This is a genomic window from uncultured Ferrimonas sp. (genome assembly GCF_947489035.1).
GTDB lineage: Bacteria > Pseudomonadota > Gammaproteobacteria > Enterobacterales > Shewanellaceae > Ferrimonas.
Genome location: NZ_CANLCI010000002.1, coordinates 1 through 57,121, shown reverse-complemented (window position 1 = coordinate 57,121; position 57,121 = coordinate 1). Strand labels below are relative to the sequence as shown.

53 protein-coding genes and 2 tRNA genes (1 of these 55 cut by a window edge) are annotated in these 57,121 nt (G+C 57.2%); 35 read left to right on the top strand and 20 right to left on the bottom strand.

What is annotated here, in order from left to right; genetic code table 11:
• The 7 genes from Q0796_RS01530 to Q0796_RS01500 form a co-directional block, all read left to right on the top strand.
• Window positions 1–1,083, top strand: the 3' portion of a protein-coding gene (locus tag Q0796_RS01530) for a flagellar hook-length control protein FliK (RefSeq protein ID WP_298439555.1). The gene continues 228 nt to the left of window position 1, outside the view; the window shows 1,083 of its 1,311 coding nt (coding positions 229–1,311); its start codon lies off the left edge, out of view; its stop codon occupies window positions 1,081–1,083.
• A gap of 6 nt (window positions 1,084–1,089) precedes the next feature.
• Window positions 1,090–1,524: a flagellar basal body-associated FliL family protein gene (locus tag Q0796_RS01525; RefSeq protein WP_298439553.1), complete on the top strand. Its 435-nt coding sequence runs from the start codon at window positions 1,090–1,092 to the stop codon at window positions 1,522–1,524.
• 8 nt (window positions 1,525–1,532) lie between these two features.
• Entirely contained in the window at window positions 1,533–2,240 is a 708-nt protein-coding gene (fliA, locus tag Q0796_RS01520; RefSeq protein ID WP_298439551.1) for an RNA polymerase sigma factor FliA, read from the top strand.
• A 13-nt stretch (window positions 2,241–2,253) separates the two neighbouring features.
• Window positions 2,254–3,126, top strand: coding sequence for a flagellar motor stator protein MotA (gene motA / locus Q0796_RS01515; protein ID WP_298439549.1), 873 nt, complete (start codon window positions 2,254–2,256; stop codon window positions 3,124–3,126).
• Window positions 3,119–4,075, top strand: a complete 957-nt coding sequence (locus Q0796_RS01510; protein WP_298439547.1) for a flagellar motor protein MotB — start codon at window positions 3,119–3,121, stop codon at window positions 4,073–4,075. Before motA ends, Q0796_RS01510 begins: the two co-directional genes overlap by 8 nt.
• A gap of 67 nt (window positions 4,076–4,142) precedes the next feature.
• Complete coding sequence (locus Q0796_RS01505) at window positions 4,143–4,439, top strand: hypothetical protein (RefSeq protein WP_298439545.1); 297 nt, start codon at window positions 4,143–4,145, stop codon at window positions 4,437–4,439.
• Window positions 4,440–4,457: 18 nt separating this feature from the next.
• The gene (locus tag Q0796_RS01500) at window positions 4,458–4,766 is read left to right on the top strand and encodes a FliM/FliN family flagellar motor switch protein (RefSeq protein WP_298439543.1); all 309 of its coding nucleotides are present in this window, start codon (window positions 4,458–4,460) and stop codon (window positions 4,764–4,766) included.
• A gap of 157 nt (window positions 4,767–4,923) precedes the next feature.
• Here Q0796_RS01500 and flgA read toward each other — a convergent pair whose 3' ends face one another.
• The gene (gene flgA / locus Q0796_RS01495; protein ID WP_298439541.1) at window positions 4,924–5,688 is read right to left on the bottom strand and encodes a flagellar basal body P-ring formation chaperone FlgA; all 765 of its coding nucleotides are present in this window, start codon (window positions 5,686–5,688) and stop codon (window positions 4,924–4,926) included.
• Between the two features lie 94 nt (window positions 5,689–5,782).
• Here flgA and flgB point away from each other — a divergent pair, with 94 nt between their 5' ends.
• Genes flgB through Q0796_RS01435 form a run of 12 tightly spaced genes read left to right on the top strand, consistent with a single transcriptional unit; the run spans window position 5,783 to window position 15,493 of the window.
• Window positions 5,783–6,133 carry a flagellar basal body rod protein FlgB gene (gene flgB / locus Q0796_RS01490; protein WP_298439539.1) on the top strand — a complete coding sequence of 117 codons (351 nt, stop codon included), beginning with the start codon at window positions 5,783–5,785 and terminating at the stop codon, window positions 6,131–6,133.
• A gap of 4 nt (window positions 6,134–6,137) precedes the next feature.
• Entirely contained in the window at window positions 6,138–6,554 is a 417-nt protein-coding gene (flgC, locus tag Q0796_RS01485) for a flagellar basal body rod protein FlgC (protein WP_298439536.1), read from the top strand.
• A gap of 3 nt (window positions 6,555–6,557) precedes the next feature.
• Entirely contained in the window at window positions 6,558–7,277 is a 720-nt protein-coding gene (locus Q0796_RS01480) for a flagellar hook capping FlgD N-terminal domain-containing protein (protein WP_298439534.1), read from the top strand.
• A gap of 18 nt (window positions 7,278–7,295) precedes the next feature.
• Complete coding sequence (gene flgE / locus Q0796_RS01475) at window positions 7,296–8,492, top strand: flagellar hook protein FlgE (RefSeq protein WP_298439532.1); 1,197 nt, start codon at window positions 7,296–7,298, stop codon at window positions 8,490–8,492.
• Between the two features lie 4 nt (window positions 8,493–8,496).
• Window positions 8,497–9,228 carry a flagellar basal body rod protein FlgF gene (flgF, locus tag Q0796_RS01470; RefSeq protein WP_298439530.1) on the top strand — a complete coding sequence of 244 codons (732 nt, stop codon included), beginning with the start codon at window positions 8,497–8,499 and terminating at the stop codon, window positions 9,226–9,228.
• A 9-nt stretch (window positions 9,229–9,237) separates the two neighbouring features.
• Window positions 9,238–10,023, top strand: a complete 786-nt coding sequence (gene flgG / locus Q0796_RS01465) for a flagellar basal-body rod protein FlgG (RefSeq protein ID WP_298439528.1) — start codon at window positions 9,238–9,240, stop codon at window positions 10,021–10,023.
• A gap of 2 nt (window positions 10,024–10,025) precedes the next feature.
• Entirely contained in the window at window positions 10,026–10,697 is a 672-nt protein-coding gene (gene flgH, locus Q0796_RS01460) for a flagellar basal body L-ring protein FlgH (protein WP_298439524.1), read from the top strand.
• A gap of 9 nt (window positions 10,698–10,706) precedes the next feature.
• Window positions 10,707–11,807: a flagellar basal body P-ring protein FlgI gene (locus Q0796_RS01455; RefSeq protein WP_298439521.1), complete on the top strand. Its 1,101-nt coding sequence runs from the start codon at window positions 10,707–10,709 to the stop codon at window positions 11,805–11,807.
• Between the two features lie 9 nt (window positions 11,808–11,816).
• Window positions 11,817–12,221, top strand: a complete 405-nt coding sequence (locus tag Q0796_RS01450; RefSeq protein ID WP_298439519.1) for a rod-binding protein — start codon at window positions 11,817–11,819, stop codon at window positions 12,219–12,221.
• Window positions 12,214–13,572, top strand: coding sequence for a flagellar hook-associated protein FlgK (gene flgK, locus Q0796_RS01445; RefSeq protein ID WP_298439517.1), 1,359 nt, complete (start codon window positions 12,214–12,216; stop codon window positions 13,570–13,572). The genes Q0796_RS01450 and flgK overlap by 8 nt, the downstream gene beginning before the upstream one ends.
• An 8-nt stretch (window positions 13,573–13,580) precedes the next feature.
• The gene (gene flgL / locus Q0796_RS01440; protein ID WP_298439515.1) at window positions 13,581–14,495 is read left to right on the top strand and encodes a flagellar hook-associated protein FlgL; all 915 of its coding nucleotides are present in this window, start codon (window positions 13,581–13,583) and stop codon (window positions 14,493–14,495) included.
• A gap of 2 nt (window positions 14,496–14,497) precedes the next feature.
• On the top strand, window positions 14,498–15,493 hold the full coding sequence (locus Q0796_RS01435; RefSeq protein ID WP_298439513.1) for a hypothetical protein: 996 nt from the start codon (window positions 14,498–14,500) through the stop codon (window positions 15,491–15,493).
• A gap of 82 nt (window positions 15,494–15,575) precedes the next feature.
• On the opposite strand, the gene Q0796_RS01430 is transcribed toward Q0796_RS01435, so the two are convergent.
• From Q0796_RS01430 to Q0796_RS01400, 7 genes are read right to left on the bottom strand one after another with little or no spacing between them, the layout of a single operon-like run.
• Window positions 15,576–16,097, bottom strand: a complete 522-nt coding sequence (locus Q0796_RS01430) for a DUF3299 domain-containing protein (protein ID WP_298439511.1) — start codon at window positions 16,095–16,097, stop codon at window positions 15,576–15,578.
• Window positions 16,098–16,108: 11 nt separating this feature from the next.
• The gene (locus Q0796_RS01425) at window positions 16,109–17,359 is read right to left on the bottom strand and encodes an ABC transporter permease (RefSeq protein ID WP_298439509.1); all 1,251 of its coding nucleotides are present in this window, start codon (window positions 17,357–17,359) and stop codon (window positions 16,109–16,111) included.
• Window positions 17,347–18,084, bottom strand: coding sequence for an ATP-binding cassette domain-containing protein (locus tag Q0796_RS01420; protein WP_298439507.1), 738 nt, complete (start codon window positions 18,082–18,084; stop codon window positions 17,347–17,349). Before Q0796_RS01420 ends, Q0796_RS01425 begins: the two co-directional genes overlap by 13 nt.
• Window position 18,085: 1 nt before the next feature.
• The gene (locus Q0796_RS01415; protein ID WP_298439505.1) at window positions 18,086–18,661 is read right to left on the bottom strand and encodes a DUF2796 domain-containing protein; all 576 of its coding nucleotides are present in this window, start codon (window positions 18,659–18,661) and stop codon (window positions 18,086–18,088) included.
• Between the two features lie 34 nt (window positions 18,662–18,695).
• Window positions 18,696–18,992 (bottom strand): hypothetical protein, encoded by a 297-nt coding sequence (locus Q0796_RS01410; protein ID WP_298439503.1) that lies wholly within the window; start codon window positions 18,990–18,992, stop codon window positions 18,696–18,698.
• Window positions 18,993–18,994: 2 nt separating this feature from the next.
• On the bottom strand, window positions 18,995–19,456 hold the full coding sequence (gene bcp / locus Q0796_RS01405; protein ID WP_298439501.1) for a thioredoxin-dependent thiol peroxidase: 462 nt from the start codon (window positions 19,454–19,456) through the stop codon (window positions 18,995–18,997).
• A gap of 25 nt (window positions 19,457–19,481) precedes the next feature.
• Window positions 19,482–20,012, bottom strand: a complete 531-nt coding sequence (locus Q0796_RS01400; RefSeq protein ID WP_298439499.1) for an ACT domain-containing protein — start codon at window positions 20,010–20,012, stop codon at window positions 19,482–19,484.
• A gap of 169 nt (window positions 20,013–20,181) precedes the next feature.
• Between Q0796_RS01400 and dapA the strand changes: the two genes are divergently transcribed.
• The 4 genes from dapA to Q0796_RS01380 all read left to right on the top strand — a co-directional run bounded on the left by dapA (window position 20,182) and on the right by Q0796_RS01380 (window position 26,525).
• On the top strand, window positions 20,182–21,060 hold the full coding sequence (dapA, locus tag Q0796_RS01395; RefSeq protein ID WP_298439497.1) for a 4-hydroxy-tetrahydrodipicolinate synthase: 879 nt from the start codon (window positions 20,182–20,184) through the stop codon (window positions 21,058–21,060).
• Between the two features lie 9 nt (window positions 21,061–21,069).
• The gene (gene bamC / locus Q0796_RS01390; protein ID WP_298439495.1) at window positions 21,070–22,152 is read left to right on the top strand and encodes an outer membrane protein assembly factor BamC; all 1,083 of its coding nucleotides are present in this window, start codon (window positions 21,070–21,072) and stop codon (window positions 22,150–22,152) included.
• A 179-nt stretch (window positions 22,153–22,331) separates the two neighbouring features.
• On the top strand, window positions 22,332–23,402 hold the full coding sequence (locus Q0796_RS01385) for an efflux RND transporter periplasmic adaptor subunit (RefSeq protein WP_298439493.1): 1,071 nt from the start codon (window positions 22,332–22,334) through the stop codon (window positions 23,400–23,402).
• The gene (locus tag Q0796_RS01380) at window positions 23,403–26,525 is read left to right on the top strand and encodes an efflux RND transporter permease subunit (protein ID WP_298439491.1); all 3,123 of its coding nucleotides are present in this window, start codon (window positions 23,403–23,405) and stop codon (window positions 26,523–26,525) included.
• A 692-nt stretch (window positions 26,526–27,217) separates the two neighbouring features.
• On the opposite strand, the gene Q0796_RS01375 is transcribed toward Q0796_RS01380, so the two are convergent.
• Window positions 27,218–27,367, bottom strand: coding sequence for a hypothetical protein (locus Q0796_RS01375; protein ID WP_298439489.1), 150 nt, complete (start codon window positions 27,365–27,367; stop codon window positions 27,218–27,220).
• 178 nt (window positions 27,368–27,545) lie between these two features.
• Here Q0796_RS01375 and modA point away from each other — a divergent pair, with 178 nt between their 5' ends.
• Complete coding sequence (modA, locus tag Q0796_RS01370) at window positions 27,546–28,289, top strand: molybdate ABC transporter substrate-binding protein (RefSeq protein ID WP_298439487.1); 744 nt, start codon at window positions 27,546–27,548, stop codon at window positions 28,287–28,289.
• 99 nt (window positions 28,290–28,388) lie between these two features.
• Here the strand turns inward: modA and Q0796_RS01365 are convergent, their stop codons facing one another.
• On the bottom strand, window positions 28,389–28,844 hold the full coding sequence (locus tag Q0796_RS01365; protein WP_298439485.1) for a hypothetical protein: 456 nt from the start codon (window positions 28,842–28,844) through the stop codon (window positions 28,389–28,391).
• 81 nt (window positions 28,845–28,925) lie between these two features.
• Window positions 28,926–29,660, bottom strand: coding sequence for a helix-turn-helix domain-containing protein (locus Q0796_RS01360; protein WP_298439483.1), 735 nt, complete (start codon window positions 29,658–29,660; stop codon window positions 28,926–28,928).
• 356 nt (window positions 29,661–30,016) lie between these two features.
• Here Q0796_RS01360 and Q0796_RS01355 point away from each other — a divergent pair, with 356 nt between their 5' ends.
• From Q0796_RS01355 to betT, 8 genes are all read left to right on the top strand, one after another.
• Window positions 30,017–30,943: a DmsE family decaheme c-type cytochrome gene (locus tag Q0796_RS01355; RefSeq protein WP_298439481.1), complete on the top strand. Its 927-nt coding sequence runs from the start codon at window positions 30,017–30,019 to the stop codon at window positions 30,941–30,943.
• Window positions 30,944–30,955: 12 nt separating this feature from the next.
• Window positions 30,956–32,947: an MtrB/PioB family decaheme-associated outer membrane protein gene (locus Q0796_RS01350; protein ID WP_298439479.1), complete on the top strand. Its 1,992-nt coding sequence runs from the start codon at window positions 30,956–30,958 to the stop codon at window positions 32,945–32,947.
• Window positions 32,948–32,968: 21 nt separating this feature from the next.
• On the top strand, window positions 32,969–35,464 hold the full coding sequence (locus Q0796_RS01345; protein ID WP_298439477.1) for a DMSO/selenate family reductase complex A subunit: 2,496 nt from the start codon (window positions 32,969–32,971) through the stop codon (window positions 35,462–35,464).
• 17 nt (window positions 35,465–35,481) lie between these two features.
• Entirely contained in the window at window positions 35,482–36,099 is a 618-nt protein-coding gene (locus Q0796_RS01340) for a DMSO/selenate family reductase complex B subunit (protein ID WP_298439476.1), read from the top strand.
• 425 nt (window positions 36,100–36,524) lie between these two features.
• Window positions 36,525–37,145 (top strand): molecular chaperone TorD family protein, encoded by a 621-nt coding sequence (locus Q0796_RS01335; RefSeq protein ID WP_298439474.1) that lies wholly within the window; start codon window positions 36,525–36,527, stop codon window positions 37,143–37,145.
• A 121-nt stretch (window positions 37,146–37,266) separates the two neighbouring features.
• Entirely contained in the window at window positions 37,267–37,953 is a 687-nt protein-coding gene (gene modB / locus Q0796_RS01330; RefSeq protein WP_298439472.1) for a molybdate ABC transporter permease subunit, read from the top strand.
• The gene (locus Q0796_RS01325; protein ID WP_298439470.1) at window positions 37,950–38,762 is read left to right on the top strand and encodes an ATP-binding cassette domain-containing protein; all 813 of its coding nucleotides are present in this window, start codon (window positions 37,950–37,952) and stop codon (window positions 38,760–38,762) included. Before modB ends, Q0796_RS01325 begins: the two co-directional genes overlap by 4 nt.
• A 218-nt stretch (window positions 38,763–38,980) precedes the next feature.
• Window positions 38,981–40,966: a choline BCCT transporter BetT gene (gene betT, locus Q0796_RS01320; protein ID WP_298439468.1), complete on the top strand. Its 1,986-nt coding sequence runs from the start codon at window positions 38,981–38,983 to the stop codon at window positions 40,964–40,966.
• 121 nt (window positions 40,967–41,087) lie between these two features.
• Here betT and Q0796_RS01315 read toward each other — a convergent pair whose 3' ends face one another.
• Together Q0796_RS01315 and Q0796_RS01310 are read right to left on the bottom strand one after the other, a co-directional pair.
• Window positions 41,088–41,537, bottom strand: a complete 450-nt coding sequence (locus Q0796_RS01315) for a GNAT family N-acetyltransferase (RefSeq protein WP_298439466.1) — start codon at window positions 41,535–41,537, stop codon at window positions 41,088–41,090.
• A 4-nt stretch (window positions 41,538–41,541) separates the two neighbouring features.
• The gene (locus tag Q0796_RS01310) at window positions 41,542–41,781 is read right to left on the bottom strand and encodes an accessory factor UbiK family protein (RefSeq protein WP_298439464.1); all 240 of its coding nucleotides are present in this window, start codon (window positions 41,779–41,781) and stop codon (window positions 41,542–41,544) included.
• Window positions 41,782–42,127: 346 nt separating this feature from the next.
• Between Q0796_RS01310 and rep the strand changes: the two genes are divergently transcribed.
• The 3 genes from rep (at window position 42,128) to Q0796_RS01295 (ending at window position 44,515) form a co-directional block, all read left to right on the top strand.
• Entirely contained in the window at window positions 42,128–44,140 is a 2,013-nt protein-coding gene (gene rep / locus Q0796_RS01305) for a DNA helicase Rep (protein ID WP_298439462.1), read from the top strand.
• 184 nt (window positions 44,141–44,324) lie between these two features.
• Window positions 44,325–44,401 (top strand) — tRNA-Arg (locus Q0796_RS01300).
• Between the two features lie 38 nt (window positions 44,402–44,439).
• A tRNA-His gene (locus Q0796_RS01295) sits at window positions 44,440–44,515 on the top strand.
• A 162-nt stretch (window positions 44,516–44,677) separates the two neighbouring features.
• On the opposite strand, the gene Q0796_RS01290 is transcribed toward Q0796_RS01295, so the two are convergent.
• The 7 genes from Q0796_RS01290 to Q0796_RS01260 form a co-directional block, all read right to left on the bottom strand.
• Window positions 44,678–46,645 carry an EAL domain-containing protein gene (locus Q0796_RS01290; RefSeq protein ID WP_298439459.1) on the bottom strand — a complete coding sequence of 656 codons (1,968 nt, stop codon included), beginning with the start codon at window positions 46,643–46,645 and terminating at the stop codon, window positions 44,678–44,680.
• Between the two features lie 4 nt (window positions 46,646–46,649).
• A complete protein-coding gene (locus tag Q0796_RS01285) occupies window positions 46,650–47,294 on the bottom strand; it encodes a transglutaminase-like cysteine peptidase (RefSeq protein WP_298439457.1) in 645 nt (214 codons plus the stop codon).
• A gap of 55 nt (window positions 47,295–47,349) precedes the next feature.
• Window positions 47,350–47,943: an OmpA family protein gene (locus Q0796_RS01280; RefSeq protein WP_298439454.1), complete on the bottom strand. Its 594-nt coding sequence runs from the start codon at window positions 47,941–47,943 to the stop codon at window positions 47,350–47,352.
• 12 nt (window positions 47,944–47,955) lie between these two features.
• A complete protein-coding gene (locus tag Q0796_RS01275; RefSeq protein WP_298439452.1) occupies window positions 47,956–49,275 on the bottom strand; it encodes a TolC family outer membrane protein in 1,320 nt (439 codons plus the stop codon).
• A 37-nt stretch (window positions 49,276–49,312) separates the two neighbouring features.
• Complete coding sequence (locus Q0796_RS01270) at window positions 49,313–50,695, bottom strand: HlyD family type I secretion periplasmic adaptor subunit (protein ID WP_298439450.1); 1,383 nt, start codon at window positions 50,693–50,695, stop codon at window positions 49,313–49,315.
• On the bottom strand, window positions 50,692–52,830 hold the full coding sequence (locus Q0796_RS01265; RefSeq protein ID WP_298439448.1) for a type I secretion system permease/ATPase: 2,139 nt from the start codon (window positions 52,828–52,830) through the stop codon (window positions 50,692–50,694). Before Q0796_RS01265 ends, Q0796_RS01270 begins: the two co-directional genes overlap by 4 nt.
• A 10-nt stretch (window positions 52,831–52,840) precedes the next feature.
• Window positions 52,841–57,121: VCBS domain-containing protein (locus tag Q0796_RS01260; RefSeq protein ID WP_298439446.1), on the bottom strand; the 4,281-nt coding region annotated here is incomplete at its 5' end.

Sequence of the window (57,121 nt, the reverse complement as noted above, 5' to 3'; positions counted from 1 at the left end):
GAACCTGCACTTGAGCTTGCCGTGGCGATCGAGCCGGAGCGGTCGCTCACGGCTTTGATGGCCAGCGCCGCCGTGGGCTCCGCGTCGGCGGCGAATGCTCCCTTGGCACCGGAACAGCCCGGCGCCGCCATGTTAGCGGGCGCATTCTCGGCCACAACCGCCGCCCAAGCTGTTGCGGCGACGGCCACTGCCGCCACGGCACCGCCAGCCCTACTGGCCACCCAGGCCAACAACAGCGCGACTTTGGCTTCAACCGCGACAATGGCCGTTGTGACAGCAGCGCCGGGTTCGGTTTCAGCAACAATCGCAGCCCCGGTCGCGCCTCTGGCGCCGTCAGTAACCCCAGCGGGCGCCGTGCCCGTTACGGCTGCAATGACCACCGCCGCGGCATCAACCATCACCGCCACGCCGCGCTCAACGGCGGCGGCCTTAGCGGCCACGGATGGGGTTAGCCCAACGGCGACCTTGGTGGCGGCAAACTCAGCACCAACCGCCACCACCGCGCGGGGCTTGTTAAGCCAGCGGCTGGGGGGCGACGGGCTGAATGCGTTGACCCACCTCGATGGCAGTGCCAGCGCCCCCCGCAGCGCCGACCACCCAGCGCTGTTGCCACCCGCCCCAGCGGCCAAACCCAGCTGGGGGCCGCTGTCGTTGCCAACCCAAACCGCGGCCATGGGCAACGAATTGCAGCAATCGCTGGCGGCACAGCTGAAATTTCAGATTGAGCAAAAGTACCGCGGCGCGGAACTGCGGTTGGATCCGCCGGAGCTGGGTAAGATTGATCTTAACGTGCGCCTTGATGGCGGCCGCATGCAGGTGCACTTATTGGCCGCGCAGCCGCTGGTAAAAGAGGCGTTAGCGCAACAGTTAGACCGCTTACGGTTTGATTTAAGCCAGCACTTCAATGGCGAGGTTGAGATCAGCGTCAGCGATCGGCAACCACAGCAACACAGCCAGCGCCATAACGACGATCCCGCCGTCGCCAGCATCAGCGGTCCGAACGAGGCCGATGCCAGCCCCGATAGGGGAGCTACAACGGCGGCGAACCGCGATCTTTCCCTCGATTTAGATGAGCGAGCCTAAACAATTATGAATAAAAAAATCATCGCCTTAATTGTGGCTCTGTTACTGACCGGCGCCGCCGCCGGTGGCTACGCCTGGGTGGCGCAAAGTAACGCCGACAACGCCGAGCCGGTGGTTGAGCCAGAGCTGCCGCCCAAGTTTTACCGCATCGAAAAGATCGTCTTGTCGCTGCCCAGCGATCGTTACCTGCTGCTGGAGTTCTCGCTGAAAGTGAGCGAGTACGACGACGACACCGAAAAACAGATCGACAGCTACGCGCCGGTGATCCGCAACGCCACCATCGGCGTTATGGGGCAGAAGCCGCTGGATCAACTGATCGACTCCAGTTTTCTTGTGGCTCACCAAGACGAGCTGGAACTGGCGTTTGAACAGCAACTGGCCGCCAATGGCTTCGCGCTGATCATTGATCAGGTGTTGGTTACCAAGTTAGTGGTGCAGTAGGAGCGTCTATGTTTGCCCAGTCTCATCGTTACGCCAGCCGCGCTGCGCCGCAAAACGAACAGGCAGTGCTAAGCCAATACCTGCCGTTGGTGAAGCGCATCGCCAGCCAACTACGCAGCCACTGCAATGGCGTGTTGGCGCTGGAAGACTTGGAACAGCTGGGGCTGATGGCGCTGTTGGAAAGCATTCGCCGTTACCCCGGCGATGTCGACACCAATTTCGCTGCGGTGGCGTCTAAGCGCATTCGCGGAGCGATGCTGGACGAACTGCGTCGCTTGGATTGGCGCAGCCGTCAAACGCGGCAAGCCGCCCACGAATACAACGATGCCCAGCGGCAGCTTACGCGCCAACTGGGGCGAGTGCCGCGGGATCCGGAGTTGGCGCAGTTTCTTAACATCAGCATCGAAGCGTTGCGCCAGCGCAGCTTGGATGCCCACGCCGATGCGATGCACAGCTTGGACGATCTGCTGCAACACCAAGAACCGGCCATCCCCAGTGACGACCAAAGCGATCTGCGCGATCTATTAAAACGAGGGCTAAGCCGACTGCAACAACGGCAGCAGGTGCTGCTGTCGCTCTATTACCACCATGATCTGAACCTTAAAGAGATCGCTTTGGTGCTGAAGGTAACTGAAGCCCGAGTGTGTCAATTGCATAAAGCCGCCGTAACCGCCTTGCGCCAAGCGGTACTCGAACTCGACCGCCAAGCGGTTTAAAGGACCTTTCGCCGTGTTTAAGTTGTTGTTTTTTATTCTGCTCAACCTGTCGGTTTTCGGCGGATTTGTTTTTGCTGGTGGCCATTTGGCCAGCCTGTGGCAGCCCGGAGAAGTGATCATCATCGGCGGTGCCGGCGTGTTTGCGATGTTACTGAGCGTGCCGCTGCCCGTATTGAAAGAGCTGCTGAGCCAGCTGGGCGCCCTGTGGCGCAAAGAACAAGAGGATCCACAGTTTTATCAGCAACTGTTTTGCCTTTGCTACGTCATGTTCAACCAGCTGCGCCAAAAAGGCTGGAAGGTGCTGGACGAACACGTGGATAACCCCGCCGAAAGTGCGCTATTTCAGCAATACCCAGCGGTAATGAAGCAGCCAGAGGTGATCCGCTTTCTGGCCGATAACCTGCGGATCCAATCGATGGCCAAAATCGCCGCCCACGATCTGGCGCATCTGATGGAGGAGGAGATCGAACGCCAAGAAGCGGATCTGCTGCGGCCATCGGAAAGCCTGTTCAAGATCGGCGAATCGATGCCGGGCTTCGGCATCATGGCGGCCGTGATGGGGATCATCATCGCCATGGGGTACCTCGATGGCGCCCTGACCATGATCGGCATCAAAGTGGCCGGCGCCTTGGTGGGCACCTTTATCGGCGTGTATCTGTGCTATGCGCTGATGCACCCGCTGTCAACGGCGCTTGAACACATGGTGTTTATGCGCACCACCCGCTTGAAGGCGTTGGCAAAAATGATCGCCTATTTTGCCAAAAACAAGCCGCCCATGTTGGCCATTGACGCGGGTCGCCGCCAGATCCAACAAGAGAACCGGCCCAGCTTTATTGAGGTGGAACGCTGGTTAACTCAATTGGAAGAGAAACCAAACAATGAATAATCAGTCGCTGATCATCATCAACAAAAAGCACGGCCGCCATAAGCCCCACGGCGGCGGCTGGAAGGTGGCCTTTGCCGATATGATGGTGGCGCTGATGGCGTTCTTTATGTTGCTGTGGATCTTGGAAGCGTCCAGTCAAGAGGAGCGCGAAGCGGTGGTGTTTAACATCCGCTCTGGCATTCCGATGGAAGATGAAAACATGTTCACCACCCCCAACAGTTCGATCATCGATTTTGGTGCCATTGGCGGCACCAAGCGCGATGGCGAAGGGATCTCTGGCGGCAAAGGCAGCACCGACACCGGCGCCTTGATCACCGGCAGCACCCGCGGGCGGCCGAATTCAACCCCAGCGCAGGGGATCCAAGATCGCCAAGCGCAAAACGACGTGGAATCCAATCTGCAGCAGATGCAGGTGATCCAGCAAAGCTTGGAGCAGCAGTTTGGCGAAGAACAAGTGGCCAAGCACATCCGTTTTGAAGCGCGGCCAGATGGCTTACGCATTGTGCTGAGCGACAACGTCGAACAGCTGATGTTTCGCCTTGGCAGCGCCGACATGGAGCCGTTCTTTCAAGATCTGCTGTTAAGTCTGGCCACGCTGTTGCAGCCCTATCGGCAACGATTGTTAGTGTCTGGTCACACCGACAGCGCCAAGTTCAGCAACGCCAATGGCAACTGGGTATTATCCAGCAACCGCGCGTTAGAGGCGCGGCGGGCGTTAGAGCTAGGCGGGATCCCCGCGGATCGTTTCTTACACGTTGCCGGTTTTGCCGACACCATTGCACTGGATCCAAACAAACCCGACACCATCGCCAACCGTCGAGTGGAACTGTTTATGTTGAACGACAAAGGCAGTGAACGGGTGATCAGCAGTCAGCGGGCGCTGGGGCAGTTAAGCAACAGTGCGGTGCAGCAGGCTCAGCAAAATCGAGCGCGGCAGCTGTACCAGTAACATTAAGTTGCCGCCGCAACGGGTCGCCTTAGCATGCTAACCCCCTAAAGTTCCGCAGGAGAGGCAGATGCAACGATTACGACGGCCAGATGGGCTACAAAAACTGTTTTTACTGCTGGTGCTGTGCAGCTACGCTGCGGGTGCCAGTTGGGGGCTGATGGCCGGTGGCCTCAGCTTCGGTGCCGAACTGCTGTTTGCAGTTATGATGTTCGGGCTGTTTCTGCTGCTGGCCAAGCTGGTGGTGATCCGCGCCCGACGCCGAGGCGACAATTACATACGAGTGCCAATATTGGTGGCAGCGGTGCTGACCATCTTATTGATCCAATACCGATTCATTTACGTGGACAGCCCGCTATTCGGGTGAGTTTAAGACAGGTTTATCATGGGTAACGACAACTTAATCATCAACGACATCGACGACGTGGCAGCGCCACTGGCGGCCACGGCGGCGCCTATCGGCCAAGGCTTTTTTCAAACTCTGCCGGTGGACGTCACCTTAGAGGTGTGCAGCACCGAGATGACCTTGGCCGAGCTCAGCCGCTTAGGCCACGGCGATGTGGTGCAGCTGAATGCCCGAGTTGGCGATCCCATCGACATCAAAGTGAATGGCCAACTGTTGGGGCGCGGCGAAGTGGTCGACGTAGAAGGGCGCTACGGTGTGCGTTTAATCGAAGTGTTTGCCCAGCAGTAGCCCCAAGCTGCCAGCGCACCACCAAGTTGTACTCACTTAGCCGCAAGCCATTCGCTTGCGGCTTTTTGTTGCCTCGGTTTGCTTCCTTGCTGCCGTTATCCTTGTCGCCGCGTCATCACGGCGATCATCATCGTCATCACGGCGAATCAGCCCACCGTTAAAACCGAGTTTGCACCACCCCTTTTTCGATCACGTAGGCGCTGATCACCTTGCCGCTGCGGCTGTTGCGGATCTTAACGGTTTGGCCAGCATTGGCGGAGCCCAGCGCCACGCCTTTGCTGCTGGCGGCAAAGCCATCGCGCTCGGCGCGGATCACCACTTCTTGCCCCTTGCTGACCCACCACGGTGCCGCCAAGTAGGCGCTTTTTATCGGCGTGTTGGCTTTGATCCGGCGCAGGCTGCGCTGGCCAACAATCTGCTGCTGCGCTAACACCAAATTGTTATCACGGCCGGTTAACCAGCGCCATTGGCTCTGCAGTTGCGCGGGGCTGATGATCTGCTCGCGCTGGATCTCGCTCTTGGCCAACCACACCCGCGCCTGTGCTCGAAACTCAACCCGCAAACGCTGACTCCATTGGGGCTGAGAACAGCGCAGTTGCAGCCGTTGTGGCCCCAGCGGGTTGGCGGGCAGTGGCCGCGCCAGCTGCAACGTGCCGTGGCAGTCGGCCAGAGTCTGTTGGCCTAACTGCAGCTGAGTTTTCCCCCAGGTTCCCGGCTGTTGCCGCTGCCACAGGCTCAGCTGCTGGCTAAATTGTTGCTGTAACCAAACGCGACTGCCGTTGGCGCTGTGGTCGTCCGTGGCAGCGGAAGCCAGGGGGGAAATCAGCCACAGCAGCAGCAGCCAAAGGGAAGGGCGGCTTCCTGTTGCTGGCACCGATTTGCAGTTAAGTTGCTGATCATCAATAAGTAAATTAGTTGGCATGAGGTTTGCTTTATGGGGTGTCAGATAGGAACGGCCTGAGTTAACGGTAGCAAGCTTACCGGCACTCAGGGCAACAAAAGTACTCGGAGAGCCCATGGCAATCAACCTGGAGTCGGAATTGGCGTTACACGCCCAAGCGTTGGATCTGCGCGTTGAGCGCACCAAGGTGCTGGCGGCCAATATCGCTAATGCGGAAACCCCCGGCTATCAAGCCCGGGATCTGGATTTTAAAGCCGAATTAGCTCGGCTTGAACACGGCGGCGATCTCAGCGCTGGTTACCAGATGATGTTTCGCATTCCGGCGCAGTTGTCGGCGGATCGCAACACCGTCGAACTGGATCAAGAGCAAGCTCGTTTTGCCCAAAATGGCATGGACTTCGAGACCAGCATCACCTTCCTTAACATGAAACTGGGCGGCATTAAGTCGGCCCTAACCGGAGAATAACCCCATGTCGTTTGCCAACATTTACGACATCGCTGGTTCCTCGATGGGGGCGCAAACCCTGCGCTTAAACACCATCGCCAGCAATCTGGCCAACGCCGACTCTGCCGCGGCCAGCCCAGAACAAGCCTACAAAGCGGTTAAGCCGATTTTCCAAGCGGTGTACCGTCAGGACAACGGCAACCCCAATCCGGCCGCCAGCGTGGCGATTAAGGATTTGGTGACGGTGAAAGGCGAGGCCGACATGCGCTTCGAGCCCAATCACCCACTGGCCAACGACGACGGCTTTGTTGCCTATGCCAACGTCGACACCATGGTGGAGATGGCCGACATGATGGCCGCCAGCCAAAGCTTTGAAGCCAGCGTTAACGTGATGAATCGCGCCCGCTCAATGCAGCAAACGCTGCTGAAGTTAGGGGTATAACCGATGCAATCTATCGCTTCTATGGATCCCGCAGCGTCACTGGCGGATCCGCAACAGCAGCAACTGTTGGCCAACGGCAGCGCCGGCAGTGAACTGAAAAACCAGTTTCTGACCTTGATGCTGGCCGAGATTGAAAACCAAGATCCCACCAACCCGATGGACTCCACCGAGTACGTCACCCAGTTAGCGCAGTTTTCCCAAGTAGAAAGCCTCGAGAACATTCGCACGAACCAAGGCACCGAACAGGTGTTGATGGAGAACGCCAACATCGTTCAATCGGCGTCATTGATTGGCAAAAACGCCTTGGTGCCGACGGATCAGTTCCGCAGCGATGGCAGCACCGTGCTGCAGGGCAAGATGTTCCTAGAGCACGCCACCGATGCCACCACGGTGGAGATTAAAAATTCTGCTGGCGTGGTTGTGGCCACCAAAGAGTTGGGGCCCCAAGAGGAAGGCGACGTTGAATTTAGCTTGGACAGCGCCGCGCTGAAACTGAGCGATGGCGACTACAGCTTTAAGATCAAAGCCAGCAGCGGCGACGAAACCAACCAGCCGCAAACCTTCTTAGCTGGCGACATCGAACGGATCCATTTTGTCAGCTCCTCTGGGGTGATGATGGCGCAGATGAGCGGCGGCCTTGGCACCGTGTCCGTGCTGGAAATCTCCGAAGTGGCACAAGGCAACTTATCCACCCCGGCAGCGGCGCTGCTTGGCAACTTATAACGTAACAGGAACGATACCATGTCTACCCAGATCGCCATGAGTGGCCTGCGCGCCACCAACCAAGAGTTAGCCGTTATCTCCAACAACATCGCCAACTCTTCAACCGCCGGTTACCGTGCGGCCCGCGCCGAATACGCGTCGATGTACAGCGGCTCGACCCCGAATGGCGTTGCCATGACCGGATCATCCCAGAACTTCTCGATGGGCGGCAGCTTAAACTACACCGGTCGCACCTTGGATATGGGCATCCAAGGGGACGGCTTCTTCATGGTCAAGGGCGCGAACGACAACGCCATGTACACCCGCGCGGGCATGTTTAACCAAGACGCGGCAGGCAACATTGTTGATCCTTACGGCAACAAGCTGCAGGGCTACCCTGTTGGGGCGGCGGGCCAAGTGGCGACCGGGCAGGTGGGGGATCTGCAGATCACCAACAGCTCGGCGGCGGCCAAATCCACCAGCACCGTTGATCTGGTGGCCAACTTGGATGCGCGCTCAACCGTGCCCGCCACCACTCCGTTTGCGGCCGATGACGTCAGCTCTTACAACAGCTCCAACACCGTTAACGTGTTTGATTCGTTAGGCAACGAACACGCCCTAACCCAGTACTACGTGAAGACCGCCGACAACAGCTGGGCAGTGCACTACCAGATGGATGGCAACGATTATCCAACGGTTGATACCTTGGAGTTTGACAGCCAAGGCCAGTTGCTGAGCAGCAGTGGCACCGGCGGGCTAACCATTCCGGCAGCCGATTTGAACGGCGCAGACGATCTGACCGTGGCGCTGGATTGGAGCAACTCCACCCAGTACGGCTCGGATTACAACACCTCCAGCATCAACCAAAACGGCAACCCAGCCGGTGAACTCAGCGGCATTCGCATTGCCGATGATGGCCGCGTTTACGGCACCTACACCAACGGCACCGAACAGCTGCAAGGGCAGGTAGTGCTGGCTAACTTCAGTAACCCGAATGGCTTGCAAGCGGCCAATAACACCACTTGGGTTGCCGATCAATCGGCTGGCCAGCCGATCTTTGGCGCGCCGGGCAGCGGCACCTTAGGCAGCGTCAGTGCTGGTTACGTGGAAGGATCCAACGTTGACGTAACCACCGAGCTGGTGGGATTGATGTCGGCGCAAAGTAACTACCAAGCCAACGCCAAGGTGCTGACAGCAGCCGACACCATGACCCAATCCTTGATGAACGCCATCTGATCCTATGGACCGCTTACTCTTTACTGCCACCGCAGGGGCGCAACGGGTCTTGCAGCTGCAAGCCGGACGCGCCAACAACCTTGCCAACGTCGATACCCCCGGGTTTCGCGCCGACATGGAACTGGTTGCCACCCAAACCATTGGCAACCAAGGGCTGGCCACTCGCGCCTTTCCGGTGCTGATGGGGCAAAGCGTCAGTTTGGCGCAAGGGGATGCCGTGCCCACCGGCCGCGACTTGGATCTGGCCATTGCCGATCGCGGCTTCTTTGCGGTGCAAGGGGCGGAAGGCGAAGCCTATACCCGCACCGGCTCGCTGAGCATCGACAACGGCGGCACCTTGCTGCTGAACGGTCGCCAAGTGATCGGGCAAGAGGGGCCGCTGGTGCTGCCGCCGTACCAAGACATCATGGTGGGGGACGACGGCAACGTCAGCGTGATCCCTGCCGATGGTGGCGCCGCGCTTGAAGTGGGCATGTTGAAACTGGTGAACCCAGACAACGCGGTGCTGCGTAAAGGCATTGATGGCCTGATCCGCTCGGTAGACGGGGCGCCGCTGCCAGCGGCCACACAGGTCAAAGTATTAAGCGGTTTTTTAGAGGGCAGTAACGTCGACGCCTTTGGCGAGATGACCGCCTCGATGGACTTGAATCGTCAGTTTGAAGTGCAAGTAAAAATGATGCAAAGCGCCGAACGCCTGTCCAAGGTCGGCAACAGCTTGCTTGATAATGTGCAATAGGGTGAAAGCATGAGTACCTCGTTATGGGTCAGTAAGACCGGTCTTGCCGCGCAAGACGCAAAAATCCAATCCATCGCCAACAACTTGGCCAACGTAAACACCACCGGCTTTAAGCGCGATCGCATCGCCTTTACCGATCTGTTCTATCAGGTGCAGCGCCAACCCGGCGCGCAGGTGGATGAACTGAACGATCTGCCCTCTGGGGTACAGATGGGCACCGGGGTTAAGATCTCCGGCAGCCAAAAGGTGTTTACCACCGGCGCCTTGATCACCACCGATCAGCAGTTGGACATGGCGATTGAAGGCCAAGGCTTCTTCCAAGTGGAGCAAGGCAACGGCGAGATGAGCTACACCCGCGACGGCCAGTTCTTCCGCAATGCCGACGGCATGATGGTGACCTCTGGCGGGCAACCGCTGGTGCCGCAGGTGGCGATCCCAGAAGACGCCCTAACCGTGACCATTGGCGAAGATGGCACCGTTACGGCTGAGATCGCCGGTCAGGTGGGGGCAGAACAATTAGGCCAGATCAACACCGTTAACTTCATCAATCCAGCCGGGTTAGAGGCCTTAGGCGGCAACCTGTTTGCGGAAACCGATGCCTCAGGCGTGCCCACCGAAGGCACCCCAGGCGACGGTGGCTTGGGCAAGTTACGCCAAGGGGCACTGGAATCTTCCAACGTGTCGGTGGTCGAGGAGATGGTGGAGATGATCTCAACCCAGCGGGCGTACGAGATGAACGCCAAGGTGATGAGCGCCGCCGACGAAATGATGCAGTTCCTCAACCAGACGGTGTAATGATGAGAACCCTCGTCCTGTTGGCGCTGCTGCTGTTAGGCGGCTGTGCCCAGCATTTTCCCGATCCCGAGCCCAAGCCGGATCAGCCCAAATGGGCGCCGCCAACGCTGAACTACTCCCAAGTGAAGCCAGAGCACGGCTCGGCCTACCGCAGCGATTACATGCTGAACCTGTTTACCGATCGGCGCGCCTACCGCATTGGCGACATCTTAACGGTGTCGTTGGATGAGCAAACCCAAGCCAGCAAACGGGCTGGCACCTCCACCAGCAAAAGCAGCAACGGCACCTTAGGCGGCGAACTGTCCAGCACCTTAGGCAGCGGCATCGAAGATTCGTTGTCGGGGCAGATTGGGGTGGGCAACGAGTTCTCTGGCAGCGGCAGCGCCAGCCAGCAGAACAAGCTGTCGGGCTCGATCACCGTTACCGTGGCGGAAGTGCTGCCAAACGGGGCCTTGTTGATCCGCGGCGAGAAATGGCTGCGACTGAATCAGGGCGACGAATACTTGCGGATCATCGGTTTGGTGCGACCGCAAGACATCGACAACGACAACACCCTCAGTTCCCAGCGGATCGCCGACGCGCGCATTATCTACGGTGGCCGTGGGGCCATTGCCGATTCCAACCAGATGGGTTGGGCGCAGCGTTATTTCCAAAGTCCGTGGTTTCCCATGTAAGGGGGCAAGATGCATCGCTTCATGATTTTACTGGCACTGTTGGTGCCATGGGTTCACGCCGCCCCCAGCAGTCGGCCACTGTTAGAGGTGGTGGATGTGCAGGGCATTCGTAACAACCAGTTGGTGGGGTACGGTTTGGTGGTGGGGTTATCCGGCACCGGCGACAAAACTCAGGTTAAGTTCACCAGCCACTCGCTGAAAAACATGCTGGAACAGTTTGGGGTTAACTTGCCCAACGGCGTTGATCCCAAGATGAAAAACGTTGCGGCAGTGGCGGTGCACGCCATGTTGCCGCCCCAAGCCAGTGCTGGGCAAACGCTCAACATCACCGTGTCGTCACTTGGGGACGCCAAAAGCCTGCGCGGCGGCACCTTGCTGATGACCCCACTGCAAGGGGTGGATGGCCAAGTGTACGCGGTGGCTCAAGGCAACTTGGTGGTGGGCGGCATTTCGGTGGAGGGGCGCGATGGCACCTCGGTTACCGTGAACACCCCTACCGTGGGCACCATTCCCAGTGGCGCCATTGTGGAGCGAGGGATCAGCACCAGCTTTAACGCCGATGACGACGTGGTGCTGAACCTCAAGCAAGCCAACTTCACCACCGCCCGCAACATCGAACGGGCGATCAACCAAAGTTTTGGCCCCGATGTGGCGCGGGCGGATTCCGCCGCCAAGGTGTTGGTGCGGGCCCCGCGGGATCATCGCCAGCGAGTGACGTTTATGTCGATGCTTGAAGCGATAGAGGTCAGCAGCGGCAAACGCCCAGCGCGGGTGGTGTTTAACAGCCGCACCGGCACCGTGGTGATTGGCGCCGACGTTAAGGTGAGCAAAGCGGCGGTGAGCCACGGCAATTTGTCGGTGGCGATCAGCGAAACCCCTTTTGTGAGCCAACCCGGCGCCTTTGGCGGCGGCAACACCGTGAACGGCAGCAACAGCAGCATCGATGTCACGCAAGATGGCGGCACCGCGTTTGTGCTGCCGGAAGGCACCTCGTTAGAGGTGATTGTTGACGCCATCAACAGCCTTGGCGCCACCCCTGCGGATCTGATGGTGATCTTGCAGGCGCTGGATGAAGCCGGTGCCCTCAACGCCGAGCTGGTGGTTATCTAAGGAGCAAGCATGAGCCAAACCTTAAGCTACCTTGGCCAGCTTAATGCCAAGGAGCTGCAAACCGAACATGGCCAGCGCGGCGCCATCTTAAAAGCCAGCGAGCAGATGGAAGCGCACTTTTTGCAAAGTGTGCTGAAACAGATGCGCAGTGCCACCGACGCCATTGCCGCCGACAACGCCGACAGCCCACTGTCGGGCAGCAACGACACCGTGTTTCGTGATTTCTACGACGCCGAACTGGCGCAAACCTTGGCGGCAGGCAGCAACAGCAACTTGGCGCAAACCATGGCGCAGCAGTTAACCCCAGCGGCGCTTAAGAAATCCGGCGAGGTGGTCGCCTTGGATGCATATCGACAAGCGTCGGCGCTGCAGCCGTCGCTGATCCAATTACAGCAAGGTTCGGCTAATGACTAACATGCTTAACATTGCCAAGTCGGGGATCTACGCCAGTCAGATGGCGCTGAACACCACTTCGCATAACATCGCCAACGCGGGCGTTAATGGCTACTCCCGCCAAGAGAGCGTGCTGACTTCACGCATGGGGGGCGGGGTTGAGATCGCCACCACCCGCCGCATTGGCGAACAGTTTCTGGTCAGCAGCATCTGGAACGCCAACAGCGACGCCGCCTTTGCTGGCACCCAAAGAAGCTACTTTGATCAAATCGAAAACGTGTTCAGCTCTGACAGCAGCGATGTGGCGGCGGGCTTAGACAGCCTGTTTGCGTCGCTTAACTCTGCGATGTTGTCACCGCAAGACAGCGCCACCCGCCAAGGGGTGCTGAACGAGGTGAAAAACCTCAGCCAACGATTCAACAACATCAACAGCTCGTTAGAGCAGCAGTGGACCCAGAACGATTCAGAGCTGCAAGCCTCAACGGTGGATCTGAACGGCTACCTTGGCAACATCGCCAGCATCAACCAGCAGATCCGCGATTTAGGCGGCATCGACAACGCCCCTCCGGCGCTGCTGGATCAACGGGACGACACCGTGGCCAAGTTGGCCAATCTGGTGGACGTGTCGGCCAATCAAAACAGCGACGGCACCTTAAATTTGTCGCTCAGCAATGGCCAACCGCTGGTGGTGGGCACCACCGCCGCCAGTGTCGATCTGCGCCCAGATCCGGCGGATCCCAGCCGCTCGGCACTCAGTCTGGAATTCAACGGCACCCGCTTTGATTTGGATCAGCAGGCGGGGGGCTCGCTGGGGGCGTTGCTGGATTACCGCGACGGCACCTTAAGCCAATCGCGGCAGTTTATTGATGAGCTAGGGCAAACCATGGCCGATGCCTTTAACGGCGTGCAAACGGCAGGCTTTGATTTAAACGGCGCCGCGGGGCAGCCGCTGTTCAGTTACGATCCGCTGGATCCGGCGGGCACCTTAACGCTGGCCGCAGGCTTTAGCGCCGACATGCTGGCGTTTTCCAGCGATGGCAGCCCCGGCGATAACGGCAATCTGCAGGCGCTGGTGGATATCGCTACCGCCCAGTACAGCTTTGCCTCGTTGGGTGGGATCAGCACCAGCATGAACGACGCCTACGTTACCCAAGTGGGCAGCTTAGGCTCGGCCAGTCGTCAAGCGCAGTTGGACGCCGCCGCAGCGGAAAAAGCGCAGCTGCACGCCAACAACGAATGGATGTCGGTTGCTGGGGTGAACTTGGATGAAGAAGCGGTCAATTTGATCGCCTATCAGCAGGCGTATCAAGCCAATGCCAAGGTGATGACCGCCGCCGATCAGTTGTTTTCTACCCTTTTGAACAGTTTCTAGGAGTTGTGATGCGGATTGCCACCAACACCACTTATCAAAACAGCATCTTTAGCATGCAAAACACCACCGCTTCGATCTCGGAAGCGATGGTGAAGATGTCCTACGGCAAAGCGATTTTGAAGCCGTCGGACGATCCTATCGGCTCGGTACGGGTGATGGGGTTAGAGCAAGACAACAGCGCCGCCTCGCAGTACATCGACAACATCAGCAATTTGTCGGATTACTACAGCCGCGCGGAATCGGCGTTAACCGGCATGACCGATTCGATGCTGCGGATCACCGAGCTGGTGACGGCCGCCGGTAATGGCGCGGCCACCCCAGAAAACCGCGAAGCTTACGCCTCAGAGCTGCGGTCATTGCAGGACTCCTTGGTGGACATGGCCAACAGCAAAGACGCCAACGGCGCTTACCTGTTTGCTGGCAATCAAACCGGCACCCAGCCGATCAGCCAAGACGCGGCGGGCAATTACGTCTACGGCGGCGACAGCGGCACGCGCCAAGTGCCGATCTCCGACAGCGCCGAAATGGACGCCAACTTCTCGGGTGATGAGCTGTTCTTCAATGGCGGCGCGGACATCTTTAACGGCCTAAACGATTACATTGCGGTGTTGGAAGATCCCACGTTGGGCCCCGGCGACGCCGCCTTTGATGGCGCCCACGATCAGATGAAGCAGCTGTTGGGCGACAGCCGTGACGACATTAACGCCGCCGTGACCACCATGGGCGGCAACCAAAATAGCCTGACGATGATGGAGTCCTATCACGAAGACATGGTGCTGTATAACACCAAGGTGATTGGCGAAACCGAAGATCTGGATTACGCCGCAGCGATGACCGATTACTCCACCAACCTAACGGTGTTGCAGGCGACCCAACAGACCTATGTTAAAATCGCCAACCTTTCGCTGTTTAACGAGATCTAACCATGATTGATGCGGTCGCCAAGCGACTGGTTGGGGTGCCGCTGCAAAGCGGGATCCAGCAAACCCAGAAAAACCTTGCCAGCAGTGCGATAGCCTCGCCGAAGGCGGCGCAAACCTTGCCGTTGGTGCCGATTTCGCGGCAACGACTGGCGACCTATCAACAGTGGGAAAAACTGCACCGTGGCCAGCGGCAGCTGCATCAACTGGAGCTGTCCAGCGAAGGGGTGAAGCAGCTGTTAAAATTGCTGGGGGCGTTAGCGCAGCAGTTACAACAAAGCACACCGCGGCCAGCAGTCGTGCAGCGGCTGCTGCAGCGTTTGCTGCAATGGCAGCAAGATAACGGCAGCCGCTTTGGCATTGATCACCGCTTAACCCCGGTGGTGGGGCAAGCCTCGCCGCGCTGGTTTTCGCTGCGTTCGGTGGATCTATTAAGCCCACGCCAGCACGACGAACGATTGCAGATCAACGCCCTGGGGCAGCAGCATCAGCTGGTGCTGCAAGGTGGGGCCAATCGCGCCACCTTGCGCCAACAATTGAGCGACGGCTTAGCGCCGCTGGGCATTGTGGTGCTGGGCGGCGACGAGCTGCAGTTTGCGGTTGAGGACAAGCTGTGGGGCGCACTGCAACAGGGGTTAGCGATGGAAGGCCAAGGGCAACGGTTGCCCGCCGGACAAAGCCGGCCGTTAAAGCTGCAGGAGCAGTTTCATCAGCACGATCCTCGCGGTTGGGGCACGTTGGATACGGCGCAACAGCGGCAGCAGGTGAATAACGCCATCAGCCGCTTAAGCCACAGCCAAACTCAACTGGAACAACAGTTAACGGCGTTGCTGGATCAGGTGTTGGGGAAAAATTTCGAAGTGGATTTTGCCGCCCTAGAGCTGCGCTTAAGCCAGCTTAAACGGCAGTTGCAGCCGCAAAGTTATCAAGCCGAGCTGGCCAGCTTAATGGCGCAAGCCAACTTGAGCCGCAGCCAAAGTACGGCGTTGCTGGCGGACTGAACGCCGCCTCTAGGGGCGGATCTGAACCAAAAAAAACGGAGCCTCGGCTCCGTTTTTGGTTGCTGCGCGCTGAGTTTAGCGGTTAGCCCTCATCATAAGGGTAGGCCAAATCGGCGCTCAGGCTGTAGCCGGTGCTGGTGTCGTCCACACTGAAACTGCTGGTGGTTAAGGTGCCGTTAACCCAGATCGCATCCCAGATGATGTCCATTGGAATGCCTTTGGGGTACTTCACGTATATCAGCTGATTGGTTGGCGGCGGCGGCACATGCACGCAGGCGCCAAAGTAGGGCACCAATAAAAATTCGGTGACGTGGGTGGCGTTGCTTTCCAGCGGCACCACAAAGCCCGGCATGCGGATCTTCTGGCCGTTCAGGGCAGGGATCACCTCGCCATAGGGTTGCCCCGACATCGCCGCTTGCGCGGGGTTGGCAAAGGGGTCGCCGCCATGATTGGGCAGAGGCGGCGGCAGGTTGCGCTCAGCCTCTGGCTGCAGATCCGGCCAGTCGATGGTGCGGTAGTCGCCGGGAAAATCCTCGGCCAAGCTGGTGTGGCTGAAGCTTAATGCCAACAGTAGGCTGGCCAAAGGCAGCAGTAATTTGTTCATGTTATGTTCCTTTACAGTCGCTGGGACAGGCCATCGGCCAAGGTGGTGCGATAAGCGCGCCAGGCGGGTAACAGGGCGGCAATGGCTGCGGTGGCGAGCACCAAAGCCAGCAAAGTCAGTAGCGCTGGGGTTGGGCGGATCAACGCCAGTTGCAAGCCGTAGTGTTGCAACGCCCACGGCGCCAGCAACAGCATCAGCCCTTGGGCAGCCACCACCCCCAAGACACTGCCCGCAGTGGCCAGCAGCATCGCTTCCCCCCACAGCAGCAGAAAGATGTGCCTTGGCGCGGCGCCGATGGCACGCAGTACCGCCATTTCGCGGCGGCGTTCGTTCAGCGAGGCCAGTAAGGTGGTGATCATGCCGATAAGGCCAATCATGACCACGGCACCGCTCAGCAGCAACAGCGCCGCTTCCGCTTGGCTGAGCAGCTGCCACAGCTGCGCCAACGCCATGCCGGGCAATACCGCCGATAACGGTTCGGCGCGGTAGTTGTTGATGTAGCGTTGCACCGACAGCAACTTAAACTTGCTGGACAGCCCCACCAACATGGCCGAGACAGCCTGAGGCTGCAGCTGTGCTGGGGTCACTTGATCCAGCGCCACGTGACCGGCTTTGACGCCCCCTTGCCAGCCTAAATGGATGGCGCTGATCGCTTCGAGCGACACGTGCAAGGTGCGATCCACCGGCGTGCCCGTGGGGGCCAGTACCCCAACAACGGTAAAGGGCATGTCGTCGTGGGTAGAGAAGCTGGTTTTCGAGCCTGTGCCGTGGGCTAAGGCCAGGTTATCCCCCAGCCGGTAACCCAAGGCGCTGGCCACTTCGCTGCCCAGCACCACCTCAAACAAGCCGTCAAAGCGTTGCCCCTGTTGCAGTTGCAACGGTTGCTGCTGGCCGTAGCGATAATACTGGAAGTAATCCTGATTGGTGCCCAGCACTCGATAGCCTCGGTGGGAATCGCCAAGCATCAACGGCACCGTCCATTTTACCCCATTGAGCGCCGCCACCGTTTGGTAACTTTGCCAGCTGACGTTGCTGGTGGGTTGGCCCAAATGAAAGACCGAATAGAGCAGCAAGTTCAGATCGCCACTGCGAGCTCCCACCACCAGATCGGTGGCGGCAATGGTGTTGGTGAAGCTTTGTTTGGCTTGCTGGCGGATCACCTCAACGGTGATGAACAGCGACACCGCGACCGCAATCACCATCGTCGTTAGGGCGATGGTGTGGCGGCGGTTGGCCATGCTGCGAAGCATCAGTGTCCACATGGTTGCACCTCGCTGATCCCGTGCTGCTGACGCAGGCGATAGCTGCGGTGCATGGCGCTTTGCAGGGCGGGATCGTGGCTGATCAACAGCAACGCCGAGCCCGCCTGTTGGCATTGCTCGGTCAGTAACCCCATAAAGCGATCGCGGTTGGCGGGATCCAGCGCCGAGGTGGGTTCGTCTGCCAAGATCAGCGCCGGTTGTTGCAGCAGCGCCCGCGCGGCGGCCACCCGCTGTTGCTGGCCTACGGATAACGCATTAACCGCTTGCTGCCACAGCGGCGGCTCCAGCTCTAACGCCTGCAGCAACTGTTGGGCTCGTTGCTGCGGATCGGGGCTGGGGTTGCCAGCCTTAGTGCGCCGTTTGGGCTTGGGGGCGGGGGCAAACTGCAAGGGCAGCAGCACGTTATCCAGCACCGATAGGAAGGGCAGCAGATTAAATTGCTGGAAGATGATCCCCAATTGTTCGGCGCGCAGGGCATCGCGTTTGCGCGCAGGCAGGGTATTGATGGCTTGGCCTTGAAGCAATATCTGCCCCTGCTGCGGCTGCAACACTCCGGCAATCAAGTTCATTAGGGTGGTTTTGCCGCTGCCCGATTGCCCTTGCAGCATCACCATTTCACCGGCGGCCACGGTGAGGCTGGGCACATTCAGTTGCTGCGGCACCGCGCTGCTGTTGGGCTGCTGCGGCCAGTGGTATTGCAGCTGTTCGATAGCCAGTACGCTCACGTTACCACTCCACTTGGTTGTTGTGTTTATCCAGCACCGCACCGTGGTTTACCTGCTCCAGTAAGATCTGCGCTTGCAGCTGCTGCAGGGCAGGGTAGTGCTTAAACAGATCGGTACTGAAGCCGGTAACTTGCGCGGGATCTTGGCACTGCCACAGCCAGTTTGCGTTCACTTCCATGTGGTTGGCGTTGGGATCGGTTAGCCCTGCGGGTTTGATGATCTCAACCGATTGCGGTTGGCAGTGGCCGTTGCCCAACAAGCGGAAGAAGCGATGGCCGGCGGTCAGTTGTTTCAGGCCCCGTTCGACCTGCGCGTGTTCTGCTGCGGTGTTGGGCATGCGTTCGAAGCCCCACAGGGTTTCGGCGGGTAGGGTGGCGCTCAGTAACAGCTGCTGCTGTTGTTGCAGTAACGCCAACTGCGCGATCCCATGCTGGTGTTGGCCTAAGGCCGCAGCGGGGGGATGCTCGCCGTGTTCAGCGTGTTCAGCCGCAGGCTCATGTAAGTGAACATGATCGGGCTGTTTTTGGCAGGCACACAGCAAGGTGGCCAGCGCCAAGAGAGTCAGGGTGGTTTTCACGTAATAGCTCCATAGGATTGGGTTAACGGGCGAGTTAATCCAAGCGCATGGGCGGATCGCGATTACGGGGTTGTGGCGCGGGGGCGGGGCGCGAACTGCGCGCAGGTGCCGCACAGGCAACGCTGCGCAGCGCCAGTGTCGGAACGGCAAATTCGCCGCCGGGCAGCAGCGTATTCAGTTGATGCAGCAACTGATCTTGCAAGCACGGCTGGGACAGCTCGTGCCGATGCAGCGTTTCTGCCATCGCCTGGGTGCTGAGCTGATTCAGCAGCAGCACCCACACGATCAGTAACGCCGTGAGCCAAGGTCGAGGGACAATGGCCGCGTTCATGATCAGTCCAGCAGATCCAACACCACTTGGTGGTGATCTTTGGTCTTAAACTTGTTGATGAAGTGCGTGATGGTGCCATCGGCGCCAATCAAGAAGCTAAGGCGGTGAATGCCGTCGTACTCTTTGCCCATAAACTTCTTCAAGCCCCACACGCCAAAGGCATCGGCTACGGCGTGGTCTTCGTCGCTCAGCAGGTGGAAGTTCAGCTTGTCGCGTTCGGCAAACTTGGTTAAGCGTTTCACCGCATCAGGGCTGATCCCCATCACCACCACATTGTGCTTATCCAGCTCGGCTTTGGCGTCGCGCAGTTGTTGCGCTTGCACGGTGCAGCCGGGGGTCATCGCTTTTGGGTAGAAGTACACCAACACTTGCTGACCGGCAAAGTCGCTGAGGGTGATGGTTTCATCGTGCTGATTTTGCAGTGAAAAATTTGGTGCCTTGGCACCGGCTTGTAAGGTATTCATTGCGTCCCTTCCTGATGAGTTACGGTTACTGGTTTTCCATGCGGCTGATGGTGCAGCGCAAGCCAATTTTGTTGGCCAACTTAGTCAGATCGCGCTCGATGGCGTTCAGATCAACGTGGGCGGTAACGGCAATGCGCACTTCAACCTGCTGCACGCCGGTGGTGCCTTCGTCTTTATCCGCGTGGGAGCTGAAGCCAGATAAGCTCAGTTCGCGATCCGCTAAGAATTCGGTAATGGCGCGCATGGTGCCACGCTTATCTTCGCCATCAAATCGAACCGCAATGCGGGCGATGTATTTCTTGGCGGAGTGGCGCGAGGTGCGCTTACAGATGGTCATTAAATCCAGCGCCGCCGCTTGCACCGGCAGCTCGGTTTCTAACCGAGCGATGGCACCGTATTCGCCACCAACCAGCATGATTAAAGTGAATTCATTACCAAAAATCGCGACTCGGCTGTCGATGATGTCGCAATCGCAACCGGAGGTCAGTTTGGCCAGTTCATACACAATACCAGGGCGATCGGTGCCCATGGCGGTTATCGCCAAAAAGTGACTCATACTCAGACCTTTGTAACAGACCCGCAGGCAACGCTAAGTGGTTGCTAGGGCTGATGATGATATAGAAAGTGGCGGCTATGCTATCACAACTTGTTTTCAAAGTTGGTTCCCTTGTTTTAAGGCAGTGTGGTCAGTAGTATTGCTGGCTTATATTGCGGGGAAAGAAAACATGTTTCGCGGAAGTTTAGTAGCGCTGATAACGCCGATGCACGCTGATGGTTCAGTGGATTTTGACGGCTTAGCCCAATTGGTTGAGTTTCATATTGAACAGGGTACCGATGCCATTGTTGCCAACGGCACCACCGGCGAGTCGGCCACCTTATCCAAAGATGAACAGTTGCAAGTGGTGCAAGCCACCGTTGCAGCGGTAAATGGACGCATTCCCGTAATTGCAGGCAGCGGCAGCAACAACACCGCCGATGCGATTGCCATGACCAAGGCGTTGGATAACATTGGGGTGGCGGCGATGCTGAGCGTTACCCCTTACTACAACAAGCCCAGCCAAGCGGGGTTGATCGCCCACTACCGTGCCATTGCTGCGGTGACCAACACCCCCCAGATCCTCTACAACGTCCCGGGCCGCACCTGCTGCGATCTGGCAAATGACACCGTTGCGGAACTTAGTCGCGTAAACAACATCATAGGTATCAAGGACGCCACCGGTGATCTGTCGCGGGTAACGCCGTTACGAGCCGCCTGCGGCGATGACTTCCTGCTGTTGTCTGGTGACGATCCAACCGCAATGGCCTTTATGCTGAGCGGCGGTGATGGGGTGATTTCGGTCACCAACAACGTGCGCCCAGCCCTGTTTAAAGCCCTGTGTGATGCCAGCTTAGCCGGTGACATCGCCAAGGCACGACACTGGAATACGCAATTGGCGCCGCTGTACCACGCGCTGTTTGTGGAAGCGAATCCAGTGCCAGTGAAATGGGCGGTAGAAGCCGTAGGCGCGGTTGCTGCAACCCACTATCGTTTGCCGCTAATGGCACCAACTAATAACACTAAAGATATTGTGCGTCAGGCGCTGCATGCGTCTGAGCAAGTTTGAGGGAAACGAATGAAACGGAGTCTTGTGGCACTGACGGTGCTGGCATTGGTGGGTTGTTCTACCCCACTAGAGCGTCGACAGGCCAGTGGCGGTTTTGAATATGAACACGCCACCAGCGGCAGCCAATTGCAGATCCCAGGATCGTTGCAACAGCCAAATTATGATCGCCAATTTGATATCCCTAAATTGGGCCCCAACGCCGATAGCAGCTTAATCGGCCAACGGATTGATGTGCGTCCGCCGTTGCAGGTTTTGCCGCTGGCACCGGGCACCCGTTTGCAAGATGGCACCGACAGCATCACCGTGCTGGTGGAAAGCAACGACGACGATCGCAGCTTATCCTCCGACATCAACGAAGCGCTGTTGGGTTACCTCACCATGCGTAAGATTGCCGTGGCATCAAACAGCAACGGCGTCATCAGCACCGATTGGATTGAAGAACAAGAGGTGGTGGGCAAATCGTGGTGGCGTGAGCAGGTGTACAAAGTGCGCCAGCGTTACCAATTTGATGTGGCGATTAAAGATCACGGCCGTTCCGGTTCGATCACCATCAGCGTGCTGGCGCATGAAGAGGGCTTAAACGACATTGATGAAGAGATTGTCCTAACCGACGCCGATAAGCGCCGTTACGCCATCGACATGCTAAATGGCGCCATCAGCTACCTGAACTTCGAACGCACCAAGCAGCAAAAAGCGAAGCAACTGGCCAATGGCCGTGGCTTTAACAGCGAACTGGGCTTCGACAGCGACGGCAACAGCGCTTACATCGCGCAAGCGCCAATTGAGCAAGTGTGGAGCCGAATGCAGAAGCTGCTGCCGGTGATGGGCTTCCAGATCCGCGATATGGATCGTCAGCTTGGCACCCTGTTCGTTGAGTTCAGCCAAAACAGCGGTTTTTGGGACAACCTGTGGGGCGGCAGCGAAACCTTGCCGCTGGAAGATGGCCCATATCAGGTGAAACTGGTTGAGAACGGCGCGACCACCTCGGTGACTTTCTTCGATAATGACGCGCAACCGTTATCGGCAGAGCAGATCACCGCCATGGGCAATACCTTCCGTGAGCTGGTGAAAAAAGAGTTGAAAGACCTGTAACTTCTCCTTTAGTAAGGCCGTTATTTAGGTGAAAGGCCGCTTCGTTGAAGCGGCCTTTTTTGTTGCCCCGGCCATTACCTTGGCGATCAGTGAAAACCTTGTAAATGTTTGTAAAAAGCCAATTGTGCCGGTGACAGGGAGCAGTAGACTGTGGGCAGCTAACATAAGGACCTACACCCATGAAGAAGACGGCGATTTTCGCAGTAGTGCTAGCAGCCGCATTGGGCGGCAGCATCTATTACAAAGAACAGGGCAGTGAGAGCAAGGATGGCCAACAACGCAGGGGTGGTAGCATCAGTGTGGTGGTGGCGCCGGTAACGCAAACCCAGTGGCAGCGACAAGTGGAAGCCTTGGGCACCGTAAAAGCACGAGAATCGGTGCAGCTGGCGGCCAAAGTGACCGAACGCGTTGCGCAGATCCATTTCGACGATGGCGACAACGTACGTAAAGATCAGCTGTTGGTGACCTTAAACCACTCCGAACAAGACGCGAAACTGACCGCCGCCAAAGCCAACCTGATTGAGCAGCAGCGCGAATTCAGCCGGATTGAAGGCTTGGTAAAAAGCAAAACCGTCGCCAGTAACGAACTGGATAAAATCCGCACCGCCATTGATGTGGCCGCGGCGGTGGTGGCGCAAAACGAAGCCGAAGTGGAAGCGCGCTACATCCGAGCCCCTTTTACTGGGGTGTTGGGCTTTCGCAACATCAGCACCGGCGCCTTGGTTAGCCCCAATACCCAGATCAGCACCTTGGATGATATCTCGGTGGTGAATCTGGACTTCCCAGTGCCAGAACGTTACCTCAATGAACTGCGTCCCGGCAGCCCCATTGCCGCTTATTCCGCGGCCTTTACCCAACCCTTTGCTGGCACCGTAGCCAGCATTGATAGCCGTGTGGATCCCAGCACCCGTGCGGTGGTGGTGCGTGCCAAGTTACCGAACCAAGCGCAGCTGCTGCGCCCGGGCATGTTGATGACCCTAAAGCTGACCGTCGATGAACGGCAAAGCAACATCGTGCCAGAAGAAGCGATCATTCCACGCCAGAACCGCCAGTATGTGTTTGTGGTGGCCGATGGCAAAGTGGTGGAAAAAGAGATCACCATTGGCAGCCGCCAACGAGGCTGGGTGGAAGTGGAAACCGGCTTAGAGACGGGCGAAATGGTGATCACCCGAGGGGCACAACGAGTGCGCCCAGGCCAAACGGTGACCGCGCGTGAGAAGGAAAACTTCAGCTATCAGGAGGCCAGTTAAATGGTGATTTCTGATCTGTCAGTTCGCCGACCGGTATTTGCCTCGGTACTGTCCCTGTTGATCATCGCGTTCGGGCTGGTGGCGTTTGATAAGTTGCCGCTGCGCGAATACCCCAGTATTGATCCACCGGTAGTGGAGATCAGTACCAACTACAACGGCGCCTCGGCGGTGATTGTTGAGAGCCGCATTACCCGCATTGTGGAAGATCGAGTCTCGGGCATTGAAGGGATCCGCGACATCATCTCATCCAGTCGCGATGGCCGTTCGTCGGTAACGTTGGAGTTTGATATTGGCCGCGACATCGACGCCGCCGCCAACGATGTGCGAGATCGGATTGCGCGGATCTTAGATAACCTGCCTGAGGAAGCGGATCCACCGGAGGTAAACAAAGCCTCTGGCAGCTCCGAGGTGATCATGTGGCTCAACCTAGAGTCGGATCGGCTTAATTCCATTGAGCTGACGGACTTTGCCAAACGCTACCTGCAAGATCGATTCTCGGTGCTGGACGGCGTTGCTAACGTATACCTTGGTGGCGCCAAAGAGTACGCGGTTCGGATCTGGGTTGATCGGCAGAAGCTGGCGGCGCGGGGCTTAACCGTAGGTGACATTGAATCGGCCTTACGCAGCGAAAACGTAGAGCTGCCCGCCGGTTACTTAGAGTCTAAGTCGCGCCTGTTCTCGGTACGAGTGCAGCGCAGCTACGTTGAACCGGAAGATTTTGCCAAGCTGGTTGTGGGCAACAGCGCCGATGGGTACCGGATCCGCTTAGCCGATGTGGCGCGAGTGGAGCTGGGCTCGGAAGAGGAACGCATTACTTTCCGTGGCAACCAGCAAGACATGATCGGCATCGGCATTACCCGCCAGTCAACCGCCAACACCTTAGCCGTGGCGCAGGGGGTTAATGCGCTGGTGGAGCAACTGAACCAGACGCTGCCTTCGGGCATGCACATCGCCCATTCATACGATTCCTCCGTCTTCATTCAAGCCTCGGTTGACGAGGTTTACAGCACCTTGTTTATCGCCATGGGGCTGGTGGTACTGGTGATCTTCCTGTTCCTTGGCAGCGTGCGCGCCATGTTGATCCCCGCCTTAACCGTACCGGTATCGCTGATCGGCACCTTTATTGTGTTGTACGCGCTGGGTTACTCCATCAACTTACTGACGCTGCTGGCGATGATCTTGGCCATCGGCATGGTGGTGGACGACGCCATTGTGATGTTGGAAAACATCCACCGTCGCATTGAGCTGGGCGAGCCACCGCTCAAAGCCGCGTTTTTAGGGGCCCGCCAAGTGGGGTTCGCCATTGTCGCCACCACCTTGGTGTTGATCGCGGTGTTCCTGCCGATTGGCTTCCTCGAAGGGGATTTGGGCAAGCTGTTCCGTGAGTTCTCCATCGCCATGAGCAGCGCGGTGTTGCTGTCGTCGCTTACGGCGTTAACCCTCAGCCCAATGATGGGCGCCAACATCCTTAAGCCGGTTGAAAAAGAGCCGTGGCTGAGCCGCAAGATAGACGCGGGTTTGGATGTGGTTAAGGCACATTATCGCCGCGCCTTACAGCAATGGGTTGGGCAGCCGTGGTTGGTGGCGGGGCTGATTGTGGCCGCGTTTGCCGGATCGGCGTGGTTAGTGAACAAGCTGCCAAGCGAATTCAGCCCCCGTGAGGATCGGGGCTCGATGTTTGTGATGGTCAGTGGCCCAGAAGGGGCCACCTTCGAGCAGATCTCGGAATACATGAACGAAGTGGAGTTCCGCCTGATGCCACTGGTGGACTCGGGCGAAATTCAGCGCCTGCTGATCCGCGCCCCTCGTGGCTTTGGCAACACCGCCGATTTCTCTGGTGGCATGGCCATTATCAATCTGGCCGATTGGTCGGAACGTCGCCCAGCCAACGCCATTATTGCCGATATCCGCAAACGCTTAAGCGATCTGGCTGGGGTGCGGGCCTTCCCTGTAATGCGCCAAGCCTTTGGCCGGGGGGTCGGCAAGCCGGTGCAGTTTGTGCTTGGCGGCGGCACCTATGAAGAGCTGGCCCAGTGGCGCGATACCTTATTGGCTGCCGCGCGTACGAACCCAGGCTTAACTGGCCTCGATCACGATTACAAAGAAACCAAGCCACAGTTTCGGGTTGAGATTGACCAAGATCGTGCGGCGGATCTCGGCGTGTCTATCCGCAATATCGGATCAACGTTGGAATCGATGCTCGGCTCGCGTTACGTCACCACCTTTGTGCAGCGTGGCGAAGAGTACAACGTGATCATCGAAGGTCAGCGCGAACGGCAAAACAACGCCAGCGACATGGAAGGCTTGTACGTGCGCTCCGAGCGCAGCGGCGAGCTGATCCCACTGTCTAACCTCGTTAGCGTTGAAGAGTACGCCAGTGCGCCACGGTTAAACCGCTTTAACCGACTGCGCGCGATCACCATTGAAGCCAACCTAGCCGAAGGTTACACCTTGGGTGAGGCGCTGGATTACCTCAACGGCGTTGTCGACAGCCAGCTGCCAGAGGAAGTGGTGGTCTCTTACAAGGGCCCATCGCGGGATTACCAAGAGTCTGGCTCCGGCATTGTGTTCGTGTTTGCCTTGGCGCTGGTGGTGGTGTTCTTGGTGCTGGCGGCGCAGTTCGAAAGCTACGTGCACCCGCTGGTGATCATGCTAACGGTGCCATTGGCCACCTTTGGTGCCTTGCTGGGGCTGTACTTCACCGATCAAAGCCTCAATATCTACTCGCAAATTGGCATCATTATGTTGATTGGTCTCGCCGCCAAAAACGGCATCTTGATTGTTGAATTTGCTAACCAGCTGCGGGATCAAGGCCGCAAGTTTGAAGACGCGATCATTGAAGCGGCGCAGGCGCGCTTACGACCGATCTTGATGACCGGCATTACCACCGCCGCTGGCGCCATTCCATTGGTGCTGGCCAGTGGCGCAGGGGCGGAAACTCGGTTTGTGATTGGGGTCGTGGTGATGACCGGCATCACCGTTGCCACCCTGTTTACCCTGTTTGTGATCCCAGTGGTGTACCACTTACTGGCACGCCACACCAACAGCCCAGAATTTGTTAGCCGCAAGCTGGAGCAGCAGTTGCAACAAGACAACACGGTGCTGATGGACAAAGCCAGTTAACGGCACAGAGCAACCGACACCAAAAGCACCCGCAAGGGTGCTTTTTTATGGCTGTGTACCAATGAGCTGTTGAACTTATTGTGCATGACCCGCTGCGGCATAAAGGTCATTGCCGGGACCGCCCGGCGGCGGGCAAGGGACTAGCCCCTTTGCAATCCCGAGCGCCTCCGAGGTGACGACAGCCCCTCGTTTTCGCCGCATTACGTTACAGCAACGGCCAGATGCGCCATCCATGGCTTAACTGGCCTCTACGGCATCCTGCCTTCGGCTTTACTCCATCACGGCTGCACTCGGCGTCACCAAGTCGGCAGAAAGTTATCACCGCCAGATGATGACTTAGCCGTGACAGATACGCCGCACTGGCTTTACTGCCGCATCACAGCGTTGAGCGGTGTACTGCAAAATGAGGTTGAGCAACAGGATGTGGCGAATGCATCGCTAAGCCATGGATGGCGCATCGATGCCGTGCCGAATGGCGCAGTGCAAGGAGCGAAAGTTGAGCTGTGCTAAGGCAATGGGCACCCAAAGGGAGAATCCCTTTGGGTGCCGTCGCCACTGCGACATAACCACTTGAAAGCAGTGCCATCGAAGCTCGCCGCAGGCGACAATAGCTACTGCGCAGCAACGCCAACAGTTAACTAATACACAGCCTTTTTTTATGGCGTCGGTTGCCGCTGATCGCATACGTCAGTTCAATTTTGGCCGCGGTCGATGCGGCGCCGACACTGGCGGCGGCGATCGCCTTGGTCATCGGCAAACCGTACCTGATCCCGGCGTTCGTGGTATTGGCGCCGCTGCTGCTGGCGGCGATCTTGAATGTGATTGCTGATCAACGTGCTCATGGTTTTTCTCCCGTTGGCCTGTGGTTGGTATAGATCAACGTGGGGGCAACTGCCAAAACTGTGTGGTGGACAAACTTTTTACTGTTTGGCGGTAGAGTTTTGGGGTGGCGTCCCTACACTGGGGCTTCTTATCTGGGAAAGAGAGCGGTTGATGGCACTACGTTGGCGAACAATTGGAATGGTTATCAGTGCACTGGCGCTTACGGGGGTGGCACAAGCGCAATCATTGCGAGTAGCGGTAGCCGCTAACTTTAAGCAAGCCTTAACCGAAGTGGCGCAGGATTATCAGCAGCAAACTGGGGTTAAGGTGCAGATCTCGGCGGGCTCAACGGGCGCGTTGTACACGCAGATTTTGCATGGTGCCCCCTACGATCTGTTCTTTGCTGCCGACATCGAGCGGCCGAAGTTGCTGGAACAAAACCAGCAAGCCAAAAGCGGCAGCCGCATCACCTACGCCACTGGCGTGTTGGCGTTTTGGAGCCCCGGCCAAGTGGCGGCCGAGCAGCTGCTGAGCCAATGGGATCGCCGCCTTGCCATAGCCAACCCGCGCACCGCCCCTTATGGGGTGGCCGCCCAACAAACACTGGCGAAACTGCGACCGCAAAACCCGCCGTCGCTGGTGCGCGGCAGCAATGTTTTGCAAGCCTACCAATATGTGCAAAGCGGCAATGCCCAAGCGGGCTTGGTGGCGTTGTCGCACCTGAAAGCGGCCAAGGTGAATGGCGCGGAATACTGGCTGGTGCCACCGAGTTGGTATCAGCCGATTGAGCAGCAAGCGGTGGTGTTAAATCGAACCCACTCAATGGCCGACGCCTGCGCGTTTTTGCGCTTTGTGGTGCAAGCCGAGCAACCGTTGCAAGCCAACGGTTACCTGACCCAAACCGTCGATGGTGACGCGCTGCTGCAACGCTGTCGCAGCTGATAAACCGCGCCGGTTTGATAGCCGATAAAAGGCGTAAACCAACAAGGCCAGCTCAATAGAGCTGGCCTTGTTGATTTGGGTGGGGGCCGACTTAGGGGCTTAGCCGATGCTGCGTTGGCTGCGCTGACGCTGATTGAGCATGGTTTGCCAGTGCTGATGCAAGGTGAGGATCTGCTGCTGCAACTGCACGTAAGGTTCGGCCAATTCCGGCTCAAACCGCTTGCGGGCAAAGTGCTGTGCCACGGTAAGAGTCAGCATGGCGGTTTGGCTCGGCTGTGGCTGCTCTAACGCTTGCAATACCGTGCTTTGGGCGGCCAACGCGATGATCTGCAGCAACGCTTCTGGGCTGATCTCATCGGTTTGCGGCAGCAACTCCGGCTGCTGTGCCAGCACCTGCTCGGTGATGTGGTTGGCGACGGTGTCCAGACTGGTGGCGCCGCTAAAATACAGGTGCAGCTGCGCTTCCATCGCCAGCGCGGTTTCCACCGTTTTAGCGTGTTCGGCCATCTGCCATTTGCCGCTTAGGGCGCGGCGATAACGAAACTTGTCGGTCATCTTTTCTCGGGAACAGTGATGCAGTAAGGCCACAGTAACAGTTTGGCGTACGGGGTTCTGTTAGCCGCTTCAAAGCCCCAGTTATTGGGGTTTATCCAGCGCCATATAGTTGCTTAAAAACGTCATTACGTTGGGATCGATCGAGTCAATTAAGCGGGCTTGATCGAGCACTTCAATGCAGCCGTAGCGTTTGTGAACAATGTTGTCTTGCTGCAGCTGTTTCAGTACTTCGCCGCAATATTGGCGAGTACTGTTGGTAAGCAAACACAGATCGTCAATGGTGAGCTTTAAGCGGATCCCAGGGGTGCGGATATAGAGCACAATCAGCCGCAAAATGATGTTTTCGCGCTTATCCAACGTCGAGCGCAACAACGCCATGTCGTGGCTGGTATAGAGGTATTCACTGGCACGGCTGAGCACGTAATTCGCTAATGGCCGCGAGCGATTGAACTGTTTCTGCACACTGGCAGCGGGGATCACCGTCAGTTCGGAATCAAACAGGCAATGGTAGTGGTTGCTGTGGTTTTCAAAGCGATTGTAGCTGCGCGGCAGCGACATAATGATGTAGCCCGCGGTCCATACCGACGAGGCGTACTCTTTGTCGTCTGACAGCGCCAGCACCTCGACCATGCAGCCCGAGCGGAAATAGATGATCTGTGCGTCTTCAAGGCTGGGGCGAAACACGTCGCCTTTTTTAAACGAGATCGAATAGCTGGATTTCAACAGTTCGGCGACGACTTGTGGCTCAACGTCTCGCGCTAATAACTGCTTCGACAGACTTAAGATGTTGCTGTTGGGCTTATCGTCTTGGCTCATTGTGGTTCCTGTAATTCGACGCTGTGGTCGCTAATGGGTTGCCAAATAGAGTCCGATTCTGTGGTCAGCGTTACTGTGCTGCATCGTTGCGGTTACGCCAGTAACAGCAGGGTTAAATTGACGCTTGATGCGCAACATCAGCCTGGCTTTAGGGGCAGGTTTGGGCAGTTCACAAGCCATGATTTTATTCGATCTGAGTCGATAAAGTTCAACGGTTAGAGCAAGTAATTTGTGTCAATACCTCTAAAGTGTGAACTGATCTCACAGAGATAGACAACTAGCTTACGTTTGCCTTGAATCAATTTTGTCATCCTTTGCATGAGCCAAATTTTGGGCAACTCATGCGTGGATCTGTGATGGCAAATCTAAAAAAAATCGTGCTAACCGTGGTGTTTGGGGCTGTCTTTGGTAGCCCTATTACCGCGTTAGCAGCGCAAGGGCAGAGCGCCCAGTCGCTGCTGCTGGAAAAATTTCAAAGTGGTAACTACTCCAAAAAAGGCGCCGACAGCTGTTTGATGTGTCACCGCAAATCCGACACGGTGATGGCGCTGTTTACTGGGGTGCATGGCAACGCCAGCCACAGTAATGGGCCGATGGCACAGCTGCAGTGCGAAACCTGTCATGGGCCTCAGGGCAAACACAAAGGCAAGAATGAGCCGATGATCCAGTTCGGCGCCGACGGCAACGTTGATGCCCAGCTGCAAGACAGCGTCTGTCTCTCCTGTCACCAAGACAGCGAGCGCATGGCCTGGCACGACTCCCTGCATGCGGCGGAAGATCTCTCCTGTGTTAGCTGTCACAGCGTCCACGTTAGTCGCGACCCAATTCTGGATCGCAGCCAGCAAGTGGCGCAGTGCAGCAGCTGTCATACCGAACAACAAGCGGACATGCACAAACGCAGCAGTCACCCAATGGTCAATGGCGCCATGGTCTGCAGCGACTGTCACGCGCCGCATGGTTCGTTGTCAGAAGCCAGCCTGAAGCAAACCAGCATCAATGATAGCTGTGCCGATTGCCACGCTGAAAAACGTGGCCCCTTCCTGTGGGAGCACGAACCCGTGGTGGACGACTGCACCAACTGTCACCAAGTGCACGGCAGCGTTAACGACAACCTGCTGACGCGCCAAGCGCCACAGCTGTGTCAAAACTGTCACCAACCCGATGGCCACCAGTTTAATGCCGAGCAACCGGATGGGGTATTTACCACCGGTGCCAGCTGCTTGAACTGCCACAGCCAGGTGCACGGTTCCAATCACCCTAGCGGCAACTACCTGCGTAAGTAACGGAGAGAGACGATGAAGATGAAACTCAGTCTGGTCGCTCTGGCCTTGGTTAACGTTGGTGCCGTGCAGGCCGCCAGTTTTAATCTGCACGAGGCCAATACTGCCACCGTCAACAAAGCGAAGTGGGCGTGCAAACGCTGCCAAACCGAAGCCGATAACGGCCAAGTGGGTTTGTCGCTGTTGAGCGTCAGCAGCGACGACGCCAAAGCCGCCAATCGCTTTGGCCAAGACGATGGCGAAGCGCTGGCGTTGCAAGCGAACCTAAGCTTTAACGACGCCGACCATGGCCGCCTGCTTGTGCAAGCCCACAACTTGGGCGCGGAAACCGGCCATGGCGAGCTGCGCTATGGCGCTGATGGCATCGGTCTGTATGCGGGCTATCAAAGCCAGCTGCGGGTGCACAGCGATAACGCCCAAAGCCAGTACCTTATCCGTGATGGCGTGATTGAGCTGGATAATCAGGTGAGTGATCGCAGCTTGCAGCTTAAGCGCGAAAGCTACCTGTTGGGCGGCGAGTTTAAAGGCGATGCGTGGCGTGGTTTTGTGGATTACCGCTACCAGAGCAAAACCGGGCAGCAAGCTAACTACAGCCAGTTTATCAGCCTGCCAGACGCCAACACCTCCGGCGCGCCGGTGCACTACGTTGCCCCAGTGGATCAAGTGACCCACACCGTCAGTGCCGGTGGCGAGCTGAGCGGCGAGCGCTGGTTGGCGGGGCTGAAATACCAAAACAGCCAGTTCAATAACGACGTGATCGGCCTTAACGCCATGGCCGGTGGCAGCATCAATGCCGCCGCCCCAGACAACGAGCTGCAACAGCTGATCGGTTTTGGCCAGTACCGTTTTGATCGCCACAGCCTCTCGGCTCGGGTGGTGCAAAGCTGGCACTACCAAGATCAGCAGTTTGTCACCACCGAAGGCGTAGCCGCCGGCATTCACAGTGCCGATGCCGAGGTGGAAACCTTGGCCATCAACGCCCGTTGGTTGCACCGTGCCAGTGCCGCGCTGCGCATTAAAGCCCAGTTTGATTACCGCGATCGCGACAACCAAACCCCAATTCGTGCCTTTGAGTCCATCGATTTCGATAACGACAACGGCCGGGCGGTGGAAAACGTGGCGCTGGATCGACAAAAACAGTCGTGGCAGCTGAGCGCCGATTACCGCTTAGCGAAGGGCATCAAGATTAGTGGCGGTGTGCAACAAATCGACAAAGAGCTGACCGACACCGTGACCGAGAAAACCGACGAACAGCGCCTGTTTGCCGGTCTGAACCTGAAGCAATGGCAGCACTGGAAAGTGGCGCTGGACGCGGAGTTCAGCCGTCGTGATGGCTCGCAATACCAAGCGGATGCGGCCACCTCGGACGAAAGTAACGTGCTGCTGCGCAAGTACTACTTGGCGGATCGCGATCGCCAGCAGCTGCAACTGGCGCTTAGCCACACGCCGCTGCCAGCGTTGGTGATGGACGCCAAGTTGCGTTTCGCCAATGACGATTACCGCAGCACCGAAATTGGCCTGACCGAAGCGCAAGATTCCGGTTACGACCTGAGCCTGAGTTACCAGTGGTCGCCGCAGTTGTCGACCCAGCTGTTTGCGGGCCAGCAGTGGATTGAATCTAAGCAAACCGATCTGAACGCCAGTGGCCGCTATCAAGCGGACATCGACGACCGCTTTAGCCACATCGGTGTGGGTGGCCGTTATCGCGGCTTGTTGCAAGACAAGTTGGAACTGGGGATGGATTACCGCTTTAGCGAATCCGAGTCCAAGACCGAACTGAGCAGCGACGTTAACTACGGCGACTACTTGGCGTGGTTCCACGATGCGTCGATCTACGCCCAATACCAGTTAAGCGCCAAGGCCCAAGTGAAAGCCGATTACCGCTACCAGCGTTTCTACGACAGCAACTACGCCAGCGTTAACCACAGCAGCTACACCACCCTTGGCGATCTGGACAGCAACGACGTCGCCCACATGGTGATGCTGACCTTTAGCTACGCCCTGTAACTACACATTTGAGGTTTTATCATGCAAAGACGTGATTTTCTGAAACTGAGCGCCACCGCTGGTGCAGTAAGCTGCATCACCGCCTGTGGCAGCAAAAGTGCTGATACCCCAGCGCCAGTGATTGAAGCGCCAGAACAAGTAAACTGGTCCGCCTGTTTGGTCAACTGTGGCGCCAACTGCCCAGTGCGGGTGTTCTCCCGCGATGGCATCATCACCCGAGTGGAAACCGACGGCAGCGGCAGCGACGCTTACGGCGATCACCAAGTGCGCGCCTGTGTGCGTGGCCGCTCCTTACGCCAGCGTACCTACGCCGCCGATCGCTTAAAAACGCCATTGAAGCGTAAGCCGGGCACCAAGCGGGGTGCAGGCCAATGGGAAGAGATCAGCTGGGAGCAAGCCTTTGCTGAGATCGGCCAAAAGACCACCGAGCTGCGCAGCGACTTTGGCAACGAAGCGATCTACATGCACTACGGCTCTGGCGCTTACTACACCTTTGCCCACGCCAACTGCATTCGCCGCGCCTTGGCGCTGTCTGGCGGTTACTTGGGTTACTACTCCAACTACTCCTGGGCGGCGCTGCGCGAAGCGGCACCGGCCACTTACGGCAGCACTGGCGGCACCAAGGGTTCTTCTTTGTCGCAAGTGAAGCACTCTGATGTGTTTGTTGGCATCGGCTACAACCCGTTTGAGATGCGCATGTCCGGCGCTGGCGAACAGGCTGATTTCCTGAACGCTTTGTTGGATGAAAACGGCAACAAGCGCAGCGATCTGGACATCACCATCATCGATCCGCGCTACACCGACACCAACTTGGGTAAAGAGAACCGCTGGCTGCCAATTCGCCCGGGCACCGACGCCGCCTTGGCCGAAGCGATCGCTTACCAGATGATCAACAGCGGTTGGGTTGCTGCCAACTCCAAAGCGTGGATTGATCAGCACTGTATCGGTTACGACCAAGCCTCGTTGGAGCAAGCGAAACTGGATAACCCAGACTACGCCGACGTCATCGACGTGCAAGAGAACTACTACGACCACATTATGGGCGTAGGCAAGTTTACTACCGCCAAAACTCCTGCGTGGGCCGCCGCCATCACCGGCATTCCAGCGCAGCAGATCATCGATTTGGCGGATCGGATCATGGGCGCGAACGCACCGTTCATCATCACTGGCGCTGGCCCTAACCGCCAAGCCAACGGCGAGCAAACCATGCGCGCCACCTACATGCTGAACATTCTGACCGGCAAAATTGGCAACCCAGGTGTGACCAATGGCGAACTGCCAACCAACCAGTCTGTGTACCCAGGGCGGATGGGCGACGGTGGCAACGCCATTAAGCCAAAGATCTGTTTCTTCGACTGGACTGAAGCGGTTGAGAACGGCGATAAGATGAGCTGGGAATCCCACGGCGTAACCGGTTTGGATGACTACGAAGTCAACCCAAGCACGGGCACTAAGACGCTGCCATCAAAGATTAAGGCGATCTTCTCCGCTTCTGGTAACGCGCTGATCAACCAGCACGCCGACGTCAATAAGTCTCGTGAGCTGCTGGAAGATGAATCGCAAGTCGAGTTGCTGGTGGTCGTGGATTGCTGGATGACTTCCACCGCCAAGATGGCGGACTACGTGTTGCCAGACACCTCGTGGTTGGAATCGGACGACATCACCTACGACGGCTACGCCTCTGGCGACAGCATCTCGCAGGTGTACATGTCGACTGCCGTGGAGCCGATGTTCAACTGTCGCAATATGTACCAAATTGGTTTGGAACTGTGTAAAGCGATGGGCGGCGACGAAGCGGCCTACACCGAAGGCAAAACCGAAGCGCAGTGGCTGCAGTCGTTTTACGACAAGGCCAAAGCCAAGTTTGAAGGCAAAGGCGTGACTGACTTGCCAGCCACCTTCGCAGAAGCGCAGAAAATTGGCTTAAAGCGGGCGCATGTGCCGGTGGAATCCTCCGCCATTGCTAACCCAGTGAAGACCGCTGAGGGCACCCCATCGGGCAAGATTGAGATCTACTCGCTGAAGTGGGCCAAAGCGGCACAGGTTCGCGTGCCGTTTAACAACTCCACCGAACAGGTGGATCAGATTGAGCCGCTGTCCAAGTACGTCCCAACCTGGGAAGGCTTTGAAGCCACCGACGGCAGTGCCGCGCAGTTCCCGCTGCAGGTGGTGGGTTACCACACCAAGGGCCGAGTGCACTCCTCTTATCACAACGTCGAGTGGCTGCGTGAAGCGGTGGAAGATTGCGTTTGGGTGAACCCTGCGGATGCCACCGGTTTTGAAAATGGCCAGTTGGTGAAACTGTCTAGCGCTCGCGGCACCATCGAGGTGCGCTTGCGTAAAACCCCACGGGTTGCCCCAGGGGTAGTGGGCATGGCGCAAGGCGCCTGGTATCTGGCTGAGCAGTTGAACGGCGTCGATAAAGGCGGTTGTTCCAACGTACTGACCAAGTACCACCCAGCACCATACGGCCGTGGTAACACTCAGCACACCATTCGCGTCAAGCTTGAAGCCTAATTTGGGGATTATTGAACATGACTGATCAAACACAGTACGGTTTCTTTATTGATACCACCAAATGCACAGGCTGTAAGGCTTGTCACGTGTCCTGTAAGGACGACAACGAACTGCCTTTAGGGGTGAAGTGGCGCCGCGTCTATGAATACGCCGGCGGCCAATGGCAAACCAATGCCGATGGCAGCTTTGAAAACAGCGTCTTTACTCACTACATCTCGATGGGTTGTAACCACTGTTCGCACCCAGTGTGTGTGAAGGCCTGCCCAACCGGCGCTTGCCATAAGCGCAAGCAAGATGGCTTGGTGCACATCGACGCCAGCGTCTGCGTTGGCTGTCGCAGCTGTGAACGTGCTTGTCCGTACGATGCGCCGCAGTTTGATGACAAACGCGGGGTCATGACCAAGTGTGATGGCTGTTTCGATCGCATCAAAGCGGGCTTGAAGCCGGTATGTGTTGAGTCTTGCACCATGCGTGCGCTGGACTTTGGCCCCATTGACGAGCTGCGTGCCACTTACGGCAGCAACGCCGACATCGAGCCGCTGGCACCGTCGAGCACCACCAACCCGAACATGGTGATTAAGGTGAACCGCTTAAACCAAAGCGGCGGCGCCATCATCAACACTTTTGAAGTGTAAGTGGTCGTAGTGACGTAATTTAAGGCCAGGCAGGCTTCGGCTGTCTGGCCTTTTTATTGGCTGTGTGTCAATTGGCTGTGGAATTAAGTTGGCCGAGAGAGGAACGCTGCACCCGCTTTTCTGCCGCATTCACAGCGTTGAGCGGTGCAGTGCACAATGAGGTTGAGCAACAGGATGTTGCGAATGCATCGCTAAGCCATGGATGGCGCATCGATGCCGTGCCGAATGGCGCAGTGCAAGGAGCGAAAATGACGCTGTGCTTAAGGCAATGGGGATTCCAAAGGGGATTTATCCCCTTTGGGTGTCGTCGCCACCGCGACATAACCCCGCCAAGCACTGTCATTGGTGAGCGCTGAAAGCGATAACGCCTTAAGCAAAGCAACCCCAACAGTTAGCTCAGACACAGTATTTTTATTGAGAAAACCATGGATAACAAACAGCAATATCAGTTAGCCAGCGCCGCCTGTGGGGTGCTGCATAATCTCTATTTTCATCGGCCCAATGCCGAGTTTGTTGGCCAATTTAGCGATGGGCAGATGCTGGCGGCGTGGCCACAGTTTGGCGATGACGCTGCGCATCAAGCGGCGATAAGCGCCATTCAATCCGCGCTGGCCAGCACCGATGTCGACGGCTTAGAACGCGATTACTACCGCCTGTTTATCGGCCCGGGCAAGATGCTGGCTTACCCTTGGGGCAGCGTTTACACCGATCGGGAAAATCTGCTGTTTGCCGACAGCTGCCAAGCGTTCAATCGCTTTTGTCAGCGCTGGCAGGTGCAGGTGAGCCTAGATCAGCATCAGCCGCTGGATCACATCGGCATCATGTTGGGGATCTTGGGGCAGCTGCTGAGCAACGATCAGCAAGCAGCGGTGGATGAACTGCTAACCGAGCATCTGATGCCGTGGGCACCGCGGATGCTGAGTTGCGTCATTGAGCAGGCCGACAGCAACTATTACCGCGGTTTTGCCCAATTAACGGCACAGCTGCTGCAGCGGTTAATGATGGAACGGGGTTTAAGCGCCAAACAAGTGCTGCTGTATATCTAAGCCTAAAGCACTAAGCTGGGCGGTGGATCACAGCATCCGCTAGGGCGCGGTAGATGTGTTCATTCGATGCCTGTGGCATGCTAAGGACAGACTTACTGCCCCAACGAGATCCCCTCTTTCGATGTTGAGCTCCTCCGATTTTGAAGCGTTATTCGTTACCTTGAAACTGGCCGCCATTAGCACTGGCTTGCTGCTGTTGGTAACGCCGCCGTTGGCGTGGTGGTTGGCCCACAGTCGTGCTCGCTATCGACCGCTGGTTGAAGCGCTGGTGTCGCTGCCGCTGATCCTGCCGCCAACGGTACTGGGTTTTTACTTGCTGTTGCTGTTCTCGCCGCTGTACGCGCCGGGGGCGTTTTATCAGCAGTTAACCGGCTCGACTTTGGCGTTCTCTTTCGCTGGGCTGGTGATCGGCTCGATGATCTATTCGCTGCCGTTTGTGGTGCAGCCGCTGCAATCCAGTTTTGCCACCTTAGGCAAAGGCGAACTGGAAGCCGCCGCCACCTTGGGCATGAACAAATACCAACGTTTTCATCATGTGGTGTTTCCGATGACCCGCCACAGCTTTGTGCTGGCGGGGCTGCTGGGGTTCGCCCATACCTTGGGGGAATTTGGGGTGGTGTTGATGATCGGCGGCAACATACCCGGCGAAACCCAAGTGATCGCCATTACCCTGTTTGAACACGTGGAGGCGCTGGATTACGCCAGCGCCCATGTGCTGGCGGGGGGCTTGCTGTTGATGTCGCTGACGATGCTGCTGTTTCTGTATGTGGGCATGGATCGACGCCGCCGCAGTTGGGGGGCGATGTGAGCTTACACATTGATCTGCACGGTCGCCTTGGCGACTTCGTGTTTAATTTTGAGTTGGATCTGCAGCTGGCGGGCGCCATCGGCATCTTCGGTTCCTCTGGGGTGGGCAAAACCAGCATCCTGCGTGCCATCTGCGGCTTGGAAGATGGCTTGCAAGGCACCATTGTGCTGGGCGATGAGGTGCTGCAAGACAGCAACAACAAGATTTTTGTGGCGGCGGACAAACGCAACATCGGCATGGTGTTTCAAGACAGCCGCTTGTTCCCCCACCTTACGGTGCGGCAAAACCTGCAATTGGCGTTACGGCAAGCGCAAAAGCCGCTGTTTGGCATTGATGAGCTGGCCAACGAATGTGAGTTTGCGGAACTGCTGGAACAACCGGCGCCGTCGTTGTCGGCGGGGCAGCGGCAACGGGTGGCGATTGCACGGGCACTGATCGCGGCGCCGCGGTTGCTGTTAATGGATGAGCCATTGGCGGCGCTGGATGTGGATTCACGCCAACGGATCTTGGCATTCTTACAGCGGGTGAGTCGCAACTTACCTATTATCTTCATCAGCCATAGCGTGGCGGAAACCCTGCATCTGTGTGAGCCCATTGTGGTGATGACTCCAGGGCGAGTAGAGATGTGTGGCAGTGCCCAGCAGGTGGATCACCTGTTGCCGCGGCGACGGGGGATCGGCACCGTGGTGGCTTTTAATGCGGAACGAGGCGAGATCACGCTCAAGTTGGATGATTACGCCCCAGATTTTGCCGCCGATCAGGTGGTGGGGCTGGTGAGCGAACCAAGCTGGTTAAAGGGGCGAGAATAGCGCCTCTGGCGTATGCTTTGTCACATTGCACTCGAAGGCGGCTGTACTGTTCGGGCGGCTTTAGTTAAAGTTGTGTGCTGGTTGTTTTGGCAAATTGTTGTTTTGCCACTGCCTTTACCCTCATCTTTGGCGGATCCATTGGCGCTAAAAATGAGACAACATTAACCAAAGTCGTTGCTGAACCTAGTGGTACAGCGTTGTTCGGCTATGGAGGATCTATGAGTGATGCGCCAGCATCTCCACAAAAGAAACATGTGTTAAACCTTCCCGTTTTTTGCGGTGCTACCGCACTTATCTTGGCCATTGTTGGCTATACCGCCCTTTTTCCTGATGTGGCGGCGTCACAGATCTCCGAATTACAAAGCAGCATTATTACCAATGCCGGTTGGTTCTATGTCCTAGCAGTGGCATTGATACTGATGTTGGTGGCATACCTTGGTTTGTCACGTTATGGCGAGATTAAATTAGGCCCGGATCACGCGGATCCTGATTTCAGTTATGGCTCGTGGTTCGCCATGTTGTTCTCTGCCGGCATGGGCATCGGCTTGATGTTCTTCGGCGTGGCCGAGCCAGTGATGCACTTTATGAGCCCACCTGTGGGCGACTCTGGCACCATTGAAGCCGCCCGCGAAGCGATGAAGTTAACCTTCTTCCACTGGGGTCTGCACGCCTGGGCTATCTACGCCATTGTGGCGCTGATCTTGGCGTTCTTCTGTTACCGCCACGGCTTGCCATTAACCCTGCGTTCGGCGCTTTACCCACTGATTGGCGACCGCATCTACGGTTGGGCTGGTCACGCGGTGGACATCTTTGCCATCTTGGGGACCGTGTTTGGTGTGGCCACCTCGCTGGGTTACGGCGTGTTGCAGGTCAATGCGGGTCTGAACTACCTGTTTGATGTTGCCGTGGGCACCGATACTCAGGTGATGCTGATCATCGGCATTACCGCGCTGGCAACGCTGTCGGTGGTGTCGGGCTTGGACAAAGGCATTCGTCGGTTGTCGGAACTGAACTTAGGCTTGGCGCTGCTGTTGATGGCGCTGATCTTGGTGATGGGGCCAACGGTACTGCTGTTGCAAGCGTTTGTGCAAAACACCGGTAGCTACATCGGCGACATCGTCGAGAAAACCTTTAACCTGTACGCCTACGAGCCAAAAACGTGGCTGGGCGGCTGGACCTTGCTGTACTGGGGTTGGTGGATCTCTTGGTCCCCATTCGTGGGCATGTTCATTGCGCGCATCTCTCGCGGTCGTACCATCCGTGAATTCGTGTCTGGGGTATTGTTTGTGCCAGCCGGTTTCACCCTGGCGTGGATGACCGTGTTTGGTAACAGCGCCATCGAGATGATCTACCACCAAGGCTTAACCACCATTTCAGAGGCGATCAGCCAAGATGCGTCGCTGGCACTGTTTGTGTTCCTAGAGCAGTTCCCGTTCTCTGAAGTGCTGTCGACCATTGCGATGTTGATGGTGGTGGTGTTCTTCGTTACTTCGGCGGATTCCGGTTCGATGGTTGTCGATATGCTGGCCTCTGGCGGTAACGACAAAACCCCACTGTGGCAGCGCATTTACTGGGCCGCTTCCATCGGTTTAGTGGCCGTGGTGCTGCTGATGGCCGGTGGCTTATCGGCGCTGCAAACCGCCACCATCGCCAGCGCCTTGCCGTTCTCGATTGTGCTGCTGACCGCCAGTTACGGCTTGATAAAGGCGTTGCAGGTGGATGTGCAGAAGAAAGACAGTCTGCAGCAAACCAACTTGGCGCCACGGGTTACCCGTAACCCAGTGCCGTGGGAACGTCGCTTACGTAACATGATGCAGTTCCCGCGTCGTGGCCACGTGAACCGCTTTATTGATGAAACCATCAATGGCGCGATGGAGATGGTGGCCACCGAACTGCGTAAGCAGGGCGTTGACGTGGAAGTGAAGTCGAACAGCGATCGCAACTGGATTGCCCTGCGCGTTGCCCTTGGCGATGAGCACGACTTTGAATACCAAGTACGCCCGCGTCCGTACGTGCGTCCCGCCTTTGTGATGGGCGACACCAGCGACGACGACGCCAGCAAATATTTCCGTGCTGAAGTGCACTTGACCGAAGGCGGTCAGGATTACGACATCATGGGCTGGAGCCGTGAGCAGGTACTGGGTGACATTCTTGATCAGTACGAAAAGCACCTGCACTTCTTGCACCTTGTGCGCGAAGATTAACAGCGCTTAAGCAACAAAAACGGCGTCCATTTGGACGCCGTTTTTTTTGACTGGGTGCTCGCCCTTTTCTGCGGTGGTGCCTGCCGACTGCCGACTGCCGACTGCCGACTGCCGGTGACGCTTATGGCGTTTTGGGGCGATAGGCGTTGGTGCGATGACGGGTCAATATTCGCTCGGGCTGATCCGGCGCTTGGTAACCGTGGGGGTGGTAGAGCCGATGAGCATCGGCGGTCACCAACAACAGCCGCCGCAATTGATCCACCCCAGGGTAAGCGTGTACGCATTGCAGCAACCAGCGGCCTAACCCGTGGCCCCGGCAATGGGGCAACACAAACACATCGGCCAAATAAGCGAAGGTGGCGTGATCGGTGATCAGCCGAGCAAACCCCAGCTGACGTTGCTGCTGATACAAGCCAAAGCACAATGAGTGGTCGATGGCTCGATCCACCACCGCGGCCGAGATCCCTTGGCACCAGTAAGCCTCTTGGCTTAAAAAGCGGTGCACCATGGCGCGATCCAGCTCGGCGGGATCGGTGCTGACTCGATAGCCCTCGCGCTGCCAGCACGCCATCAGCTTACTTGTTTTCCAGCTCGTTTAAGCGGGCTTCTAAGCGTTCCACCATGGCGCGGGTTTTGGCCAGCACCGCGGTTTGGCGATCGAACTCTTCGCGGCTAACCAGATCCAACTTCATCAGTTGGCCTTGCAGCAGCGTGCGCGCCTTGTGTTCAAAATCATCGGCACCGGCTTTGAGGCCCGGTGGCAGGTTGTCGGCCAATTGACGGGCCAGCTGTTCCAGTTTTTGTGGAGGTAACATGGTTCAATCTCACAGTGATGTTTTGGCTATGGTAGCAGACTTGCTGCGCCGAGATGAGCTGCAATCTGTGCCGAGCACATCGCGGAATAAGTCAGTCGTTTCCAATGCTTTGGGCTGCTAACTTAGCCCTTGGCGGGCTCGCTATTGGGCCGCGGCGAACGTGCTGTACCGTGGCCGTGGCTCAAGGGTTGGCGGCACTGAGCCATACTCAGCCTGCGGCTTGAACTGACGGCGCTTGGGCGGCGCGCCGAGCCTTGGCATGGCCGGGCAAACATTTGGCTGCGCCCAAAGTGCTTTTTTCGCTAGAATGCGCCTCCGATAACAGGCAATTAGGTAGGAACTGTCGATGAAACTCAATCCCGCTCAGCAGCAAGCGGTTACGTATGTGTCAGGCCCTTGCTTGGTGCTGGCTGGCGCTGGCTCGGGCAAAACGCGAGTGATCATCAATAAAATCGCCTACCTGATCCAAAAGTGCGATTACCAAGCACGGCACATTGCCGCGGTGACCTTTACCAACAAAGCGGCGCGGGAGATGCGCGAGCGTATCGCTCAAAGTTTGGGCAAGGGCGAAGCGCGGGGCCTGCGGATCTCGACGTTCCACACCTTGGGGCTGGACATCATTCGCCGTGAACACAAGGTGTTGGGGCTCAAGCCGGGGTTTTCGTTGTTTGACGATCAAGACTCGTTGGCGCTGCTGAAGGAGCTGACCGAAGATGAGTACGACAACGACAAAGACCTGCTGCAGCAACTGACCAGCCGCATTGGCCAGTGGAAGAACGATTTGGTGATGCCGGATAAAGCCATCGCCTTGGCGCGGGATCCCGGTGAGCGCGAACAAGCTGAGATGTACAGCCGTTATCGCGAGCACATGGTGGCTTACAACGCCTTGGATTTTGATGATTTGATCATGATGCCAACGCTGCTGTTGGCGCAAAACCAAGAGGTGCGCGAACGCTGGCAAAACCGCATCCGCTACTTGCTGGTGGATGAGTACCAAGACACCAACACCAGTCAGTATCAACTGGTTAAGTTGCTGGTGGGGGAGCGCGCCCGCTTTACCGTGGTAGGGGACGACGATCAGTCGATCTACTCTTGGCGGGGGGCTAAGCCGCAAAACTTGGTGCTGTTGGGCAAAGATTTCCCGCAGTTGCAGCTGATCAAGCTGGAGGAGAACTACCGCTCCTGTGGCCGCATCTTAAAAGCGGCCAACATCCTGATCGACAACAACCCCCACGTGTACGACAAAACCCTGCGCGCCAACTTGCAGTACGGCGAGTCGATTAAGGTGATCAGCGCCAACAACGACGATCACGAAGCGGAGCGGGTGGTGGCCACCTTGATCCGGCATAAGTTCATCAACCACGCCAAGTACAAAGATTACGCCATCTTGTATCGCGGCAATCACCAGTCGCGGCTGTTTGAAAAAGCGCTGATGACCAACCGCATCCCTTACAAAATCTCCGGCGGCACCAGCTTCTTCAGCCGCGCCGAGATCAAAGACATCATGGCGTACCTGCGGGTGCTGGTGAATCCCGACGACGACAACGCGTTTTTGCGGATCTGCAACGTGCCGAAACGGGGCATGGGCCCAGCCACCTTGGAAAAAATTGGCCACTTGGCTAACCGCAAACAGATCAGCCTGTTTGCCGCCTGTTTCGATCCTGAAATTGAACAGCGGCTGCCACCGCAAGCGGCACAAACGGCGATGATCTTTGCTCGTTGGTTGGTGGAGCTGGGGGATCGGGCCGAGCGCGGTGACACCATTGCGGCGCTGCGGGACATGGTGCGGCAGATCAACTACGAAGACTTCCTCTATGACACGTCGCCCAGCCCCAAGGCGGCAGAGATGCGGATGAAAAACGTCTCGGAGCTGTATAAGTGGATCACCGCCATGGTGGAGGGCGACGATCTGGAAGAGCCGATGACCTTGAAAGAGGTGGTCACGCGGCTCACCCTGCGCGACATGATGGAGCGCTCTAACGAGGACGAGGAGCTGGATCAGGTGCAGATGATGACCTTGCACGCCTCTAAAGGGTTGGAGTTCCCCTATGTGTTTCTGGTGGGGGCAGAAGAAGGCTTGCTGCCACACCAATCCAGCATCGACGAAGGCAACGTGGAAGAGGAGCGCCGCTTAGCTTACGTGGGCATTACCCGTGCCCAGCAGGAGCTGATGTTCACCCTGTGCAAAGAGCGGCGCCAATATGGCGAGCAGATCAAATGCGAGCCAAGCCGTTTTCTGCTGGAGCTGCCCCAAGACGATTTGGAGTGGGAAGAACGCAAAGCCCCGGCCACCGCCGAGCAGCGCAACAGCAAAGGCAAAACCAACATTGCCGCGTTGCGGGCGATGCTGAATAAGTAAATCGGGCGCGGTTCCGCTTGGCACCGGTTTGTGCGCTGATAATTGGTGCAAATTCCGCACAATGGCCACGGAAGTCGTTGCTTGTTTGCGCGGGTTAGTTAAAAATTGCTCATTCAGTCAAATTTATTGGATTTGGCGTAGACGTGGCAGGGGCGGCTGAGTATTATAGCCGCCGTTAAGGAACGCGCCCATAGCTCAGCTGGATAGAGCGCACCCCTCCGGAGGGTGAGGCCGGGGGTTCGACTCCCTCTGGGCGCGCCATTTGCGCGTTAGATGGTTCGATAACAAAAAGTTCGATGGTGGCTATAGCTCAGTTGGTAGAGTCCCGGATTGTGATTCCGGTTGTCGCGGGTTCAAGTCCCGTTAGCCACCCCACTATTTAGAAAAAGCCGCTCAATGAGCGGCTTTTTCGCGTCTGCAGTTTGGCAAACCCGATCGGCCTTGCGGATCCCGCCAAGCCAAAGAACAACAAAGCCGCTGTTACGACAGCGGCTTTGTTGCATCTGCGGCAAGGCGCATTTTGGGCGCTTGCCCGCGTTAACGGCCGTTGTGTTCGCTGTCGGCCACCCCTTGATGGGACAGCTCTGCGGCAATAAGCGCCGCTTCCAAACGCTTGGGTGGCTGAATAAAGCCCTGATAACCGCTGAGGTGCAACGCTTGCCACGGCGCCAGTTGTTCCTGCATCTGCACCCCAGCCAAGTACACCTGGATCTGCAAGCCTTGGGCGGTTAAGCACAAGGCGCGGCTGAGCTGGCGGTTTTGCTCGTTGTCGTTGGCCACAAAGGCGTGATCCAAGCGCACGTAATCGGGGCTCAGTTGCTGCAAGTAATCCAGCGACGCCAGCTCGCGACCAAAGTGATCGATGCCAAAGCCATAGCCCAGCTGACCTAACTGTCGTCGTAACTGAGTTAGCGCGGCACTGCCGCCGACCGCGAGCTGTTCGCTGACTTCAAACTGCAGCGGGTAACGCTGCTGGCTTAAGAGTTCGATCAACCACAGCTGGAAGCTTGGGGTGTTCACTGCGGCGGCGGTGAGGTTGATCGCCAGTGGCTGCTCGCTTTGGCGCAGCGCCTTGGTGTTGATCACCTGTTCAATCAAGGCGCGGTCAAAGGCTTCACCGCGATCGATCATATTCAAATATGGCAAGAACTGCCCGGCGTGAAATTCTTGCCCTTGGTACTGGATGCGACCAAACAGTTCGTAATGGTGTGGCGTTTGGCTGTGCCAATCTAAGACCGGCTGACGGTACAGCACCAGTCGCTGCTGCAACCCATCGTCCAGCAGGGTGCGCCATTGTTCGACACTGGTAGGTTGCTGTTGTAGCTGGGCAAACCAGCACAGCGGCTTGTCTTGCAGCTGCGCTTGGCGCATCGCTTGGTCGGCTTGGGCCAGCAGCTGTTGGCTGTCGTGTTCTTGCTGACGACTGACGGCACCGATGGCGCAAGGTTGTGGCTCGGCCAGCCCACAGCTTTGCTCAAAACGGCGCAGCAGTTGTTGCAGCTGTTGCGTTAATTGATGCTGCTGCGTGGGCTCCAGATCCTGTGCCAGCAACAAAAATTCATGGGCGCTAATGCGGCTGGCGGTGGTGTTAAAGCCGCTGCCAAGCTCTGCTAATTCGGTGCCCAAGCGGCCGATCAATTCATCCCGTAACTGATAACCAAACTGCTGCCGTACTTGCTCCAGCAGTGGGATCTGCACCAGAGCGATGGCGCCATCGCTGGGCTCTTGCAGCCAGCTGCTTAAGCGGCTAACGATGTACTGGCGATTTGGCAGCTTCGAGACCGCGTCGGTCAGCAGCGATTGCTGCAAGCTGCTGACCTGCTCTTTATGGGCAGCAAACTGTTGCTGCAGCTGGCTTTCCATCGAGTTGATGCTGCGTACTAACTGCGCCAGCTCGGCGGTTTTGGGTTCGACCATCGGCGCACTGAATTGCTTTTTGGCCACCTGCTCGGCCCGTTGTTGAACCTGTTGCAGCGGCGCCAATAAGCGCCGTAAGCCCCACTTGGCGAGGGTTAACATCAGCACCAACATCAGCGAGATAATGATCAAACTGGTGATGAAACTGTGCCAGATCTGGCGGTAGCCATAACCGGGGTGGGCGACAATCTCTAGCTCGCCCAGCTGCAGCCAGCCACTGATGATGGTGGTGTTGCGGCTGGGGGTTTCAAACAAGGGCAGCTGCCGAAACCAGCTGGGCACCGCCACATCAACGTGGTTGTTGTACCAGGTTTGTTCGCTGTCGTCGGCCAGCCATTTTAAGCGGATGCTTTGATAGAGCCCGCCTTCAAACATGGCGGTGATCAGCGCTTCGGCGGCCACCTTATCGGCTTGCTCCATCGACGGCTGCAACATCAGCGTCAGTGCTTGGCTGGAGTTGTTCAGCTCCGATTGCATCTGTTGATACAAAAAGCCTCGGGCTTCGTTCAGCTGGCCCCAGCTCAAGCCAACCGCCACCAGCACGAAGATGGAGAAGATAAAGGTGGAGAGTTGCTTATAGAGGGTCATGGCTCTAGTCCTTGAGGTAGGGCGGCAGGTTCATCTGCCCGCGCAGGCGCCGTTGGCTAAATTGGGTCCATTGGCTTAACGCCGGCCGGTTGGCCACTTGGCGGCTGCCACTGGCGCCATCAAGCCAAAATTTGTCGCCGGAGAAACTGAAAATGGGTTTGAGATCCGGGCGTTTGCTGGCTTTAACAATGTTGCCATTGAGGTTATCTAAGATCCACGGTTCGCTTTGCGGGGTTGGGTAGTAGGCTACCACCATGTGGTATTGATTCAGCTGGGTGGCTTTCACGTACACCAGCCGCAGGCTCTGCTCGGCCAGCCCCAACATCTGCAGCGACAGGTACTTGGCTAAGGCAAAATCTTCACAATCGCCGTAGGCTAAGCCGATGAACTCCATTGGCGTGGCCCAGTAGTTTTTCTGGCCCCAGATGGTGCTGTCGTTGCCAAAGCGAAACTGGTTAAAGAAGGTGTTGATCGCCTCGGCCTTGGCCATTGGGGTTTGCTGTTGTTGGGTCAGCAGCAGCTTGCGCCAAGCCCGATAACGCAGCGCCGCTTGGTCGCCATAGCGGTCGAGCAGCCGCTGTTGCTGTTGCAGTTGGTGCTCTGGCGGCGTGGCGGGATTGGCGGCCATCACGGCGGTGATGGCCGCCATGATCAGCAGCAGCGTGGAAATACAACGGCGCACGCGATGACGGGGCACAGGCGCGTTAGCGACCTACGCTCCAGACGTTCCAGCGCATGGCCGCGCTGCTGTCTTTGGTGGCCATTTCAGCCACAACGCGGCGGTTGCGGCTGTGGGCCAGCGGATCATTGCTGGGATCGATTGGGCGTTCGAAGCCGTAACCTATCGAGTTAACCCGTTCGGGCTCAATGCTGAACTGCTCAATTAATACTTGTCGCACCGCCGCGGCGCGTTTATCCGATAGGCTCAGGTTATAGTCGCGGCCACCGACGCGGCTACAGTGACCTTCGATGGTCACGGTGCTGCCGGGGTACTGCGCCATAAATTCGGCCACCGCTTCAATCTCTGGGTAGTAGCGGCTGTCGATGTGGTTGGAATCGTTGGGGAACAACACCTTCAGATCGCGGCGGGCGGTAAATTGATTCACGTCGCCACAGCCAACGTTGTTGACATTGGCACCAGCCAGTGTGCCAACGCAATCTTCCCGCGCCACAATGACGCCATCTTTGTCTATGTCGCTTAAATCATGCAGCTGTTTGGTGTGCTGCCAATCGGAGATCGGTTCGCTGGCACAACCGCCTAAGGCGGCCAGTACGGCGATCAAAACTGACTTTTTCATCGGCATTGGTCCTTATTGGTTGTCGTGCTCGGCGGCCCATTGGGGCGGGCGGGTGATCCGCAGGGAATCCAACAAGCGGCCACTGGCGTTCAGTACGCGGTATTTGGCCAGCAGTTCGTCCATCTCGGCGCGCACGTAATCTTGGCGGGCTTGGAACAGCTCATTTTCGGTATCGAGCAGATCCAGCAAGCTGCGCTGGCCTAAACGAAACTGTTCGCTGTAAGCCAATTGCGCTTCTTTGCTGGCTTCCACGTGCTGGCGAATAAACCCCTTTTGTAACCCCAGCTGTTCGTAGGCGTTCCACGACAGGCGCATCCCTTCAATCACGTCGCGGTTGGCGCGTTCTTGCACCGATTTGGCCGAGCCCAATTGGTAGGCGGCGTTGCGAACATTGGCTTGGGTGGACCCACCGGCAAACAAGCTGTAACGCATCTCTAAGGTGGCGCTAACGTCGTTGTTGTGGCCGGTTTGGTTGTTGCGATCCTCGCCCCAGTTGCCATCCACGCGCAGCGAGACCGTTGGGTAGTGCTCGGCTTTGGCTACGCGGCGTTGCTGCACTGCGGCTTCGACATCAAAGCGGCTGCTTTTCAGCAATGGGTGATCGCTGCTGCTGGCTAAAGCGCTGTTGAGATCGCTGGGCAGCATGTCGTGATCCGGCATTGGGATGATCAGTTCATCCGGCAGGCGATCCACCACATTCAGGTATTGGGTTTGGCTATCCAATAGGTTGTTGTAAGCGGCGATGCGGTTGGAGTTTGCGCGCGCTAAGCGGCCGTTGCTTTGGGCTAAATCGGCGCTGCTGCCTAAGCCAGAATCCGCGCGCTGCCGAATTTTGTCGTGGATCTGCTTATGGTTATCCAAGTTATGATCCGCCAGTTCGAGCTGCTGGGTGGCAGCCAGTAAGGCGATGTAGCGCTGGGCGACGGTTAAGGCCATGTCCTCGGCGGCGCTGAACAGCGTCCATTGTTCCGCGCTGGCTTCAAAGCCCAGCCGTTTCACTTCGCCGGGGGTGCGGAAGCCATCGAAAATCAGCTGCGAGATGGTAATGCCAGCAACGCGGGGATCGTGCTCGAGGGCGTGATCGCCGCTGGCGCGACCGGTGCGGGTGTCTGCCCAGTCGTAACCGTAACTGGCGTGCAGATCCACCTGTGGCAGGTAGCCGCCACTGGCTTGGTTTACCTGCTCTTCCGACGCCTTAAAGCGATTAAAGTTAAAGCGGATCTGCGGGTTGGTATCCAGCGTATGGGCCACCGCTTGTTCCAGTGTGGTGGCGGCTGCGTGGGCCGCCAACAGACTGGAGATCAACACCACCATTGGTGCAAGAACTTTCATCCTATTCCATCCTTTGAAGGAAAAATGCGTTAAATAATCAGCGCTCGCGGAGCGCGTTTGCTTTGGCGCGTAAGATTGGCGTTAACAGGTACGCCAGCACGCTCTTTTCCCCAGTCAACACGTCGACTGACGTGATCATGCCGGGGATGATTGGCAGCGGCGCTTCTGCTTTGCCGAGCCGATTGCTGTCGGTGCGAACCCGCACCACGTAAAAACTGTTGCCCTCTTCATCGGTGATGGTGTCGGCACTGATGTGCTCGACCACGCCGTTGAGGCCGCCGTAGCGGGTAAAATCGTAGGCGGTGACTTTCACGGTGGCGGGCAATCCCGGCCGTAAAAAGGCGATGTCTTTGGGGGCGATCTGCGCTTCCACCAGCAGTTTGTCTTCCGATGGCACAATCTCAATCAGATCTTCCCCAGGCTGAACTACCCCGCCCAAGGTATTGATGTTTAATGACTTAATCGTGCCTGCCACCGGCGACAGGATCAGCGTGCGATCGACCTTGTCTTGGGCGCCAACGTTGGCTTCATTGAGCCGCGCCAGTTGGGCGCTCATCTCGTTAAATTCCGCTTGGCTTTCGCTTAAAAAAGCCAGGGCGATTTCGCGCCGTTTCAGTACGGCTTCGTCGCGTTCCAGCAGCAGCGAGGGCCGCACTTGCCGCAGCGAGGCCAGTTCGCCGCTGGCGTCGTTGGCTTGGCGCTGCAGTTTGATCAGCTCAACTTCAGAAACAATGCCACGCTCTTCCAACGGCTTGGTGATCTCTAATTCCCGTTTAACGAGCTGTAAGCTGATCCCCAGCGTTTTCAAACGCGTTGCCAGCTCTTTTAGCTCATTTTCTTTTTTATGAATGGCTTGCGCTTGGATCGACAGTTGGTTTTGCAACTGATCGAGCCGATGCTGATAGTCGGCGCGGTGCTGTTTAGCAAGCTCGGGGTAGGCGCTGGCCAAGGGGGCAGGCAACGACAACTGCTGGGGTTTGAGCTGCAACTGTTGCTGCCAATTGATGCTATCGCCTTGCGGTTGGGTGGCTTGCCCCAGCTGCACGCTGGCCAGCTGCGCTTGCAGGCGAAACACCCCAAATTGCAGGTTGAGGGTTTCCTGTTCTCGCTGAGCCAGATCCGAGGCGAAGCGGGTGGCGTCGATCCGCAGCAGTGGTGTGCCTTGGCTAACCAACATGCCTTCGCGCACCATCAACTCTTCAATGATGCCGCCATCCAAACTTTGGATCACCTGCACTTGGGACGAGGGCACCACCTTGCCTTGGCCACGGGTAACCTCATCTAAGGTGCTAAGGCTGGCCCACACCAGCAAGCTGAGGATCAGTGCAGTCAGCACCCACACCAATTTGCGCTTGTACACCGGTGGGTGGAACAGCAGTTCGTCATCCCAATCGTATTTGCTGGCTTGAGCTGGATTCATTTGGCCTCCATTGGGGCTTTGCCCTGCTTGAGTCGATCCAGTACGTGCTGCCGTGGGCCAAAGGCGACCATGCGCCCTCGCTCTAAGATCATCACCTGATCCACCAGCTCCATCAGTGGCTGCTTGTGGGTAACCAATAAGATGGTTTTGTCTTTCGGCAGCTGGCTAATGGTGCGAATAAATTGCAGCTCGGCGCGGGCGTCGAGGCTGGCGCTGGGTTCATCCAGCACCAAAATCGGCGGATCGTTCAGCAGCGCTCGCGCTAAGGCCACCGCTTGCCGTTGCCCAGCCGACAGCGCCAACCCCGATTCGCCCACTTGGCGATTCAGCCCTTCCCCATCGAAGTTGGTAAATAAGCCAACCCCAGAGCGTTCAACCGCTTGGCTGAGTTGAGCGTCGCTGACGTTACGGCAACCCAGCACGATGTTGTCGCGGATGGTGCCATGGAACAGGCGAATGTCTTGCGGCACGTAACCTATCTGTTGGCGCAAACTGGCGCTGTGTAGCTGATTGAGCTCGTACCCATCCAAACGCAGCCCGCCGTGTTCACTGCGTAAAAAGCCCAACAGCATCTTCACTAAGGTGCTTTTGCCTGAGCCGTTACGGCCGATGATCGCCAAGCGTTTGCCGGCCGGCAGGGTGAAACTGAGCTCTTTTAGGGTGGGGCTTGGCTGTTCTGGGTAGCTGAAACTGAGGTTGTCGGCGCTGATCTTGCCGCTCAGTTTGCCCAGATCTGGGTAGTGTTTTTGGGCGTCGTGATCCTGCGGCAGGTTCATCAGCTGTTCCAGCTTGTCGATGGTGCCTTTGACGTTATGGGCGCGGCTGAGCAAGCCGATCAGTTGCGACATCGGGCTGATGGCGCGGCTGCTTAAGATCACCGCAGCGATGATCCCGCCCATGGAGATCAGCCCCGCCTCTAAGCTGTAGACCCCTAAAATTACGGTCACAATGGCGGTGATTTGGACGATAAAGGCAGAGACGTTGCTGGCAAAGTTGGTGAGTTTGCGGCTGCGCATCTGCCACTGGGCACTGTGCGCCTGCATCTTTTCCCAGGTGTACTGAATGCCGCCTTCGGCGCCGCTGCTTTTGATGGTTTCCAGGCCGGTGATTGATTCGTACAGGTGGGCGTGGCGCAGATCCGCAAAACGCTGGGCTTCGGCACTGGCTTCGGCCATCTTCTTTTGCAAGCTGGCGGTGATGATCACCATGATGACAATGGCGATCAGTGGCGGCCACACCAAGGGGCCACTGAGCCAGCCGATCAGAATTAAAAACAGCAGTGAGAACGGCAAATCGACCAAGGTGGTGATGGTGGTGGAGGCGATGAATTCGCGCACCGAATCGAACTCACCAAATTGCCGTGCTAAGGCGCCGGTCGAAGCGGGTTTGTGTTGTAACTGCATGCCCATGATGCGGGCAAACAGGGTGCGGGAAACCGCCAGATCGGTTTGCTTACCGGCGTAATCAATCAGGCTGGCGCGCACCTGTTTTAGCGCCAAATCAAACACAAAGGCGATGCCAGCGCCAGCGGCCAAGACCCACAACGAATCGTAGGCCAGGTTGGGGACGATGCGATCGTAGACGTTCATGATGAACAGCGGCGACACCAGCGCAAACAGGTTGATCAACAGCGAGGCTAAAACAATATCGCGGTAGAGCGAGCGTGCGTTTTTCAGCGGCCCCCAAAACCAGTGAGCCTGGGGGGCTTCCAAGCCATCAATCAGTGGATCTGGCTGGTAGGCGGGCTTGACCAAGATGGCGTGACCCAGATAGCGGCTGTCGAGTTCAGCCCGTTGCCACACTAATTCGCCGTGAGACAGGGGATCCAGCAGTACCGCTTGGCTGTCGTCCAGTCGCAGTAGCACCGTGGGTGCCATGCCATCAATGGCCAGCACGCAGGGCAGGGCGCTGCTATCGAGCAGCGCCAAATCGAGCTGCAAGCGACGGCTGCTGAGGCCCGCACGTTGGGCGGCTTCGGCAAAGTGCGACAACGGCAGATCGCCACCGGGCAGCGGCAGGCCAGCGGTGATGCTGGCACGGTTGTTACTGAGCTCGAAGAAATCCGCGAGCCACAATAAACCGTCCAACAGGGGGCTGTCGGCGGCGCTCAGTTGCGCCGCACTGCTATCTGTCATCTCATCCTTCCTATGGCAGATCGTGTTCCGGTCGAGTTGGCAGTGGCATGGTTACGCTGCTTACCCCTGCGCTCGACGTACTGCTGTCGTTGGCTGTGATCACCAAGGCACCATCGCTAACTAGCTGATCAATGGTGGTATCGACTCCCTCCAGTACGATTTGCAGTGTATCACCTCCGGCCGCAGAACCGTTGCTGTCGATGGTAATTACCGTGTCGTTACCCTGCGAGGTGGCGGATAAGTAGTCAGCGATGTTGCTGTCGTCTGCGCCGATCAACAGCTCAGACAGATCGAGCTTATCGAAGGCGTCGAAGTCGGTGATCACATCGGTGCTGCCATCGGCGTCGCCGTCTTGCCAGACAAAGGTGTCTTTGCCTTCGCCGCCGCTGAGGATGTCGCTGCCAAGGCCACCGATGAGGAGATCGTCGCCCTCTTGGCCATAAAGGATGTCATCTCCTAAACCGCCATCGAGGGTATCGTCGCCGCCGCCACGAACGTTGCCGGTGGTTGAAGTGTTCTCTTGCGCCAAAATCTGATGATTAGAGCGAATGTAACTGAGGGTGTCTTCCCGATCCCAGCCGTTGCTCGGATCCGCTTCTAACTGGGCGAACACCTCCCAGCCAGAGCCGACAGGCAGTGCGTCACTGTCGATATTCATTAGCGCTGCTAAAACATCAGTATTTGGGCTGTCGCCGAAAATAATGTCATCGCCGCCATTGCCGTTGATGGTGTCCTTGCCGAGGGTGGCAAAGTTTTGATCAATGATGGCGCCAAGGGTTTGTTCTAGATCGCCGGTATTGTCGATGATCTGCGCCGCACCGCGGCTGTCGATGTAGTTCATCAGCTCTTCGGTAGTGAGCTGCCCATCGTTGTTGCTGTCCCCCACTAAATTGGTGCCAGTGGCAAGTACGCTGCCAGCTTCCAGGCCAATGGAGACCGCTTGCAGCGTGTCCACTAGATTTTTTAGTTTGGTGAGTTCGTCACTGCCATCGCCACCCACCAGTTGCTGCCATGCGTCTAGGAAGCTGGTGCCGGAGTTGACGGTACCATCGTCGTTGACGTAGGCGTTTGGTCGGCCATCGGTAATGAAGATGGCGTGGCTCTCGGTGGTCACGTTACTAGGGTGCGTTTCCAGCCAACTGTTGGCTTCGATGAAGGCTGCTTCGTAGTTGGTCCAGCCAATATCCAGCTCTCTATCAGAGGTATTATCAATACTATTGATGTAGCCGATGGCAGCTTGCAGCTCGCTAGCAGCGCCCGTCAAAGTAAACTCGGTGTCGCCGTTGGCGTTGTTGTTAAATACGGTGTCGAAGTCGACTAGCTTAACGGTTACGGTGCCATCGTGAGCTGCCAGCTGCCGCAACATGCTGATTATCGCATCTTTCATCTCGGCCAGTTCAGCGTCACTAAGTGAACCAGAACTGTCGATCATCACCACGTAGTTGTAATCCAGTGGCACTTCGACCGAAACCGAGCCGCCTGGATCGCCAATCAGTACGTCGCTGTTGTCGCTGCCGTCGATGCCACCTTTATCATCGCCGACGGTATGATCGGTATCGTCGCCTTGGTCATCATTGCCCGATCCCACTTCAAAATCACCCGTCTGGCGACCCACTTCAATGTTGAGTTCGGTTTGACTCCGGTCACCATCACTGTCGGTAACACCAATCTCCACATCCAGTTCAAACTGCGGTTGAACGTCAACCTCGACGTTGCCTATCAACAGGTCGCCGCCACTCTGGTGGCTTAACTCGATGGCGCTGATCCCTTCCATGCCAAGGTCGTCGCCATTGAGCACGATTTGATCGGAATCGGCATCGACAAAGGCGGTGACGGTTTTAGTGATCACATTGCCATCGGCATCGACGCCAGTGACTGCCACTTCAAGGGTTGCTGCTTCGGTGCTGTTGCTCATCACCACTGCGATAGTGATGGCATTGATCAGCTGGGCGGTGCTGTTGGATTGCTGACCTTTGAAGAACGCCAAGTTCAGTTTTTCATTGTTACCGAAGTCATTAGCGCTGCCCCAGCCGCCAACGCCAATACCGTCGCCATCACGATAATTGACGTTCGCATTGGTGGCAGAGCTGAAGCGAATGTCTACATCGTCGCTACCAGTAATTTGGCTGGCGTACAGTTCAGAACTTACTAAGTTGTTGATTGGGCTGGCGGCGAAGTCGAACTGGTACTGCTGTTCGAAAGCTTCAAACTGATATTGGCCATCGCTGCCGATGGTCAGTTCAAACAGCTTGTCACCGCCATCGTTGGTGCCAGTTAGGCGCTCGCCAAGGTAGCTACCACTGCCGTCATAGATGGCTTCGGAGCTTATGGTTATGCCGTTCAAATCGGCACCGTTGCTGAGCAGTACATCGATAAAGTCTGCCTGTGGTGTTTGGCCATCAGCGCCTAAATCAAACTGCCATTGGCCTTGTTGCACTCCTTCGCCGTGGTGGTAATCAACGTCGTTGATTGGCTGCGTGGTTGGGGTGCTGTCACCAATGGTGAGCGGCAGATCAATGGTGCTGCTGTCGTTGTCGCTGTCAGTTACTGTGATCGGCAGGTTGATGATGGTGCTGTCGCTACCGTTGGCGTGAGGGTATGGCTGCAACTGCTCAACATTGTAATTAACCACACCTCGGTCGGCATCAAAGCCAGTGATGGTCAACTTAATGTACTGATCTTGATAGCTGCTGATGATGTTGCCGTCGGCATCAATCATTGCCGTTCCACCAATGCTCAAGCCGTTGAAACCATCCGGTGCAGACAGGGTCAAGCTGCCATCAACTGGGGTATTGAGGCTGTCGTCATCCAGTGTTGCACCTGGTGCGGCGATTGTGACTGGATCGTCGGTGCCAATCACAGTGATGGTGACATCGGCGTTGCTTTGGGCGCCATGCTCATCAGTAATGGTGTATTCGAAGCTGTCTTCGGCCACCTGACCTGCGGCGAGCTGGTCGAAAGCGCCATTGGCATCATATTGGTAGGTGCCGTCGGCGTAAATGGTCAGCAGCGCACCGCTGGCCAACGTTACTACGGTGCCGTTGCTGATCGCTTGGCCATTGATGGCGCTGATGCTAAAGGCATCGTTTTGAGCGTCGCTGTCGTTGGCCAGCAAGCCAGTGGCTGGGTCATTGATGATTAATGCCTCATCCGCTGCGGCGATGATGGTGCCTTCGCCGAGATCAGCGCCAGTGGCGTTGAGGGAGGTCAGCACGTAGTCGGAGGAATCGCCATTGGCCACGTCGTTTGGCGCCGCTTCAAACACCAAGGTATCAAACACAATGTCGCCGGTATCGATAGAGAAATCGCCACTGGTACCACTGATATTTTCAAAGGTACCCGACGCCACTAATTCGCCGTTGTAATAAGCTTTCCACGCCCCTTTCTCACCGCCATTCTCGTCAGCAAATAAACGTGCCACGCTGAAATCGACCTGATTCACCAGTTCATTAAAGACGAACTTCAGCTGCTCTGATTCGCCGGTGTCCGGATCGTATTCAATCTGATCTTCTACCTGACCGCTGTCGCGAATTGAACCACCGACGCCAATGCCAGAGCCGGCGATTTCTGAAATGGTGCCGGTCACTGGATTGCCATCGGCATCAATGGTGATGGCCTCAATGGTAAACAGCGGTTGGCCGTTACCGTCCAGCGGAATGGTGACGCCATTGCTGAAATCGGCACTGGCTTGGTAGCTGCCGCTGGCCTCACCGTCGTCTTCGGCGTTAACGGTATTCACATCAATGGTGACGGTGCTGCTGGCGGTTTTGTCGCCATCGCTGATGACGTAATCGAAGCTGATCTCGTTTTCCACCCCATCGGCTGGGGTGAACTGCATGTTGCCCGCGTCATCGATGTTGACGGTACCGCTGCCATCTTGCAGCACAATCACTTGCGCCGCGCCGGTGAGCAATACCCCATCAATGCTGACGATGCGCAGATCCGTGGCCGGGCTATCGATATCAGTGTCGTTGGCGAGCAGATCCAGCGTCACCGATTGCGTCGCGTTGACGTCGTAATTGTCTGCCCGTGCAATCGGGGCGTCGTTGGTACCAGTAATGGTGATGGTGACGGTGGTGGTGCTGCCGTCACTTAAGGTAACGGTGAACTCACGAACTTCTTCCTGACCCAAAGTCAGCGCATCAACGGTGTCGTTGTCGGCCAAGTCGAAGGTCCAGCTGCCGTCGGCGTTGACCACGAAGGTGCCGTAAGGATCGTTGATGGTGTTGGCGTTGAAGCTTGGCGCGTCGCCATCGACGTCGGTGGCGGTGAGGGTGCCGTCGAGTACGTC

What these genes read in the sequence shown, in the direction of transcription:
- Q0796_RS01525 (WP_298439553.1), top strand. Translation starts at nt 1,090, where the DNA reads ATGAATAAAAAAATCATCGCCTTAATTGTGGCTCTGTTACTGACCGGC.
- fliA (WP_298439551.1), top strand. Translation starts at nt 1,533, where the DNA reads ATGTTTGCCCAGTCTCATCGTTACGCCAGCCGCGCTGCGCCGCAAAAC.
- Q0796_RS01510 (WP_298439547.1), top strand. Translation starts at nt 3,119, where the DNA reads ATGAATAATCAGTCGCTGATCATCATCAACAAAAAGCACGGCCGCCAT.
- Q0796_RS01505 (WP_298439545.1), top strand. Translation starts at nt 4,143, where the DNA reads ATGCAACGATTACGACGGCCAGATGGGCTACAAAAACTGTTTTTACTG.
- Q0796_RS01500 (WP_298439543.1), top strand. Translation starts at nt 4,458, where the DNA reads ATGGGTAACGACAACTTAATCATCAACGACATCGACGACGTGGCAGCG.
- flgA (WP_298439541.1), bottom strand. Translation starts at nt 5,688, where the DNA reads ATGCCAACTAATTTACTTATTGATGATCAGCAACTTAACTGCAAATCG.
- flgB (WP_298439539.1), top strand. Translation starts at nt 5,783, where the DNA reads ATGGCAATCAACCTGGAGTCGGAATTGGCGTTACACGCCCAAGCGTTG.
- flgC (WP_298439536.1), top strand. Translation starts at nt 6,138, where the DNA reads ATGTCGTTTGCCAACATTTACGACATCGCTGGTTCCTCGATGGGGGCG.
- Q0796_RS01480 (WP_298439534.1), top strand. Translation starts at nt 6,558, where the DNA reads ATGCAATCTATCGCTTCTATGGATCCCGCAGCGTCACTGGCGGATCCG.
- flgE (WP_298439532.1), top strand. Translation starts at nt 7,296, where the DNA reads ATGTCTACCCAGATCGCCATGAGTGGCCTGCGCGCCACCAACCAAGAG.
- flgF (WP_298439530.1), top strand. Translation starts at nt 8,497, where the DNA reads ATGGACCGCTTACTCTTTACTGCCACCGCAGGGGCGCAACGGGTCTTG.
- flgG (WP_298439528.1), top strand. Translation starts at nt 9,238, where the DNA reads ATGAGTACCTCGTTATGGGTCAGTAAGACCGGTCTTGCCGCGCAAGAC.
- flgH (WP_298439524.1), top strand. Translation starts at nt 10,026, where the DNA reads ATGAGAACCCTCGTCCTGTTGGCGCTGCTGCTGTTAGGCGGCTGTGCC.
- Q0796_RS01455 (WP_298439521.1), top strand. Translation starts at nt 10,707, where the DNA reads ATGCATCGCTTCATGATTTTACTGGCACTGTTGGTGCCATGGGTTCAC.
- Q0796_RS01450 (WP_298439519.1), top strand. Translation starts at nt 11,817, where the DNA reads ATGAGCCAAACCTTAAGCTACCTTGGCCAGCTTAATGCCAAGGAGCTG.
- flgK (WP_298439517.1), top strand. Translation starts at nt 12,214, where the DNA reads ATGACTAACATGCTTAACATTGCCAAGTCGGGGATCTACGCCAGTCAG.
- flgL (WP_298439515.1), top strand. Translation starts at nt 13,581, where the DNA reads ATGCGGATTGCCACCAACACCACTTATCAAAACAGCATCTTTAGCATG.
- Q0796_RS01435 (WP_298439513.1), top strand. Translation starts at nt 14,498, where the DNA reads ATGATTGATGCGGTCGCCAAGCGACTGGTTGGGGTGCCGCTGCAAAGC.
- Q0796_RS01430 (WP_298439511.1), bottom strand. Translation starts at nt 16,097, where the DNA reads ATGAACAAATTACTGCTGCCTTTGGCCAGCCTACTGTTGGCATTAAGC.
- Q0796_RS01425 (WP_298439509.1), bottom strand. Translation starts at nt 17,359, where the DNA reads ATGTGGACACTGATGCTTCGCAGCATGGCCAACCGCCGCCACACCATC.
- Q0796_RS01410 (WP_298439503.1), bottom strand. Translation starts at nt 18,992, where the DNA reads ATGAACGCGGCCATTGTCCCTCGACCTTGGCTCACGGCGTTACTGATC.
- bcp (WP_298439501.1), bottom strand. Translation starts at nt 19,456, where the DNA reads ATGAATACCTTACAAGCCGGTGCCAAGGCACCAAATTTTTCACTGCAA.
- Q0796_RS01400 (WP_298439499.1), bottom strand. Translation starts at nt 20,012, where the DNA reads ATGAGTCACTTTTTGGCGATAACCGCCATGGGCACCGATCGCCCTGGT.
- dapA (WP_298439497.1), top strand. Translation starts at nt 20,182, where the DNA reads ATGTTTCGCGGAAGTTTAGTAGCGCTGATAACGCCGATGCACGCTGAT.
- bamC (WP_298439495.1), top strand. Translation starts at nt 21,070, where the DNA reads ATGAAACGGAGTCTTGTGGCACTGACGGTGCTGGCATTGGTGGGTTGT.
- Q0796_RS01385 (WP_298439493.1), top strand. Translation starts at nt 22,332, where the DNA reads ATGAAGAAGACGGCGATTTTCGCAGTAGTGCTAGCAGCCGCATTGGGC.
- Q0796_RS01380 (WP_298439491.1), top strand. Translation starts at nt 23,403, where the DNA reads ATGGTGATTTCTGATCTGTCAGTTCGCCGACCGGTATTTGCCTCGGTA.
- Q0796_RS01375 (WP_298439489.1), bottom strand. Translation starts at nt 27,367, where the DNA reads ATGAGCACGTTGATCAGCAATCACATTCAAGATCGCCGCCAGCAGCAG.
- modA (WP_298439487.1), top strand. Translation starts at nt 27,546, where the DNA reads ATGGTTATCAGTGCACTGGCGCTTACGGGGGTGGCACAAGCGCAATCA.
- Q0796_RS01365 (WP_298439485.1), bottom strand. Translation starts at nt 28,844, where the DNA reads ATGACCGACAAGTTTCGTTATCGCCGCGCCCTAAGCGGCAAATGGCAG.
- Q0796_RS01360 (WP_298439483.1), bottom strand. Translation starts at nt 29,660, where the DNA reads ATGAGCCAAGACGATAAGCCCAACAGCAACATCTTAAGTCTGTCGAAG.
- Q0796_RS01355 (WP_298439481.1), top strand. Translation starts at nt 30,017, where the DNA reads ATGGCAAATCTAAAAAAAATCGTGCTAACCGTGGTGTTTGGGGCTGTC.
- Q0796_RS01350 (WP_298439479.1), top strand. Translation starts at nt 30,956, where the DNA reads ATGAAGATGAAACTCAGTCTGGTCGCTCTGGCCTTGGTTAACGTTGGT.
- Q0796_RS01345 (WP_298439477.1), top strand. Translation starts at nt 32,969, where the DNA reads ATGCAAAGACGTGATTTTCTGAAACTGAGCGCCACCGCTGGTGCAGTA.
- Q0796_RS01340 (WP_298439476.1), top strand. Translation starts at nt 35,482, where the DNA reads ATGACTGATCAAACACAGTACGGTTTCTTTATTGATACCACCAAATGC.
- Q0796_RS01335 (WP_298439474.1), top strand. Translation starts at nt 36,525, where the DNA reads ATGGATAACAAACAGCAATATCAGTTAGCCAGCGCCGCCTGTGGGGTG.
- modB (WP_298439472.1), top strand. Translation starts at nt 37,267, where the DNA reads ATGTTGAGCTCCTCCGATTTTGAAGCGTTATTCGTTACCTTGAAACTG.
- betT (WP_298439468.1), top strand. Translation starts at nt 38,981, where the DNA reads ATGAGTGATGCGCCAGCATCTCCACAAAAGAAACATGTGTTAAACCTT.
- Q0796_RS01315 (WP_298439466.1), bottom strand. Translation starts at nt 41,537, where the DNA reads ATGGCGTGCTGGCAGCGCGAGGGCTATCGAGTCAGCACCGATCCCGCC.
- Q0796_RS01310 (WP_298439464.1), bottom strand. Translation starts at nt 41,781, where the DNA reads ATGTTACCTCCACAAAAACTGGAACAGCTGGCCCGTCAATTGGCCGAC.
- rep (WP_298439462.1), top strand. Translation starts at nt 42,128, where the DNA reads ATGAAACTCAATCCCGCTCAGCAGCAAGCGGTTACGTATGTGTCAGGC.
- Q0796_RS01290 (WP_298439459.1), bottom strand. Translation starts at nt 46,645, where the DNA reads ATGACCCTCTATAAGCAACTCTCCACCTTTATCTTCTCCATCTTCGTG.
- Q0796_RS01285 (WP_298439457.1), bottom strand. Translation starts at nt 47,294, where the DNA reads ATGGCGGCCATCACCGCCGTGATGGCCGCCAATCCCGCCACGCCGCCA.
- Q0796_RS01280 (WP_298439454.1), bottom strand. Translation starts at nt 47,943, where the DNA reads ATGAAAAAGTCAGTTTTGATCGCCGTACTGGCCGCCTTAGGCGGTTGT.
- Q0796_RS01275 (WP_298439452.1), bottom strand. Translation starts at nt 49,275, where the DNA reads ATGAAAGTTCTTGCACCAATGGTGGTGTTGATCTCCAGTCTGTTGGCG.
- Q0796_RS01270 (WP_298439450.1), bottom strand. Translation starts at nt 50,695, where the DNA reads ATGAATCCAGCTCAAGCCAGCAAATACGATTGGGATGACGAACTGCTG.
- Q0796_RS01265 (WP_298439448.1), bottom strand. Translation starts at nt 52,830, where the DNA reads ATGACAGATAGCAGTGCGGCGCAACTGAGCGCCGCCGACAGCCCCCTG.